Origin of the sequence: uncultured Chloroflexus sp. (genome assembly GCF_937129525.1) — a bacterium.
GTDB lineage: Bacteria > Chloroflexota > Chloroflexia > Chloroflexales > Chloroflexaceae > Chloroflexus.
Genome location: NZ_CAKZNK010000143.1, coordinates 1 through 56904, shown reverse-complemented (window position 1 = coordinate 56904; position 56904 = coordinate 1). Strand labels below are relative to the sequence as shown.

Below are 56904 nucleotides of genomic sequence, written 5' to 3'. Positions count from 1 at the left end.
AGTGGCAGCCGCTTTAGCCAGCGGTTAGCCGCATTGCGCGCGCGCCAACCTGCCCAAACGCAACCGGGCAGTCCGTCATCGGTAGCGATGCGCCTTACGCCCCAGCAAAGTGGACGGGTTGGGCGGAGCTACTCGGAAGCCCAGCTCGAACAGATGCGCCAGTCGCTCAAAGATCTCGCTCTCGCGCCTGATGTGCAATGTGCGATTTTAGCCGATATGAGCGGGTTAGTCTTGAGTCACTGGAGTCGTCGGCGTGATATTAATGTGACGGTCGTGGCTGCACTGGCTGCCGGCAACACTCTTGCCCTGGCCGAAATTGGTCGCCATTTGGGTCAGCAGCAACCCGGTCATCTGGTCATTCATGAAGGCCAGGATCAGAATATCATCATGGCCTCGGTGGAAGATCTCATCTTGCTGCTGGCAATCGGCGCCAATGCCTCGCTCGGTTGGGCGCGCATTGCCGCTCTGCGCGTCTGTGAAGAGATGGCGCGCATTGCCCGTAGCACATAGTTTGACACTATGCCCGGCCTTTGCTATACTACGCAAGGCGAAGGGCGGTCTAACCGCTCTGTTTTCATGTTGTCTCGACGCTGTTTGAGCGTCGCCCCAAGGAGAAGAAGACCGTGTATGCGATTATTCGTGACCGTGGTATGCAATACCGGGTCGAGCCAGGTCAGGTTTTGACTATTGACCTGATCAATGCCGAGCCGGGCAGCCAAATCGAGCTGGATGAAGTGCTCTTGGTGGGTGATGCGGAGCAGGTAAAGGTCGGCTCGCCGCTGGTGGAAGGCGCAGTGGTGCGCGCCGAGGTGTTGGGCGAGCAGAAGGGTGATAAGATCGTGGTCTTCCGTTACCGTAACAAGACCCGCTATCGCCGCCGCACCGGTCATCGCCAGCGCTATACGCAGATTCGCATCAGCGAGATCGTCGCCTAGAGGAGCTTGAACAATGGCACACAAAAAAGGTGTAGGTAGCTCGCGCAATGGCCGCGATAGCAATCCGAAAATGCGCGGTGTCAAGCGCTTCGGTGGCGAGCGCGTGCGCGCCGGCAATGTGATCGTGCGTCAATGTGGCACTAAGATTAAGCCGGGCGCGAATGTCGGTGTTGGTCGCGACTGGACACTCTACGCCCTCGTTGATGGTGTGGTGCAGTTTGGTCACTATTCGCGCACCCAGAAGATGGTTAGCGTGATACCTGTTGCGGCAACCGAAGCTGCTGCCAGTTAGAGAGGATACGACGGTGAAACAGGGTATTCATCCCAAATATTACACTGACGGTATTGTTTGCGGCACGTGTGGCACGGTGTGGAAGATTGGCTCGACCCGCCCCAATCTCCGGGTTGAAATCTGCGCCAATTGCCATCCGTTCTACACCGGTGAGCAGCGCATCGTCGATACCGCCGGTCAGGTCGATCGCTTCATGCGTCGGCTCAATATTGCCCAGGAACGCCAGAGTGAGCGCGAATCTCGCCGCGCTAGCCGTGAACAGCCAAAGAAGAAGAGCCTGCTCAAAGAGATTTACGGCGAAGAAACTGAGTAAGGAAGGACTGGCCATCGGTTCAGTCTGGCATACTCTCCAGAAATGCATGCGTTGCCGCCAACGCATGCATTGTTTTTTCGCTTAGCGTATCTCACCGTATTGAGCCAGGATGCGGTGAGCATTGCTGATGACTTCGATCCTCAGTTCCTCTGGAGCCAGCACTTCAACTTCTGGCCCCCAACTCAAAACCCAGCCTAAGATCTCGCGAATGCCGGCAACGGTCAGGTACAGGTCGCAGCCCCCATCCGCATTGTCGATCAATTGCTGGCTGTGATGCCAGCGATTCTCGCGCACGCGCGGCGCCGCAGTTGGGCTAAAGCGCAGATGTATCGCTACTTCTGCCTCGTTCATCACTTCCCACGACCGCGCTAATCGCTCATAAGGATCAAAGCCTGCCGGAATGCTGAACTGCTCATCGATCAGTTCGGCGGACTCGATCCGTTCTACTTTGAAGGTGCGCATATCGTTGCGCAATCGGTCGTAACCGATGACGTATACGCCTGGCGTGGTGCGGGTGACTTCAAGGAAGTAGGGCGCAATCTCGCGCTCGGTTGGTGGACGGTTCGGCGCCCGGTATCGAATCCGCACCATTCGCCGATCCGCCCAGGCGCGGGTCAGCAGTTCGAGCGTGTGTATGTAGTGCGGATTGGGGGGACGCGCGCGCACAATGTCGGCAAGACGGGCAATGTGACTGGCAATTGTTTGATCGGGTAGACCCGCAGCCAGTTGATCAAGCGCCGAGACAATATGCGGATTGTGTTCGTCACTGTGATGACTCAGCAGACGCGCTGCAAAGAAGAGGGCAATGGCTTCATTCAGATTGAGCCGGATAGTGGCGAGGTAGGCGTCACGGTTAAGGCCATATCTGCGGTTGTGTTGCCAGATCGGTACTCCGGCCTCACTCAGCGTTTCGAGATCGCGGTAGATGGTGCGCCGGTTGACGCCGCACAGTTTGGCGAGTTCGATCACGCTATAACCGCGCGGCGGTGCGTTGTACAGTTTGTGTTCGAGATTACGCAACCGGGCGGCTTTGCTCCGCAAACGGTGATTGAACTCACTCATAGCCCGTCCCAGTATCAACCGTCAGATGATACTGCTATGACAGGACTGGTTGCCTGTGCCAGAGTTTCATCTGCATCACGAAGCCAAACGCTAGATCACAAACGAAGCCGCGATCATCCCAATCGTCAATATGCCCCCAAGGATGGTGATCCAAATCAAATCCTGGCGCACATCAGCGTATTCGCGACTGTAATCCGGTGGTTCGACAGTTCGCGCGACCGGACGACGCACCGGATTCTGGCGTTGGGTTGAACGGCGACGATTGCTGCGTGAAGAAATTGACATATATCCAATGCTCCTTGCCCTGGTTGTTGCTACTGTCTGTATTATAGCGGAAATAATGCGCTGCTGTGCTGAACCGAATGGTCTGCTCTCGCAGAGTGCCATACTGCAATCAGCGTTTGCCTGAACGGGAGCGCAATTGTGTCTGGCTTGCGCATCTGGTAGTCTGACGGTACTATATCCACTGTGGCGACGAGATAGCAGGTCAGGAAGCGTATGCGGGTAGGTATCTTTGGTGGCGGCCAGTTGGCGCAAATGTTAGTGCAGGCAGCCATCAGTTTAGGCGTTGAAGTTGTGATCTGTGAACGAGCGCCTGATAGTCCGGCGGCGCGTTACACGCAGCATTCCATTGTCGGGCCTTGGGAAGATGAAACGGTGCTAGCTGCCTTTGCCCGTCAATGCGATCTGATCACGCTGGAAAATGAGTTCATCGATGCTGGTTTACTCGAGCGGGTCGTTGCGTTGGGCACGCCGGTCTGGCCGACGCCGGCAACAGTTGCCGTGGTGCAAGATAAATTGTGGCAGAAGGAGCGGCTCGCAGCAGCGGGGCTTGCTGTGCCACCGTTTTGCGCAGTTTCCTCGCCGGATGAGGTGCTGACCACTGCCCAGGAATTTGGTTGGCCGCTCGTGCTTAAGGCCCGTCGCAACGGCTACGATGGCTATGGCAACGCAACGCTGCGCAGTCCGGCTGATGTTACACCGGCATGGGAACGGCTTACGCGCGGCGGGAGTCCTCTGCTGGTTGAGGCATGGGTGCCATTTTCGCGCGAATTGGCCGTGATGGTCACCCGCCGGCGCGATGGCATAACTGCCGTCTACCCGGTGGTCGAGACGGTGCAGCGTAATCATATCTGCCATATTGTGTACGCCCCGGCTGCAATCGAGCCGGCCATGGCGGATCGCGCCACTGAACTGGCCGTCGCTGCAATTCAAGCTGTTGATGGAGTTGGGATCTTTGGCGTCGAGTTGTTTGCCCTGGCTGATGGACAGGTGTTGATCAACGAACTGGCGCCGCGACCGCACAATTCCGGGCACTACACGATTGAGGCCTGTGTCACCTCTCAGTTTGAAAACCATTTGCGTGCCGTGTTGGGGTGGCCGTTAGGCTCGCCTGCTATGCGCGCGCCGGCAGCGGTGATGGTTAATCTGCTCGGCCAGCGTAACGGCCCAATCGATGCTACCGCAATCACGGCTGCTCTGGCCGTGCCCGGCGCGCATCTCCACTTCTATGGCAAACGTGAAGAGCGCATTGGGCGCAAGATGGGTCATGTCACTGCATTGGGAGCAACCCTGACCGAAGCCGAAGCAATCGCTCGTCAGGCTGCTGACCTCGTAGCCATGCCCGATCGCTGATGATGCATGCACAGCATTGCGATGTAGATAGGAGATGCTAACCTGTCTGCTCGGCTCTCCCCAATCAGAATTGATTGTCGCGTAACAGGGAATTGTTATGTCCGATCATCCGCTTGTTGGCATTATCATGGGTAGCGACAGCGATCTACCGATTATGCAAGGCGCAATTGATGTCTGTCGCGAATTTGCCATTCCCTACGAAGCGCGCGTTGTCTCGGCCCATCGCACGCCGCTCGATATGGCCGAGTACGGCATGACTGCCCACCAGCGTGGTTTGCGGGTTATCATCGCCGGCGCCGGTGGCGCGGCCCACCTGCCCGGCATGATCGCGGCCCATTCACCGTTGCCGGTGATTGGTGTACCGGTGCCGGGAAAGGCGCTCAATGGTCTTGACTCGCTCCTGTCAATCGTGCAAATGCCGGCTGGCGTGCCGGTGGCAACCGTTGCTATTGGTAATGGTCGCAATGCGGGTTTGCTCGCCGTACAGATTCTGGCCAGCGCCGATCCTGAATTACTGGCGCGAGTGCTGGCCTACAAAGAGCGGATGGCCGCCGAATCGCGGGCCAAAAATCGCATCTTTACCGAAGAATAGATTTAGATCAGGGTCTCTTGGTTTAGGCAACGTATCGGCGCGATTGGTCTCACAGGCCGTTCTGCGCAATCGAACGCCATAGCGTCAATAGCTCGTAGCGAAAGGGTCAATTATCACCATGCGAAATCTGCTTGTTACCGGCGGGGCCGGGTTTATCGGCAGCAATTTTGTTCATTACATGCTGGCCAAATATGCCGATTACCGGATTGTTGTCTTCGATAAGCTGACCTACGCCGGTAATCTGGCCAACCTGGCCCCAGTTGCCGATCATCCAAACTTTGCGTTTGTGCGAGGTGATATTTGTGATATTGAGGCAGTGCGCGCGGCAGTGCGCGCGCATGATATCGACACCATCGTCAATTTTGCTGCCGAAACCCATGTTGACCGTTCGATTATGGCTCCTGATGCCGTCGTGCAAACTAATGTGAATGGAACGTGGGCTTTGCTTGAGGTGGCGCGAGAATTGCAACTGGAGCGGTTTCACCAGATCAGCACCGATGAGGTGTATGGAGCCATCCCGGCGCCGCGTCGTTCGCGCGAGGGCGACCCGCTTGAGCCACGCAGCCCTTATTCGGCCAGCAAAGCCGGCGCCGAGCATCTGGTTTACGCCTACTACATCACCTATGGGGTGCCGATCACGATTACCCGCGGTTCAAACAATATCGGGCCATATCATTATCCTGAAAAGGCCGTTCCTCTCTTTACGACCAATGCTATCGATAACCTGCCGCTACCGATCTACGGTGATGGTTTGCAGGTACGCGACTATCAGTACGTGCTTGATCACTGCGAAGCGATTGACATCGTGCTGCACAAAGGTCAGATCGGTGAAGTCTACAATGTTGGCACCGAAGTTGAGACCCCAAACATCGAAATGGCGCGCAAGATTCTCGATATTCTCGGTAAACCGCACAGCCTGATCCAGCACGTCGCCGACCGGGCCGGTCATGATCGCCGGTATGCGCTTGATTGCTCGAAGTTGCGAGCGTTGGGTTGGCGTTCACGCCACTCCTTCGACGAAGCGCTGGAAAAGACGGTACGCTGGTTTGTCGAGAACGAATCATGGTGGCGACCGATCAAATCGGGTGAATATCTGGAATATTACCGTCGCCAGTACCTCGAACGCAGTGGGTACCCGGCAGGATAACACCGTCTGCGCAGCGTATGTGAGCGCCGCTCGAGCGAGCGGCGCTACGCCGCCGGTCTGATTTCAACGATGTACCCTTCGTCAGTGCGGCGAAAGCGCACGTGACGGGGCGCCGGCGGCAATTGACGCGCGCGCAGTTCGCGCTCGACACAGCGTAGAATCTCTGCCCAGAGGCCGGCTTCGCCCTGGTAATAACGTCGTAGCAAGGCACATAGCCCGGCATCAGCCATCCAGGTTAGTGTGTCCATGGTGCGTTGTCCTTATCACCCTGGTGTTGACGGTAGGATTGGACAATCAGGTCGCAGATCTGTTGCGGATCATCGCAGACCTGCAACCGGTCAATATCCGATTGAGCAATCGTGCCGTTAGCGAGCAACGTATTGCGCGCCCAATCGATCATACCCTGCCAGAACGTTGAACCGTATAACACAATTGGAAAATCGTGAATTTTACCCGTTTGGATCAGCGTTAGCGCCTCAAATAACTCGTCAAGCGTTCCAAAACCGCCCGGGAAGATGACAAAGGCATGGGCATATTTTACAAACATAATTTTACGCACAAAGAAATAGCGAAAACGAACTTCAAGATCGACAAAAGGATTTGCGCCGGCTTCGAAGGGTAATTCAATCGTGCAGCCAACCGAACGACCACCACCGGCGCGCGCACCCTTATTGGCGGCTTCCATCAAGCCAGGGCCGCCACCGGTGATAATGGTGAAGCCGGCTTCGGCTAGTAACCGCGCTGTTTCCGTAGCAGCGGCATAGATTGGCGATGCAGGGGGAATACGGGCTGAACCGAAGATCGAGACTGCCGGTCCAAGACCGGCCATGTTCTCAAAACCTTCGACGAATTCACCCATGATGCGCAACACTCGCCAGGTGTCGGTGTGAGTAAAATCGTGAGCCTGACGGTAAGGATCGGTGCGCAGCAGTCGTTCATCTTCTGTTTGGCGCGACATGGTATGGTATACTCCGCAAGTTAATGGACGATATTGCCAATAGCATACTACATTTTCAGGAGGAACGATGACTCGTCCAGGTGATGGTGGCCGTATCGAGGTCATTTGTGGTTGCATGTACAGTGGCAAGACCGAAGAGCTGATCCGGCGTATGCGGCAGGTGCGGATTGCGCGCCAATCGTATCGAATCTTCACGCCCCGCATGGATACGCGCTATGCTGAAGGCCAGGTGTCGAGCCATAGCGGTAGCCGGCTGGAAGCGATTACGGTTGCAACGATGGGCGAAATTCTGACCTTTGCCGAAGATGCGCAGGTGGTGGCGATCGATGAGCTACATCTGTTTGACGATGATCCGGCAGAGATGGTTCGTGGTTGTCAATTGCTGGCCGACCGCGGCGCGCGAGTCATTGTGGCCGGTCTCGATCTCAACTACCGCGCTGAACCATTTCCGGCGATGATGCATTTGCTTGCGCTGGCTGAGCAGGTTGATAAACTGTACGCGATCTGTGTGAAATGCGGCGCTTATGCTACTCGCTCGCAGCGGCTTATTGACGGCAAACCTGCTCCTGCCAATGCGCCAACCATCGTGGTTGGCGGCCTCGATATGTACGAAGCTCGTTGCCGCGCCTGTTACGAGCCGGCACGGTAGCATGCAACGTTCTTGTACGAGCGTCGATAGAGGGCTGATAATTCCTGAACGCTTCCATTGCCAGCCGCGCTGAAAGATACAAGTGCGGGCGGGTGCAAACCCGCCCGCGCCGCTTAGACGTTGCGTGTTACGTTTGGCGCCCGCAATCAGCTCAAGCCCAGTTTCCGTTTCAGTTCGGCCAGCTCGCTATCAACCTCGGTCTCTTTTTCCAGATCGCGGAAGCGAGCCTCGAGCGAACCACTTTCCAGTTTAGCCATCGCTTCAGCGCGGGCCAGCCGGTCGTCAACCTTCTCTTCCAGTTGATCGAGCTTGTCAAGCGCGCTCACGCGACCGATGGAAGCTGCGGTGCGTTGCAGCGCCTCTTGGGTTTGTGCCCGATTCTTCTTGGCGATAATAAGTTCTTTTCGCGCCTTGACTTCGGCAATCCGGGTTTCGAGATCGATCAGTGCCTGCTGCAACGCCTCTACCTGCTCTTCCTGCGCTTTCTCTTGAGCGCGATACTGCTCGGCCAGCTTCTGGGCCTGCACTTTGCGGGCCAGCGCCGCTTTCGCCAAAGCCTCATCGCCGGCGCGAAGCGCTCGCTCAGCCTTGATTTGCCACTGCTCTGCTTCACCCTCAGCCGCAATCCGCCGCTGCTCGAGTCGGGTCTCATCGGCCATGGCCTGAGCTACGCCTGTTCGGGCTTCGTACAGCTCGTTGGTAAGCTGGCGCAAATATTCATTTGCCATCTTCTCCGGATCCTCCGCCTTGTCGAGCATTGCGTTGATGTTCGCACTGATCAGATCTTTGATACGACCGAGAATGGACATGGGATCTCCTCCTTGTGGATGCCTGATCAAAACGATTGCGGAGCGGCATGATTGCGGTGAAAATGCTAATGGTATTGTAGCACACCGACAATGTCTTCCACAACCGTTGATCTGTACGAATTGACTAGCGTGAAAGTTGCATCAAAATCAGGCAACCATATGTGAACCTCATGCAGTAAGCTGGTCGAGAGCTGATGGCGGAAATTGAAGGAACGTGAGCAGGTCACAACACGCCGGGCCAGCTTCTTTTACAACGGTCGTCGCGCCGGTATTCCCACCCGGCGTGGGAAACGGTCGGGAGTAGGGGCAACTTTGCTGATCACCACCAGACTGCGCGGTTCTTCACCGGGAATGTGTACGGGCTGACAGTAACTTAGCTCGCCGCCAAGCAGACGTAAAGCAGGACGAGCTGCGGCAATTTCAGCTTCGGGATCGCGTCCTTTGGGCGCAAGCAGGCGTCCGCCAACCTGCAACAAGGGCAGCGCATATTCCACCAGTACGCGAAGCTCGGCGACGGCGCGAGCCGTCACAACCTCGTATCGTTCGCGTTCAGCCGGATCGTGGCCGACTGTTTCGATCCGTTCATTGATCACTCGCGTGCCACTCAATCCCAGACAATCGATTACATAGCGGAGAAAATCTGCCTTCTTGCCGGTTGCTTCAACCAGGGTGACCGGTAGAGTCGGATACAAGATTTTGATCGGCAGGGCGGGAAAACCAGCGCCGCTGCCGATGTCAATCAGGTTTGCCGGTAGCCGATACCAATCGCGGGCTAGCCAGAGCGAGTCAAGCAGGTGACGGCGGATCATTGCCGGGCGATCACGCACGGCTGTCAAATTGAAGCGATCATTCCAGATGATCAACTCATCGAGGTAACGGTGAAATTGTGCTAATTGATGCTCGCTCAGCGACAATCCCCAAGCCGCGACAGTTTCGCTCAGTAAACGGTCGGCAGTGTCAGTCATGTGATTTTAGCCCTTGGTGTTGTATAGTTGGTGACGGATCAGGTAAGCGAGTACGGTATCAGGCAACTGGTAGCGAACCGGGCGACCGGTCGCGAGTCGCTGCCGCAGGTCAGTGCTGGAGATGGCGAGTTTTGGGCCTTCGATCACAATAACGCGGTCGCGCAATGCAGGAATAGTTGCGCACAATCCTTCGTAGTCGAAGGTGTATCCCGGTCGCCCAACCACCACCAGGCGGGCGAGTTGGGCGATCTGGTCAGGTTCGCGCCAGCGTGACAGTTCAGCGGCAGCGTCAGCGCCAACGATCAGGAACAATTCCACCCCAGATCCGTAACGCTCCTGGCAGATCCGTAAGGTGTCAATTGTGTAAGAGGGGGGTGGCCGATCAAGTTCAAGCGCAGAAGGGATCAGTGCCGGGTTGTTGGCGCATGCCAGCCTGACCATTTCCAGCCGGTGATGCCCCGCGGCAAGATGGCCTGCTTTGAGTGGTTGGGCAGCAGCAGGCACTATCAAAATCTGATCAAGTTGACAATACCAGCGTGCCTCTTCGACAATTGCCAGATGCCCGAAGTGGATCGGATCAAATGTGCCTCCATAGATTCCGAGACGGCGAACGGCAGCCATCATGGTGCCAGCTCATTCTCCATCCAGTTCCTGAGCCTCTTGAAAGAGGTGCCAGACCAGCCAGACCAGGTCATTCTGGTCGTCGGGATGAAGGTCATCGATATATGGCCAGATCAACTCGGCCACATCACTCCGCGGCAGAACAAAGACCCGCTCACCCAACGAAAAGTGCAACTGAATGGCCAGCTCATCGGCCAGCTCTTGCAAATCGCGTTCAGGCAGACGGTCATCGGTTGTGAAGCGATAGCCGCGCATACGATAACCTGCCTAGCGTGGCCGCAACGCGCGTGTGCGCCGTTCGTCCTCGTAATATTCTTCTCCGTCGCGATCGCGATGCGTTAACTGGCGCGTGGCAGTTTCTGTTTGGTTAGAGGGGCGCCGCGGCAGCAATGAATTTTCGGTCAGCGTTTCAGCGACAAAATCAAGGTATTGGCGAATATCTTCATTATCTTCCAGGCTATTAAACGGAACAGTCGCCCCACTGACAGTTTTTACACTCTCACCAATATCACGCAGCGTAGCATCGATGCCCTTGACCAACCCCCGCATCACTGCGGCCAGTTCTTCCCGTTCTTGCACAGTGAGATTAGCAAAACCGATTAAGGCTTTCTCTTGCGCGCGCAGCAATGTGGCCCGCAAAATTGCAATATCGGCCTGGGTTTGCAACTCGTAACGGCGAACAAGGTGGGCCTGCCTGACCTGCTCGACCAATTCCTCTGAAGTGACCGGTGTCCATAACAACGCCGGAATGATAATAAAGCCAATAATGCCGATCAAGACCTGCTGAATTACCAGGCCAGTGCTTTGCACGACTGGCTGTGACGCCCACCACGTCCATTGTATTTCAAAAGAATAATAGACCAGGTAAAGGGCCGCTATCATCACTGCGACATAACCCCAGGTGCGGGCATTAATCTTCTGCAATAACATGCCGCCAGGCGACCATGGGATAAGGAAGGACATCAGGCTGGGTGGCGCCAGCACGAGGATTGCCGTGTAGGCGGCGGCGATAATCCAGTTGCCGGTAAGCTGGCTCTGAACACCCCACCAGTAAACCGCCGAACCGATCATTGCAATAAAGGCGAGGATTGCGAGCAGCGACTTGGAGGTAAATTGCCATCCGTTGCGGCGGCGTTGCCCACGAACCATTTCAAGATAGCGACTACTCACGGCAGTTCCTTTTCTAACAAAGCTTTCATCCTTCCAACAAAGCCATAAGCCATGATACAGCCTTAAAATAATCACATCGTAACAAGGTTACTGTCCAGGCAAATCCTTGGCCTGGACAGCAGGGGTAAGAAATACAAATGTTTCGATCCAGTCGGAGTATCCGGCAGCGCGGATCCGGTCAATTAAAGCCGGAGAAAGTGCGGAAAGCCCATATGAGCGATTAATCTGATACGGAACTTCAAGGGCTGGCTGGCTATTTTCACGCCAAAAGAACGTTGCCTGAGCCATAAACTCACCATTGATAGTACCGATGAGCACAGGTTGTTGATTTATTGGATCATACCAGTATAATTCGCTGCGTTTTGTTGTATATAAACGCAGTTCAGGAAAGATCTGGCGATCCAGTTGCTGCGCGCGCCAGCGCTCTTCAGGAGAGAGGGCGGGTAATGTCGGTAATGCAATGGTGGGAGCTGGAGCTAACGTGGGAGTAGGTGGGGCAATCATTGTCGGCTGAGGCGTAGCGACAATAATCGCTGTCGTAGCAGTTACCGTTGTGACAGGCGTAGAAAATTCCGTCGCCGGCACTGTGCCTGTCGGCGCTGCAATGGTAGCGCGCAAAGTTTGCGCTAGTGGTGGTAAGGTAGCCGGCAATGGCCCGTTCACTTCCATGGTGGTAGGTAGGGTTGATAAGCATCCACTCAGCGCGACGACCACACCAGCCAGAAGCATCCAGCGATGAAGGTGGCGCATCGCTGTAGACCAAACCCTTTCTAATCAAAACAGCAACAACACGTCATGTCAAATGACGCACATAGAATCGTATCACAAGCTTTCGCGCAAGTCAAGATATGATTTTTTTACTTTTACATGTCGAAATATAGCCATTTCTTGCCGCAAACACGACAAAAATGCCTGCCAATCGCTTGACAATCCGGTAACAGACGCAATAACACGCGCCTGCTACCATCTTCTCGCTGTAAAGATCCGTCAACTTGACGCCGCATATGGTACTGAACGGGTGTCATGGGCTGACAGGTGCGGGTGTTAGTAACAATGGTTACCGCGAGCGATGGTTCAGGTACGCCAGCACTTCATCAACCGCCACGACATCGCCATACTTGCTATCGATATCGAACAGGTTGGCGAGGTGCGGTTCAGGGGCGCGGTCACCAACACATTCGCGCGGTACAATCACCCGAAACCCGTGTTGCATACCATCGACTGCGCTGGCCCGAATACAACCGCTGGTCGAACAGCCAACCATAATCAGCGTATCGACCCGCGATGCTGTCAGGGTCGCAGCGAGATGAGTGCCGAAGAAGGCGCTGGCATACTTTTTTTCGATGACCAGCTCATCTGGTTGCGGACGTAGCTCATCAACGATCTCGATCAGTGGTGAGTTGTGGGTAAGCTGACGCAAAGCCGGCACTTTCTGCACAAAGATGCCCCCGTCACGGCCATCAGTAGCGTAAGCGACCGTTGTGTAAATGACCGGGATCGCCGCAGCGCGAGCAGCGTTTAACACCGGTTGACTGGCGTATACCGCATCAGGAACACCGGGAGCCGCATAGAGCGGCGAGCCGGGTGTGGTATAGGCTTTGATGAAGTCGACGATCAAGAGGGCCGGTCGCTCGCCAAACCCCACTCGTCCGCCCAGACCGTGCTGGCGGTAGTCTCTGGTCAGGTGATCGAACTGGCTCATAATGCGTTTCCCATGCCATATGGTGGGGTGGCATACCCGCCACCCCACCGCCATGTACTGTTAATCAGCGGTAACTTCACGTTGCTCGACAGGCCCTGCCGCGCGTTCGCGGCGGGCAGCGCGGGCCATTGCCCAGCGTACCGGTTGCGGTTTGCGCGGCGCCGGCAGGCCGGTTTCGGCTTCGGCATTGGCCAGCAGTTCTTCCAGGGGCGGTCCGAAGTCAAACCCTTTGATTTCACCGCGCGCAGCCGCTAGCTCGGCCCGTTTGGCTTCCGTCGCTGCATCATCGATTTCGAGCGTGTCGGTTAGCACCACGCCGTAATCGTTGAGCGCCTTCTCACGGCTGACCAGGCCGTAGCGCACATCACGCTGGACCGCCTCTGCCGGTCGAGTGAGCGGATCTTTCCAGCCGCCACCACCAGCGGTGCGGTAAATCAGTTGATCGCCCGGCTCGACTGCGATCTGATCGCATTTGCTGGGCAACACCTGCCGGCTACCGTCGGCGCGTACCAGCAGCTTGCTCGACCGACTGCCCGGTTTGCCGCCCACGTTGCCCCACGGTGGTGTGAGCCAGCGGTCATCGTGGATCGAGATCTCACCCGGCTCGAGGAAGGTATATACCTTCTCAATGCCGTTGCCACCGCGGTGGAAGCCGGCCCCACCCGAATCGATGATGCTGGTGTAACGCTCGATCCGAATCGGGTAATAGCTCTCAAGATACTCGGTTGGGATGTTGGTGAAGAGTGGCCACCACGAATGTCCATCCATCCCATCGCCGATTGGACGGCCTGGGATACCACCGTAGTTGATTTCCATGAGGTAGAAGAATTCGCCATCTTTATCGTAACCTGAGTAGAGCAGGTATGGCGAGGTGCCGTACCCGGCAGCCGTGGTGAATTCGGGTGCTCGCTTGGCCAGTGCGCCGCCGAGTACGTCAAACAGGCGGGTAAGCGCATGCGTGCGGCAGCCGAGTGCCGCCGGAAATTCGGGTTGGATCAGGCTGCCTTTGGGCATCGTGACGTGGAGCAAGGGGTAGAAGCCGTCGTTGAATAAGATTTGCGGGTCAAAGACCATGATCAGGTAGACGCCGATGAACATCTTAAACATCGACTCGTTGAGATAGAAGTTGATCGGCCCCATCGCCTGCGGATCGGTACCTGTCCAATCGAAGTAGGCTTCGTGCCCGACCCGCCAGATGGTCAGTTTCATCTTGAATGGCCCGTTGCCCAACCCATCGTCATCGACGTAATCTTCGAACGATTGCGGCTCTTCGGGCAGATTGCGCACAATCAGCTCCTTCATCGCCCGGTAGGTGCGATCGAGCAGCGCCTGGGTTGCGGCCAGGTACACATCTTTGCCAAAGCGATCACACAGCTCAATCACGCGCTTTTCGGCGGTGCGGCAACTGGCAATGATCGCCATCAAATCGGCGCGATTCATTTCCGGCTGGCGCACATTATTGAGCATAATGTCGAGCACAGCCTGGTTGAGCTTCCCACGCTCATAGATTTTGACCGGTGGCAAGCGCAGTCCTTCGCCGAAGATGGTCGTCGCCGTGGTCGGTAGCGAGCCGGGCAGCGGCCCACCCACATCTTGGGCATGGCCAAACATACTGGCCCAGCCGATCAGTTCACGATCTTCCCCCTCACCGTAGAAAATGGGCAACATCACCAGCAGGTCATTGATGTGGCTGATCGCGCCGCCGCACAGGTATGGGTCTGACAACAAGATGACATCGCCGGGTTCAATCGTCTGATGCCAGTTGTCAAGCAAGCCGGCGATATACGAACCGAACTGGCCGACGATCATGCGTCCGTGTGGATCGGTGATCATAGGGAACTGATCGTGCTGTTCACGGATAACCGGACTCATAGCAGTGCGGTAGAGCACCGCATCCATCTCGTAACGGGTGTTCTTCAGCGCGTTCTCGATAATATCGAGCGTGACTGGATCGATCTCGATCTGAGGGATAGTGGCGATTTTAAGGTTAGTAGCCATTGCTGCTCCTCCCTGATGTGGATAGTAATGCCAGGGCGGCCCGGTATTATGGCGCCGCGGTGCTGGTTTAGCTCCGATTGATCAACAGGTTGAAATAGCGATCGATCGTCGCGGTATGACCGGGCAACACGACGGTAGTACTGTCAACCTCGGTGATAATGGCCGGCCCTTCAACCTGCATCCCCGGGCGCAGTTTATTGCGGTCATACAGTCTGGCTGTAATCCATTCACCGTGGCGGTAGATCTGGTGGTCGCCGGTATATGCGCTGCTGGCGTCAGGATCACCCGGTTCCGCTTCCGGTAACTCAACCTTGGTCACCCGACCGATGCCGACTGCGCGTAGATTGACAATCTCAACGTTACTGTCGAGCATGAAACCGTATGTGCGGTCGTGTAGCTCGTTGAAGCGCCGTACCAGCAACGGAATCAGGTCTTGCTCGAATTCGGCTTCACTTAGCGCAATCGGCATTTCGTAGCCTTGCCGGTAGTAACGCATATCGACAAAATAGCGGATCTCCTGGCGGGCGGGTGGAATGGCCTCTTCGGTCAGCATCGCTCTGGCTTCGCGACCCAGTTCGCGCAGCATGCCAACCATTTCCTCTTGTTCAACCCGATCAACAGTGCGAATGTAAGTGCGGGCAAACTCATCGCGGTAATCGGCGCTGAGATCACCGAGAGCGCAGAGCAGACCGGGCGCCGGTGGCACAATGACCGGGTAGCAGCCGAGCAGCTCGGCAAGCGCGTTGCCGTGCAGTGGCCCGGCCCCGCCAAACGCCATCAGCGCAAACTGGCGTGGGTCGAAACCGCGTTGCACGCTCACCAGCCGGAGCGCGCCAAACATGTTCTCGTTGACGATGCGCAAGATGCCTTCAGCAGCATCCATCAGGCTCAGCCCGGTTGCATCGGCGATCTTCTGCACGGCTGCTTTGGCCGCAGCGACATCGAGTTGCATCGCTCCGCCGAGAATGCTGGGTGGTAGATACCCGCAGACGAGATTAGCATCGGTGACCGTCGGTTCAACGCCGCCCTTGCCGTAGCAGGCCGGGCCGGGTACGGCGCCGGCGCTCTGCGGGCCGACGCGGAGGGCGCGGGTAAGCGAGGGGACGTGGGCAATCGAACCACCACCTGCGCCGACCGAACGGACATCCACCGAGGGGACTTTGACCGGAAAGTAACCCAGTACCGTCTCGCGGGCAATGTTGGGTTCTCCCATACAAAGCGACACATCGGTCGAGGTGCCACCCATATCAAAGGTCAGGATATTGGGGTATCCGGCGCGGATGGCAATATGCAACGCTCCGGCCACGCCGCCCGATGGCCCGGAGAGCAATGTATAAACCGGGTTTTCTTCGGTCGTTTCCGCCGTCATCAGACCAGCATCCGAGCGGAGAATGTGGAGGCGGGCCTGCACGCCGCGCTGGCGTAAGCTATGATCGAGATTGTGGACATACATCTTGACTTTGGGCTTGACGTATGCGTTCATCGTTGCGGTGAGCGTCCGCTCATACTCACGGAATTCCGGCAATACGTCATACGAGATAGTCACCGGCAGATGAGGTGCAACCCGCTGCGCAATCGCCTTCAAACGACGCTCATGGTCAGGATTGGCATACGAATTGATCAGCGAGATGGTCAGCGACTCGATGCCCGAATCGACCAGTTCGCGGATCACCGCTTCAGCCTGCGCTTCGTCGAGTGGGCGCACCACCTCGCCGCGGGCGCTCATACGCTCGCGCACTTCGCGGGTATCAGCAAGCGTGGCCGGTGGTTCGGGCTTAATCATAATCATCCAGCCGGCCAGAGGGCCTGGGGTTTGTGAACGGGCAAGGTGCAGGATCTGCTTGAAGCCTTCAGTCGTGATCAGGCCAACCCGCGCTCCTTTGCCTTCCAGAATGACATTGGTGGCGACAGTGGTGCCGTGCATGATTTGGGCAACCTGCGCCGGTTCGATCCCTGCCTGCTGACAGATCGCCGCAATTCCGGCCAGCACTGCCTCTGAGGGGTCATGGGGGGTGGAAGGTGTCTTGTGGCGCCAGTAGCGCCCGCTCTCCTCGTCGAAGAGCATCAGGTCAGTGAATGTACCACCAACGTCGACTCCGATGCGATAGCTCATGTCTCCATTCCTCCCGATACAATCGTTAGCATCTTGAAAAAAAACCTAGCGCCGATAGTTTGCTGCAATTCCCACCTGCGGGTAGACCGGGCCGGCCTTACCGGTGAGGGCCGGTAAAGGCCGACCAAGGATTGAACTTAACCAATCGGAGGCAGCCAGTAATGCCGGTAGATCGATGCCGGTTGGCACGCCGATACCGTTAAACATATGAGTCAGATCCTCGCTGGCAATATTCCCTACAGCGCGCGGCGCAAATGGACAACCACCGATTCCGCCCAGCGCAGCGTCGAACGAGCGAATGCCGGCCTGCCATGCGGCAAAGGCATTCGCGTAACCGGTATTGCGAGTGTTATGGAGATGAATCGTGAGGGTCACACGCGGTAGTCGTTGTCGCGCCATCTGGCAGAGCGTTGCCACCTGGGTCGGTACGGCCATTCCGGTTGTGTCGGCAAAGACAATTTCCTGAGCGCCCAGATCGACGGCATGTTCGGCGATAGAAAGCGCGCGCTCAACCGGGACATAACCGTCAAACGGGCAGCCAAACGATGCGCCGATAGCGACACCAAAAGCGATGCCTTCCTGATACATCCGAATCGCGAGCTGGCTAAATTCGGCCAGCGATTCGGCAGTAGTGCGCTTGAAATTGGCCTGATTGAGGCCGTCGCTGGCGGCCAGTACCAGCCGAACGTGACGCATCCCGGCAGCGATGGCCAGCTCGTAGCCACGCTGATTGGGGATCAACGCCGTAAAGCGAAAGGAGTCATCGCTGGCGCGGGCAGCGAGATTGTGTCCGCGAGCTGCCAGCGCGCGCGCAATCTCATCGGCGCCAGCCATTTGTGGCACCTGCCGTGGATTGACAAACGAACCAATCTCGATTCGGGGAACGCCAGCGGCGAGCAGGCGTTCAATCAACTCAACCCGTGTAGTCACATCGAGCACCTCAGGTTCGTTTTGCAATCCATCACGGGGAGCAACGTCAATGATGGTTACGGCTTCCATCAGATCACCCGCTTCGCTTGCAACGACGCTATCTCTTCGGCACTCAAACCGAGCAACTCGCCAAAGATCTCCTGGTTGTGCTGTCCCAGGGCCGGCCCGGTCCAATCGATCCCGCCGGGCGTCTCAGACAGGCGTGGCACTACATTCTGCATCTTCACCTCACCGAGGTCGGGGTCTGGCACGCCGACAATTGATTGCCGGGCGATAAAATGCGGGTCATTGAGCATCTCTTTCGCCGTGTAAATACGTCCAGCCGGCACCCCATACTCATCCATCATGGCTTGCAACTGATCGGCGGTATAGTTCACCGTCCAGGCGGCGATCAGGTCGTCTAACTCAGCCTGATGCTCACCACGGGCCTGATGTGTGGCAAAGCGCGGATCGGTAGCCAGCTCGGGACGACCCATGGCCTGGGCGAGGCGGGTAAAGATGGTATCGGCATTAGCGCCAATGACAAACCAGCTTGCATCAGCGGTTGGGTAGATATTCGAAGGGGCGACATTGGGCAAAATATTCCCGGTTCGTTCGCGGATGTGGCCGGTCAACTGATATTCAGGGATCATGCTCTCCATGAGGGCGAGCACGCCTTCGTAGATACCGATATCAACAACCTGTCCCTGCCCGCTGCGTTGCCGTTGATGAAGCGCCACCAATGCCCCAAGTGTGGCGAAGGTGGCGGCCAGCGAGTCGCCGATGCTGATTCCGATCCGGGTCGGAGGGCGGTCGGGAAAGCCGGTAATGGCGCGAATGCCACCCATTGCTTCGCCAATCGAGCCGAAGCCGGCCTTGTCGCGGTACGGACCGGTCTGTCCAAAGCCACTCACCCGGATCATAATCAGGCCCGGATTGAGCGCCCGTAGCTCTTCCCATCCCAGGCCCCAGGCTTCCAGGGTACCGGGGCGAAAATTTTCCAGCACCATATCAACGTGTGGCACCAGTCGTTTGACCAGCGCCTGGCCTTCGGCAGTGCGCAAATCGATAGTGATCGACTTCTTATTTCGGGCCAGTACCGGCCACCATAATGTCCGACCCTTATAGCGATGGCGACCCCATTCGCGCATCGGATCTCCCTTACCCGGCGGTTCGACCTTGATCACTTCGGCGCCAAAGTCGGCCAGTAATTGACCACAGAAGGGACCGGCCAAAAATGCGCCTAGCTCCAGTACCCGAATATCATCAAGTGGTCTTGGTGGTCGTTGACGGTTCACGATAGATTACTCCTCATCAAGTGCAGCGGGAGCGGACTCTGCGCGTTGGCTTTGCAACAGCACGTCGCGACCGTAAAAAATGTGTTCGCGCATCATTGCCCGCGCGCGATCACCATCACCAAGGCGGAGTGCGTTGAGAATGCTGCGGTGAAAGAAGTTCGAAATCTGGCGTTCCTCGCGCCGATACCAGTAGAACGAACGAAACTGGAGCGGAACGGCAACGATCTGGTTCAACATCGTGATCAGTCGCTGATTGCCGGCGGCCTCGGCGATAGTCTGGTGAAATACCGCATTGTGCTCAACCAGGAAATGAACCTCGTCTTGACGGCGTTCAAACGTATAGGTCAGCGACTTTTCCAGCTCGGTGGCTGCCTCCTCCATACGGGATAGTTGAGCGGGAGTAATCCGGCTGGCAGCCAGGTACGCAGCATGCCCTTCGAGCAGAGCGCGTAAGTCATACATCTCGAGCAGGTCGTCAATGGTAAAGCTGCGAGCCACTGCGCCGCGATTGGGAAAGATCTGCACCAGTCCTTCGGCGGCGGCGCGCACCAATGCCTGCCGCACTGGCGTGCGACTGACGCCGAGATCGCTGGCCAGTCGTTCTTCAACCAGCCGTGATCCGGGAGGATAGAAACCCTCAATCAAGAGCCGTCGCAGGCGCTGGTAAACCTGATCGGCGGAAGAGGATTCATCTTTTGTATACAAATGCTCCATTGCAAACCTTGTAGTTGCCTGAAGTGACGGAACGCTTCCCAATGAAGAAATGAGATAATTGATTTCTGAGAAGCAATAAACCAGATATTTCTGAAAATGATAGTTCTTATTCTTTCAGGATATTGTATACAATATATCAGCCTCCAGATTGATTGTCAAGCAGATAGCCGGTTGATTTTGAACGCATACCCGGCGCAGCAACCAGCCGTGGAAACTGCTCACATCATTTTGGGCGCTTGTGCCACTTCCATGCTCGACATAACCAGATGTTCTCGATGCCGTTGTTTGCTTTTTCGTCACTATCGTTTCATGCGAGACATGCGAGCCGCTGCGCCGGGCATCTTTGCGCGTGATCGTTATCGTTTCGGCAAAGTGAAGGGGATTGTTTCAGGCCTGCATTATCAGGTGGCATTCACGGGGAATTCATTCTGCGACACCGCAGTCGGTGCGCACCGCCCTGAGGCAGAGTTACTGCTATCGTTCAAGGTCACGCCGGGCTGATTCCGTCTGCTGAAGCGAGCGTTCATGCAGCGGGGAAATCTGACCGGATGGGCAATACTGCGAGTTTCGGATATGCATGCTCGTGCAGGAGAACGGCAAAGATGCATCGTAGCGCAGATCATACGCTACAATGGCTCTGGCGCGAAGCCTGCTGCGAGGATGTTATGGCAAACCGTCCCTCCATTTCAGTTGTCATCCCTACCTACCATGCCCTCCGCTTCCTGCCGGCCTGTCTGACCGCCATCCGGTCACAGCTTGCCGCCCATGATGAGATCGTGCTGGTCGATAACCACTCGCGCGATCGCGCGGCAGCATGGGTGCGGGCTTTCATGCCAATGGTGCATGTGATCGAGCTGTCGCGCAATACTGGTTTTGCCGGTGGCGTCAATGCCGGTATTGCCGCCGCGCGCGGCGATCTCATCATGTTGATCAACGATGATGCTCTGGCCGAACCAGGGTGTGTCGATGCGTTGTGGCAGGCGTTGCGCGCGCGACCGACAGCCGGCTGGGCAGCGGGGGTGCTGACCTTCAGTCGCCGACCGGAGCTTGTGGCCAGCGCGGGCATCCGGTTTCTTGCCAACGGTATTGCGACCGACCGGGCCATCGGTTTACCGGTGGTAGCATTGCCGTCGCAGCCGCTACCGGTGTTCGGCGCAAGCGGTGGCCTGACGCTCATGCGACGCGAGATGCTGGCCGACATTGGCGACTTTGCCGATTTTTTCAGTTATCTGGAAGATGCCGATCTGGCATGGCGCGCGCAATTGCGTGGTTGGGATTGCGTGCTGGCGCCGCAAGCGCGCGCGCGGCACGTCTATTCGGCAACCGCCGGCATGTTCAGCCCTTTGAAACAGCGGCTGCTCGGTCGCAACCGTATTCGGATGCTGATCCGTTGCGTACCGACACCGTTGCTGACCTCGTGTCTGCCGCTGATCCTGGCCTACGATGGAATGGCGTTGGCGTATGCGGTGTTACACCGGCAACCGGCTATGATTGCTGGCCGTTGCATGGCATTGGCTGAATGGCCGGCGCTGCTGGCGCAACGCCGACAGATTCAGGCGCGCCGCACAGCCTCGCTGGCCGCACTGGCGCGCTGGATCGAGTTGCCTGATGGGCCACTGGCGGTGTTGCGCCGCCAGCAACAGCTTGCGGCGATGGTAGGATGATGTTGCATGAAACAGCGTAGGGCAGTTGTTTCAACTGCCCTCTCGCTGGTATCATCAGTTCTTGCGCTACGCAGGCGCGATCTTATTTACTTACCAGTTGGACATTAAACAGGCGTTGCCACAACCGGTACCACCACGATTGAGCGCGGCGGAGACGACGCGCTTCGCGCACCAGTCGCTCGTGTTCGGCATCGCGGATCAGATCGCGCTGATGCACTTCGGCAGCCGTCAACTCAAGCCACGTGTCATGCATGACCGACCTCCTCTGTCATTGAGCGACGCTTTGACGACGCTGTCTCGCGTCGAGTGGCGGTCTCAATGCAACTTTTGCCCGCCACTGTTCGTAGTGTATATGAGACACCGGGAATTGTGCAAAAAATAACAATTACCGCTGGTTGTCGCTCGACTACTGTCCTGTCACCGGCTTGAAGTGGCGGGACGACAGTGCTACAATAGAGGCTAAGGATGACATCAGTGCTTTTACAGTCAAAGGAGACACCTATTAACGAGATTCGCACTCACGACGGCAAACGACTCTATCCAACTGCAACCCCACGCCGGCGCGCGCTTCTGGTTGGCGCCGAAATTGCCAGTATGCGCAGTCCCTGGCCTGTAGAGGATTCGCTTGACGAATTGACTCTTCTCGCCAGGACAGCCGATCTCGAGGTGGTAGGACGCATCTTCCAGCGTCTGCCGGAACCGCAACCCAAGTTTTTTATCGGACCGGGTAAGGTGAAAGAAGTTGCTGCGCTGCGTGAGCAGACGCAGGCTGACCTGATCGTGTTCGATGATGAACTGAGTCCGGCGCAGACTCGCAATCTTGAAGAGGAATTGCAGACGCAAGTTATCGACCGCACAACGCTGATCCTCGACATCTTCGCCCGTCATGCCCGCACCCACGAGGGGCGTTTGCAGGTTGAACTGGCTCAATACCAGTATCTGTTGCCTCGCTTGCGTCGGCAATGGACACACCTCGAACGGCAGGCCGGCACCGGTGGCGGCACGTCGGCGGGTGGAGTGGTTGGTCTGCGCGGTCCGGGTGAGACGCAGCTAGAAATTGACCGTCGCTTGATTGAGCGTCGTATTGCCTGGCTCAAAGAGCAGTTGGCCGACGTTCACCGTCATCGTGAATTGTATCGGCAGCGGCGGCGTCAGAATGGGGTGCCGATTATTGCTCTGGTCGGCTATACCAACGCCGGTAAGAGTACGCTGCTCAATGCAATGACCGGCGCTGATGTGCTGGCCGAGGATAAGCTGTTTGCTACCCTCGATCCGACGACGCGGCAGGTTTTGTTGCCCGGCAATATCATGGCTCTGATGACCGATACGGTCGGATTTATTCAGAAGCTGCCACCGAAGCTTATTGCCGCGTTCCGGGCGACACTCGAAGAGATCGAGGAAGCCGATCTGTTGTTGCACGTTGTTGATGTGACCCATCGCAATGCGCAAGAGCATGCGCAAACGGTTGAGCAGACGTTACGCGAGCTGGGTGTTGATAAGAAGCCTATTCTGACCGTGCTCAACAAGATCGATCTGCTGGAAGGTGCTACCGCCGAGGAAATCGATCAGATCGCTGCCGAGATGGGTCTGCCTGGTGATATTGTTGCTGTCTCTGCGCAGCAGGGTTGGGGCTTGCAGACTCTCGGAGAGCGGATCGTGGCGACGCTGGCGCAGCGTATGGTCAGGGTTGAAGCCTTTATTCCATACCAGCGCAACGATCTGGTTGCGCTCTGGCGGCAACGTGGTGTGATCGAGCTAGAGGAGTTTGTCAACGAAGGCGCGCATATCATCGGTCGGTTGCCGTCGGCGCTGGCCCCGCAATTTGCGCGCTTTGCCAGGGCTTGAAATGGGGCAGTGATGCCGGTTGCGCGCAAGTCACTCCGGGCGAGAGTAACGAGGCTGAGGCTGCGTTACTCTCGCCCTTGATTTGTCGATATAGCCTGGTAGAAAAAGGACAGGTGGCTGGTAAGGTGTTGTTATCCAGGTCCAATACACTTCGCCAGCAGTAATGCACAGGTTGACTGGCGCGCTCAGCCGGTTCCAATCTGAAGTGTCGATGGGTGTATGATCGTGTGAATGATGCTGACGTGTGGTAATCGCGTTATCCCACCGGCAGGTAATGATTGGCGATCAAGTCAGTTTTGTTCTGTCTGTTCTATCGCGAATGAGTGACAGGTATGTTTGCCTGATTGCGCCGAGAGTATCTTGAAACGCCATATGCTTCGCTATCTTCGTCTCTTCGCGTTATTCGCTCACAACAGTTTCCTGATTGCGCTTGAGTATCGGGTCAACTTTCTGACCTCTCTTCTGCAAAGCACGCTCTGGTTGCTGTGGGGTGTGCTTGGAACCCTGGTCTTCTTTCAGTTTAGCGGCACTCTCGGCGGTTGGACGCTGCCTCAGGCGCTGCTGGTGGTTGGCCTGTTTCGCATCTTTGAAGGCTTGATCGACGGCATCATGCGCCCGAACATTACTCGCATTGTTGAGCATATTCAAAAGGGAACGCTCGACTTTGTGCTGGTCAAGCCGGTTGATAGCCAGTTTATGGCTTCATTGCGCCAGATTAATCTGCTGACAATTCCTGATTTGCTGGTTGGATTTGGCTTGATCGGCTATGGTCTCTGGTTGGGTCAGATATGGCCCACTCCGGCCCAACTGCTCGCTTTCCTCTTCTTGCTGGCCTGCGGTATGGTGACGGCTTACTCGATCTGGATGCTGGTTGTGACCACTGCTTTTTGGCTGGTGCAGGTCGAGAATGTGACCGAACTGCTGACTGCCATCTATGAAACCGGACGTTTTCCGGTTTCTGCCTATAGCCCTGCCATCAGATTGGTGCTTACCTTTGTCATCCCAATCGCCTTTCTCACCACTTTTCCAGCGGCAGCGCTGATCGGTCTGCTGGAACCCTTGTACCTGGCGCTGGCTCCGCTCATTGCCGGTGTAACGCTGCTGGCAGCGCGAATGTTCTGGCGTGTTGGACTGCGCGCCTACACAAGCGCTTCATCATGACCCTCTTCCTCAGCGCGTTCGCCATACCTATACGTGGCTAATCGGCGACAGCGAGACCAAGTGCCTCGCGGGCAGCGCCAGCCACGAAGAGTGAACCGGTAACGCAGATGAGATCTTCGGGGCCGGCCATTGCGCGAGCTGCTGCCAGCGCTTCGGCCACTACCGGCACAATCTGGAGCGGGGCAGTGGTGTAGGGTTCGACTTCAGCGGCGATGCGATCGAGATCCATCGCTTTGGGATGGCTGGAACGAGTAATAATGATCTGTGCTGCATGTGGCGCGAGCGCAGCGGCAATAGCAGCAATGTCTTTGTCGCGTGACGTGCCAAGCACGAGGATACATCGGCGATGCGGCACTTCGGCGGCGATTGCCTGCCACAATTTCTCTGCCGAGTCGCCGTTGTGTGCGCCGTCGATTAAGATGCGTGGCGCGCCATCGATCAGCTCGAAACGACCTGGCCACCAGGCTTCGGCCAGGCCCTGGCGAATGGCCGTGTCATCAATCGCGATCCCTTGCTGGCGCAACAGTAAGGCTGTTCCCATTGCCAGACGCGCATTTTCACGTTGGAAAGCGCCGCGCAGTTTGCCCGGCTGCGGCTGCGCCGGATATCGTAGTGGTTGACCGGTTGCGCGCCACGGTTCAACAGCGGCTTCAGCGGCAAGCCAGAGCGGTGCGCCGACCGACTGCGACTCGGCAGCCAGAACCTGCGCTGCTTCTGCGCGTTGGGGAACAGTGATAGCGGGTCTGCCGGTTCGCATGATACCGGCTTTGTTGAAAGCGATCTCGCGCAGGGTTGGCCCCAGGATCGCCATGTGGTCGAAACTGATTGACGAGATGACTGCTACCAGCGGATTGATCGTTGCCGCAGCGTCGTAGCGTCCACCAAGCCCAACTTCCACAACGGCCAGATCAACCATGGAATCGGCAAAGTGGCGCATCGCTATCACAAAGCCGATATCGAAAGTACTCGGTCGGCCATAGGTGGCAACGTCAAATGCCTCGACAACCGGCTGCACAGTGTTGACCAGCTCGATCAGGGTTGGTTGTGTGATCGGCTCGCGGTCGATCTGGATGCGCTCACGGTACGAGCTGAGATGCGGCGATGTCCACAACCCTACTTTCAATCCGGCAGCGCGCGCCATTGCTTCAATCATGGCGCAGGTGCTACCCTTACCTTTAGTGCCGGCCACAACAACGGCACGCAGTTGTTGGTGCGGGTTGCCAGCATCGGCCAGTAACGCCGTGATCCGGGCCAATCCGCGCGCTGCAATCGCCGGATCGGGCGAACCCTGGCGGGTCGGATCGATGAAGCTGTAGATGTAGTCAAGGGCTTCCTGATATGTTGTTATGGGCATAGTCAACTCTTCACGTTGCTGAGGCGCGATGGGCGCACAGCACACTAGCCTGCGGTCTGCCTGGTCAATCCATCATACCATTGCTATTGGCTGGCGCAAGTATCCGATCAACGTCGTTTTTGTGTGATCGGTCGGGTATCATTGACAGGCAGCGGCGAATCGTCTATGCTGAACGATACGAACAGGTGAGCGAAGGAGCTGGCATGGGTCTCAATCTTGCGGCACTGGGCGAACAGGTGCGGCGTATGAGCCAGACGGTTGCCCAAGAGGTTTCCCGGCGCGATGCGCAGATTGCTATGGTCAGCCAGAAGTATCTGGCCGAAACGGGCAATGAAGAGCATTGGGTTATCGCTGTGCAGCTCAGTGCGCCAACCGCCAACTGGCTGCTGGCCGAACCGGTTGAGCCACTCGATACTGTGGGGAATCTGCCAGAACTGCCAACCGATTACGCAATCGCTGCTACCGATGGTTCACATATTGATGTCGATCGCCACGGCGAGGTCAGTTGCTACCTGATCAACATCGGTCAGGTCTACATTCGCTACGGCCAGCAGACGGCAGCAATCCTCGAGTCGTCACCTCGTCTCTACTTTGCCGAAGCCGATCTGTTCGTGCATGACGGAACCCGGCGGATTCCGATAGAAGGCACTGTGCTGAGTGTGCGGCGCGATGTCGAAGAGGGTTTGGCGTTAGGCGCATTGGCAGAACGCTGTCTGACCGATGTATCGATCCCGCGGTTAGCCTTGCAGGATGGCACACTCATTCGTTGGGCGCTGGCGAATGTCGATGGCAAAGTGCGCGATCATTTTCTCCAACCGTATCTGGCATATCTGGAGAAGATGCGCCTACTCGAAATTCCGGTTGCATCGTACATTAGCCGCAGTCGCTCGCCAGAGGTCATGGGCTTGATGCGGTTGATGTTTTGTCCTGACGTGCAGGTAACAAGTCGGCGCGGGGCCAATTGCGCGCAGTGCAGTGATGTGAAGAACAACCGACAACCCTCGTGTATGATCTGTCACGATTTGATTGATGCCGATCTCTTCCTGCCGCGTCTGGCGGATGGTCAGCGTAGCCCGATCTTTCGTTCCCTGAGCCGGATCAGTGTTATCGGGTACGATCATCACCAGATCCACTTCTTTTTTGTGCGGGTTGGACGTGAGCTTGTCCGGATTGAGGTGCCGGCCTGGGTGGCGGCAAGACCGAAAGCGGTTGATCAGGTGCATGCGCTGGTCTACGACCAGGCTGCGCGTGGGCAGGGTTACCCGGTCGCATTGCAGCGCGCGCATGAGCAGGCAGTCATCCGCAGCGCCGAACGGCGGGTGTTCGAGCAGATGGTGGCCGGAGCGCTGCGGCGGGCCGGTGCGCCTGCCGGTGTTTCGGCCAAACGCGAAAGCAAGCAGTTTGTGCAGGGATGAATGATGATGACAACATCGCCCAATGACCGGATCGGTGAAATAATCGAGTCATCGACAACCATGTTTGTTGCGGCAACCTACGAGTTGCTGGCATCGCCGCCGTTTGGTGCGCTGGTGCAGGCAACCACCCCCGATCCGGCCTTGCGAGTCTACGGCCTGGTTTACGATATTCATACCGGGAGTCGTGAACCGGGAGGGCGGGCAATTGTGCGCGGGCGCGCGTACAGTGGGCGCAATCTGTATGATGAACAAATCTACCGTGAACATCCCGATCTCGGTGAGGTATTGCAAACCGAGTTTGCCGTGTTGACCGTTGGCTATATAAGCGATGGTCGCCTGCTCCAGCGCCTGCCACCGCAGCCGCCTCCGGTTCACTATTCGGTCTATGGTTGTGCGCCAGCGGAACTGGTAACATTCAGTGACCAGCTTGAGTTTCTCCGTACCGTGCTGCTGGCGCCTGGCATACCGAACGATGAATTGCTGGCGGCAAGTGTGCGCGCTCTCGCCGCTGCGCGTCGCGATGGGCCAGCGTATCTGGTGCGGGTAGGGCGCGAGTTGGCCCGTCTGCTCAAAGACGACTATGATCGATTGATGGCGCTGCTTCACCGGTTTCGACCGTAATTGCCGATAGTCGCGCAATGGTGCATTCTTCAATGGAGAACCTGTCATGCTTCTGCTCGATGCCGCTTTTCAAGTCAATGCCAACCCGTTGCCGCACGCTGCTGCCGTGGCGCAAGCCGCCGAAGCAATCGGTTTTGCTGCGCTGTGGGCGCCCGAAACTGCCCACAACCCGTTTCTGGCCATGGCAATCGCTGCCGAACATACCCGGCGGCTGACGTTGGGCACAGCCGTTGCAATTGCCTTTCCGCGCAGTCCAATGGTGACGGCGCAGATCGCCTGGGATCTGGCCGGTTTCAGTGGTGGCCGATTTGTGCTCGGCCTGGGAACGCAGGTCAAAGCCCACATCGAGCGCCGCTTTAGCTGCGTCTGGGATTCGCCAGTGGGTCGGTTACGTGATTATATCGGCGCATTGCGCGCGATCTGGCAATGCTGGCAGACCGGTGGCAAGCTCGATTATCGCGGCCAGTACTATCAGCATACCCTGATGACCCCGTTTTTCAGTCCTGGTCCAATCGCGCATCCTGACATCCCGATCTACATTGCCGGGGTGAATACCGGCCTCGCGCATCTGGCCGGTGAAGTTTGTGATGGGTTTCACGCTCATCCGCTGACGAGCGCGCGCTATTTGCGTGATGTGTTACGGCCACAGATTGCTGCTGGCGCAACGGCTGTCGGGCGTGATCCGGCAGCCTGCGCTATTGCCGGCAGCGCACTGGTGATTACCGGCAACGACCCGGCTGAACGGGCGCACATGCGTTCGTTCGTTCGTCAGCAGATCGCGTTCTACGCCTCTACGCCGACATACCGCGCTGTGCTGGCCTGCCACGGCTGGGAGGAGGTTGGTGAAGCGTTATCGCGTCTTGCCGCGCAGCAGCGGTGGGCCGAGATGCCTGGTCTGATCGACGAAACGATGGTGGAAACCTTTGCCGTTGAAGCCGATCCGGCTGACCTGCCGGATGCTTTGCGTGAACGCTACGAAGGCTTGCTCGATCGAGTGGCGCTCTACATGCCGTTTGTTCCCGGTGAACGTGATACCTTCTGGAGGCATCTCACGGCGTCGCTCAATGGGTAGGTGGTGATGACCGGTGTTTTTTCCCATCTGGATCTCACGCCCAACCGGCTGGAACTGGCTCGCCAGGCCCGGGCCGCGCAGGGTGATCTGATCGATTTGACGGGGAGCAATCCTACCACTCAGGGATTGCTCTTCCCGTCAGAGGTGTTGGCAGCAGCGACAGCAGCCTACTGGCAGCAGCGTTGCTACCGACCCGATCCGCGCGGCGATGCGATGGCGCGGGCGGCGATTGTTAATTACTACAGTCGCCGCTCGCCGCCACTTATCATCACACCCGATGATGTCTTTCTCACCGCAAGCACGAGTGAAGCCTACTATCTACTCTTTTCCTTGCTGTCCGATCCGGGTGACAATCTCCTCGTTCCCAATGTCACCTACCCCTTGTTTGAATATCTGGCCGCGCTGCGCAATCTCGAGTTGCGCAGCTATCAGCTCGATGAAGAACACGATTGGCGGATCAATGCCCGCTCGCTGCGTCGCGCTGCTGACGAACGGACGCGAGCGATCTTGATCGTTTCACCCCACAATCCTACCGGCGCCATTGTTGATCGCCCGCTCGCAACGCTCAATCTGCTCGGCATTCCGGTGATCTGCGATGAGGTCTTTGCGCCATTCACCTATGCTGCTGCGAACACTCCACCCCTCGCCGCGCTTCATCCTGATCTACCCGTCTTCACTCTGAATGGCATTTCAAAGCTCTTCGCGCTACCGGATCTTAAGCTAGGCTGGATTGCGCTTAACCAACCGGCCCGCGTGTTTGCGGCGCGACTTGAACTACTCAACGATACGTTGTTGGGCGCAAATGCGCTCAGCCAGTTTCTACTGCCAACCCTCTTTGCCCAGGGCGAGTCTTTCATGTCGGCGATGGTTGAACGAGTGCGAGAGAATCTGACCCTGGCGCTCAACCGCTTTGCCGGGCATCCCCGCATTCACGCTCGCGCTCCCGCTGGTGGCTATTATCTCTTTCCTGCTGTCAGCGACTGGGATGATGAAGAAGCGCTGGCCCTCTTCTTGCTTGAACGTGGTGTTTTTGTCCATCCCGGCTACTTCTACGGCGATGTGCCTGGTTGCCATGTTATGATTTCGGCATTAACTCAACCAGCCGTATTCGCTGCTGGAGTAGAGCGGCTCTGTGCGGCGCTGGCATAATGGCTTTGTTTTACACCTGAGACGAGCGAGACAGAGCGCCTGGCTCATTCCAGTGGTCAGACTATTGCAGACTACTCTGTCGTCGTGTATAATTCTTGCAATCAGTTTGTTTATCGCCGTTTCCTATTGCAAATCGTAGTAAACTTCTCGTTTTTTTAATCAAAAGAGGTACAAACCTGCTAAAATTGCAAATGTGTGAATGTATTGCACATTTTCACAATACAAACGTTTCCATTAAGGTATCGGAAACATCACGGTGATGACCATCCTTTCACAGCGACGATCCACCAGTCAGCAATGTTCATCTTCGCCGACACAGGCTGTCAGCGATCAGGAATTGCTGCAACATCTCCTCCTCCACGAACTACCGGCCCGGCGCGATCCATTGCGACCGGCGCAGTTACGGTCACGCGCTGCGCATCGCACAGAGGCGTTCCGCGGTTTTCTGTTGCGAACATGGTTTGATCAGGCCTTGTGGGTGGCCGAAGTCGTCCTGTTTGTCTCAATGATAGCAGTCTTTATCTACTGGCTGGCTGATGGTTACGGACGGGATTGGTGGCGAGCCTGGCAGGGTCAGACTGCGCCTGTTGTTACGCCCGCTCCGGTCGCGTCGCTGGCGCCGTCAGGGCCGGTCGCGCCTCCCGCAGCCGCGCCTCATCTGCCGGCGTTGCCTTTTACCGCGCCCGAGCTGGCAATTGAACCGCCTGATTACCTTGCTCCGCAACCGCGCGTGCAGCCGCTGCCCGCAACCGATCCCCGACCGCAACGGTTACGCATTCCGAGCATTAACCTTGATACGTCCATTTACGAGGTCTTTGTGGTCGAGGGTGCCTGGCAGGTTGCTGAGTATGCTGCCGGTTACCACCATGGTACGGCGCTGCCTGGCACAGTCGGCAATACGGTGTTGTCAGGCCATGCCGGATTGCGCGGCGCTGTGTTTCGTGATTTGCCGGCGCTAAAAGTCGACGACGAAATCTTGCTGGAAGCGGGTGGCTGGCTCTACCGCTACCGCGTGCGGGAAATGCGCAATGTCTGGCCAACCCAGGTTGAAGTGATGGATCCCACACCCACTCCTGTCCTGACTTTGATAACCTGCACCAATTGGGATACGCAACGCCTGATCGTCATTGCCGATCTGGTCGACTCGCGTCCGCTCAATTGAGGCGAGGAGGCTCTATGCCGCCGAAACCATCGCGCTCAGCTCAACTTCCGCCCGGTCGCGGTCGCGCTCCGGCCCCGTGGACAATTTGGGAGTTGATGGCGATTGCAGTTAGTATCTTGATGATCGTTGTGCCCCTGACACTGGAGGCGATGAACTGGATCCGCCCACCGGTTGCGCCGGCGCAAGGATTGCTGGCAGCAACCGAACCAACGGTGAGTCTCGAACAGCGACCACCTACATTTACGCCGGTGAATACATCGACGCCGGGCAATACGCCAACGCCGGGCGATACGCCAACGCCGGGCGATACGCCAACGCCGGGCGATACGCCAACGCCGGACAATACGCCAACGCCGGGCGATACGCCAACGCCGGGCGATACGCCAACGCCGGGCGATACGCCAACGCCGGGTAACACGCCGACGCCGGAAAATACCCCGACCCTGACGCCGACCAATTCACCAACACCAGGCATCACGCTGACACCCTCGCCAACCCCTGGTGTCACTCGCATCGGAAAAGTCGCTTCGTTGTCGGTCGCTGCGCCGGGTCAGATCTTCAGCTATAGTCTGTCTGTGACAACGCAGAGCGTCAGTTCGGTGACGGTGACATTGCAGGATGCGCTGAATTCACAACTGGAGCTGGTCGATGTTTCGGTGTTGTCTGGCGCCTGCACGCCCGGTCAGACAGTGATTTGTACGATTACGGTAAGCTCGTCTAGTCCGGCATTGGTTACACTGCAAGTTCGTGTCCGCACCACGGTAGCGGAAGGAACCGTTATTCCCAATCAGGCGACACTCGATCAGGGTGGCACGCAGATCGCTATCTCGAACCTGGTAAATGTCACTGTCGCCGGTCCGCCACCGCCAACAGTGACCAATACTCCTACCAATATTCCTACCAATACTCCCGCTTTGACAGCAACACCCGTAGATACCCCTATTCCGAGCACACCAACGCCGGTGCCGACAAATACACCGGTCGCGACTGTGATACCGGCACCATCACCGACTCCACGTCCAACATCACCGCCGACGCCGCGGCCTCCCGCTCCGCGGCCTCCTGCGCCGACCGAGCCGCCCCCAACCGCCACCGCGCCATTGCCGCCGCCGGCTTTGCCAACCGAGCCACCGCCGCCAGCTCCGGTAGCAACGGTTGCGCCGCGTCCAACCGCGACTCCCCGTCCACGCCCGCCAGCCTCGCCTACGCCTGTGCCGGCTGCTTCACCGACGCCGACACCAACCGAGTCGCCTGCGCTGGCCGTCTTCAGCGAGAGTGATTTGCTCTTGCGGTTGAGCAGTGATTGGGGGAGTGCCTACGCCGGTCAAGATATTGTTTTCACCGTAGTGTTGGGTAATACTCATCCGGCGCAGACGATTGGCGCAGTGAGTCTGCGCAGTGTCATGCCGTCGAACCTGCAAGTGCTGGGCGCGAACGCCAGCCGTGGCGCTGATCCGACGATCAATGGGCAGACAGTTACCTACATCTCGCCCGATCTGGCCCCTGGCGAGCGGGTAGAAGTAACCATCGCTACCCGTATTCGCTCCAACGTAGCCGCCGGGACGCTGCTGGTGGCGCAAGCTCAGGCGAGCTACAGCGGTCTGAGCCGACCGGTCTTTTCGAATATCAGCACGGTATTGGTGGTGGGAGCGCAGCCGGCGATGACCGGTACGGCAACACTGGCGCCAATGATGAGTCCGACAGTGACGGTAACGGCCAGCCCAACCGTTCTGCCTGCTACTGCAACAGCCACTGCTTCACCTGCCGCCACGGCAACGGTCAGCAGCGGTATTGCTCCAACCGCTACGGTGACAGCTACGCCACCGGCAGCCGGTGGTCAGAGTGGCGGCCCGGCTCCATTGCCGGAAACCAGCGCCGGCATTCCGCTTCTTGGCGTGTTACTGCTTGGCGCGACGCTGCTAACGCGCACTATTCGGCTCCACCGCGCCCGTGAGCGGCTCTAATCCAGAGGTGTTCGTCGCTACGGTGACAGATGACCCAATACTGACGGGACATCTGTCACCAACCGTAAAGCTGGCGGTTGTGGTGTTGGTATTGCCGGTAAATAGCCCGCTGGCTGCGCGTTGTGTGCTCTCAACCAGGGGCAGATCACTGTTGCCGGCGCTCAACCACAATCCGAAACTGCACATCACCGGCCAGGTACTGCAACGTGGTGCTGACCAGTGAGATGACCATTCCTCCAAAGAAAGCCGGCCAAAAGCCGTACACTACGAAGTCAATGCCCAACTGATCGGCCAGCGCCGAAGTAAGGCCAAGCAGCAATGCATTGATAACCAGCCCAAACAGACCTAAAGTGAGCAACATCAGCGGGCAGGTCATAAGGAGAATGAGTGGTCGCAGCAACACATTCAGCAATCCAAATAGCAGCGCCACGATCCCAATTTGCCAGCCTGGCCCGCTAAATTCGATTCCCGGCACAATCCATACTGCGGCAAAGATTGCTAACGAGTAGATCAGCCAGCGCAGGAAGAGCCGGCTCAACTCGCTGCGGGGTGGAGTTGGGGTGCTTGAAGGTTGATGCATGGTAATGCTCCTTGTGGTCGCGTGAGTGAATGCTCACCGACTCGCCGATCTATCACGAGTATGATACTATACGGCGCGGCGCTATTCGGGTCGCCGGTTAGTAAGATCATTGACGAACAAACGATGACAAAGGTTGAAGAAACGGCATTATTTGCTCGCGTTGCTCAGAGCGCGCGAGCTGATGGTAAAGAAGCCTATTTTCGTCTGCACCGTTACCGTTTCGCTGCCATGTTGCGCGCAATGGGATCGGCCAATGGCGCGCGTGTGCTCGAAGTTGGGGTGACACCAGGACAGTTTACCGAGCTGCTGGTCGGAGCCGGTTTCAAGGTCAGTGGCGCCGATCTCGACCCCTTTACCCGCAAGGCATTGTGGGATCGGCTGGGGGTAGAGGTGCGACAGGTAAATCTCGAACGCGAGCCAGTGCCCTATCCCGATGCCAGCTTCGATTGGGTGGTCTTCTCCGAAGTGATCGAGCACATGGTCTATTCACCGTTGCCGATCTTGCGAGAGTTTTATCGCGTGTTGCGCCCCGGCGGGAAGTTGTTGATTACTACTCCCAATGAACTCTACCTGAAGAGCCGGATGCGCGCTATCGCGCGGATGCTGCTCTGGCAGAGTCTGAACACGCGCGAGGAGTTTCGCCACCAGATGCTGCTCGAAGGTGAGGCCCGTTACACCACTCATAGCCGTACCTACACCATGGACGAGCTGACCTGGCTGGTTGAGCAGGCTGGTTTTCGTATCGAGCTCAAACGGTTTGAGGCGCCGTGGGAACGGGTAGGTCTCGAAGCGGAGCGCCTGCTGCATGCGCCACATCGCGTTCTGGCCAAAGCGATCTTCTTTGCCCTGACCGCAATCATTCCACCGACGCGGTCAATGTTGCTCGTCGTCGGGCAACGACCGACCGGTTGATCTCGTCGTTTTCGACATAACAATCGCTTATCGACCATACGGTCACGTGGCTACTGCGAGGTGATGTCCAACCGAATTGACGGTATGCCATGTCTCTCGTTATAATAGGGGCAATGGGCCGCTAGCTCAACGGCAGAGCAATCGGCTCATAACCGACAGGTTCTCGGTTCGAATCCGAGGCGGCCCACCAGCAACGACCGGCGCGCGCCGGTCGCCTGCTTTTCCTGCTTGACAGATAGCAAACTTACTTCTATCATCTTCATCACAACTTGCAATGCGCGTTTGCGCAGCCAGGGGGGCCGGGTGAGCCCGGCTGAGATTGCGACCCAATTGATGTCGCTGACCCTTTGAACCTGATCTGGGTTATGCCAGCGGAGGGAAGGCTTTATGGTCAGGCTACCGTCGCTTCCTATCGCTGGAACGACGGTTTTTTGTTTTGACACAACCCGACCCGCGCGCCGGTGTGGTCTTCACCCAAGAAAGGAGCATTGGTATGCCTGCTGTCACGGTAAGTTTCGAGGTTTTACCCGGTGGCCTGCCCGACAAGGCAACGACATATGCCGCTGTCGATGCCGCTATTGCAGTGGTCGCCGAGAGTGGTTTGAGCTATCGGGTTTGCCCGATGGAGACAACGATTGAAGGCGATTACGATGCGATTATGGCAGTTATCAAGCGCGCTCAAGAGGCGGTGCTGGCTGCCGGCGCCAGTCGTGTCTTTACCCTGATCAAAGTTGATTACGATCCCGGTGGTTCCTCAATTGCCGAGAAACTGGCAAAATATGAGTAACGAGGCTTCTCCGCCCATTTCTACCCCCACCACAATAGCGCCTCGCCTGGCCTGGCGAGTGCGGATGGCAGCGTATGGCCCACCTGCTCTGCTCGTGATCGGTCTCCTTCTCTTCTGGGAAGCTGTTGTCTGGTATTGGGCCATACCGGTGTGGTTATTGCCTCCACCTTCTCGCATTGTGGCCACACTCCTCGACAGTCTGCCGACTCTGACCGGGCATACGCTGTCTACCCTGACGGTCACCATTCCCGGTTTTGCGCTGGCGCTGGTAGTAGGGTTTAGTTTGGGCGTAGCCCTTGATGCTTCGCCGCTGTTGCGGCGGGCGATCTACCCGCTGCTGGTAACCTCGCAGACGGTGCCGATTGTGGCTATCGCGCCATTGCTGGTGGTTGGCTTCGGCTTCGGCCTCTTCCCCAAGGTGCTGGTCGTGGCGCTGGTAACCTTCTTTCCCATTGTGGTCAATACCATCGACGGTTTGCAGAGCGCCGATCGTGACCAGCGTCGCCTGCTCGAAGCGATGGGGGCTAGCTACTGGCAACTGCTGCGGTTGCTCCGCTTACGCGCAGCATTACCGGCCATCTTCACCGGCATCAAAGTGGCAATTACCTACAGCGTGATCGGCGCCGTCCTCGCCGAGTGGATCGGCGCGAGCGCCGGGTTAGGGGTCTACATCGCGCGCTCGCTGCGCGCTTTTCGAACCGATCAGGTCTTTGTCGCGGCGCTGGTGACATCACTGCTCACCATTGCGCTCTTTACCCTGGTCAGTCTCCTCGAACGCTGGATCGTCTTCTGGAAAGGAGAACGCTAATGCGCAAATGGTTCTTCCTTGTGCTCATCTTGTTGCTGCTGACTGCTTGCGGCAGCGGCCCCGCAGCTCCATCCGCTAACCAGACACCACTCACCAGGGTTCGGGTTGGCCTTGATTGGACGCCCAACACTAACCATACCGGCCTCTACGTGGCCCAAGACAAGGGCTACTACAGCCAGCAGGGTCTTGATGTCGAGATCCTCGGCGCGCAAGAGGGTGGCACAGTTGAGCAACTGGTTGCCACTGGCCAGCTCGACTTCGGCATCTCGTACCAGGAGGCCGTGACGCAAGCGCGCGTTGAAGGGGTACCGATCGTCTCCATCGCGGCCATCATTCAGCACAATACCAGCGGTTTTGCCAGTCGTCGCGAAGAGGGCATCACCAGCGCACGCGATTTCATTGGCAAAAAGTATGGGGCTTTCGGATCGCCCATCGAGCAGGCAGTGATCAAAGGTTTGCTTGAGTGTGAAGGGGTAGGTGATCAGTTCGAGCAGGTGCAATTCGTCGATATTGGCAGCTCAGATTTCTTTGTCGCCACCGAGCGCGACGAAGTTGATTTTGTCTGGATTTTCCAGGGTTGGACTGGTATCGAGGCTGAGATTCGCGGCGTGCCACTCAATGTCGTCATGATGAATGATACCCGGTGCATACCCGATTACTACACGCCGGTCATCATCACCAGTGAGCAAACAATTGCCGAAAAGCCTGATCTCGTGCGGCGTTTTCTCGCGGCGACCAGCGCCGGTTATCGCTTCGCAATTGAACAACCCGATGCTGCGGCTGATGTGTTGCTCAAGGCAGCTCCCGAACTTGATGCGGAGCTGGTGCGCCGCAGCCAGCAGTATCTGGCCAGCCAGTATCAGGCCGAAGCGCCGCGTTGGGGCGAGCAAAAGCTGGAAGTCTGGCGCGCCTATGCGCAGTGGATGGCCGATCGCAATCTTATTGCGCGTATGATCGAGCCTGAGAAGGCATTTACGAACGACTTCTTGCCCTGATGACTCTCTGACGGCTGTCGTATCTGCATTCGGTGCGGCAGCCATCCCGCTTGTCGCATTTATCAGCGAGTATGCGTTGTGGCAACCCTTGAACTACGTTCCATCAGCAAGACCTTTTCAACTGCAACCGGTTCGGTGCCGGTGCTCGACCGGCTCAATATGCGGATCGCCAATGGTGAATTCGTCGCTGTCATCGGGCCAAGCGGCAGCGGCAAAACCACGCTCTTCAACATTATTGCCGGCCTGGAACTACCCGATACCGGCGCAGTGTTGATCGACGAGGTTGAGGTGACCGGGCAGCGTGGTCAGGTAGCCTATATGCCGCAACGCGATGCTCTGTTACCATGGCTGTCGGTGATCGAAAATGCGGTGTTGGCGACAGTCGTTCAGGGTGGCGACGTGTCAGCAGCGCGCCGTGAAGCGCGCGCATTGCTCGCCGATTTTGGTCTGGAAGGTTGGGGTGATGTGCGGCCTGCCCTGCTTTCAGGTGGCATGCGCCAGCGCGCCGCCTTTCTGCGCACCGTCCTCTGGCATCGTCCGATCATGCTGCTCGACGAACCGTTTGGCGCGCTCGATGCGCTTACCCGCGCTCAGTTGCAGCAGTGGCTGCTTGGGTTATGGGATCGGCTCGATCGCACGGTGGTACTCGTTACCCACGACATCGATGAGGCGATCATTCTGGCTGACCGGATCTACGTCTTAACCGCCCGTCCGGCCCGTATTGCGCTGGAAGTGCCGGTGGAACTGCCCCGTCCGCGTTCGTACACACTCGTCACCGATCCGGCTTTTGCCCGGCTGAAACGGCAGTTGCAGCAGGTGTTGGTGGATGGAAGTGGTCAGTCATAAGCGGGAACGCACAGCTATCGCAGTCAAACTGATTGCAGGTGTGAGCAATCGGTACGAGGAGAAGAAGGGGCGTTTCTCTTGCGCCGCTTTTCCTCACTTTTCCCTGGTGTAAGCAATTGGTACGAATAATGAAGAAGGGGACGAGCATTGCCTCGTCCCCGCAATAGCACTGGCAACCAGGCCACAAGCAGCGCAACCTCACTCCTCTGGTGGTAGCGAGGTGGTGATGTCGTACACCAACACCTGCACGTCAAGCCCCTCATTCGTCAGCAACGAAATAGTAAATTCGTTGGTTGCGTTCTTAATTGCCTGTTCGTCGGCAGCGGGAGCGTAAGCGCGAATGCTGGCCTCTTCCGCCGATACGCGCGTTACCCGCGTTACCGCGCTGGGGCTGGCGGCAGTAATCCGGCGCTGAATCTCGGCAATAGCTTCATCAAGTGTCATGGTTCATCACCTCGTTTAAATGACATTGAATTCGGATGCGAGCTGGCCACGATGGAATCGGTCAATTCGTAGTTCATCGATATTGATGGTATGCGCTCGTCCGTCGATCACTTCTTCTGCGATCAGCAAACCGGTGGCCGGCGCATGCATAATACCATGACCGCTAAACCCACTTGCGTCAATGTACCCTTCCAGTTCGGGATGTCGGCCCAATACCGGGTTGTGATCGGGCGTAATTTCGTAGAGACCGGCCCAACACTGTTGCTCGGCCAATCCTGCCGTTTCCAGCAGCGGAAAGCGGTGAATGCCGGCCTCGATCACCGCCTCTAGCCAGTCCCAATCTACCGTCGTATTCGTGCTGCTTGGTTCATTGGGATTCGAGCGTCCCATCAGGATACTCTGCCCCTCACGTCGCATGTAGAAGCCGGTGCCGACATCGATGGTTAACGGAATCGGCGCACTGATCGCCGGGAACGGCGTCGTCATGTAGACATTGCGCCGATAGGGGCGAACCGGCAGGTTCAATCCGGCCAGTGCCGCCACTTCACCGGCCCATGGGCCAGCGCAGTTGATCACGATCTCACAGCCAATGGATCCGTTCGGTGTTGTGACGCCGGTCACGCGCCCACTGGTGATCTGAAAACCGGTCACTGGCGTGCCACGTCGCAGGCGAACGCCATGGCGTTGCGCGGCGCGCAGATAGCCGAGCGCAATGCCGTAGGGGTCACAATAGCCATCGTCTGGGCCAAATGTTGCGCCAATCAGGTCATCGATCCGCATGCCAGGCACAAATCGCGCCGCTTCGTCAGGAGTTAGCACCTCGACTCGCACTCCCAGTTCGCGCTGCATAGCCACGTTGCGCATATACTGCGCCCATGTGCTCTCATCGTTGATAAGAAATAGATAACCGACCTGGCGCAACTCGGCGTGGCCGCCAACTTCCGTTTCAAAATGGCGCAGTCGTTCGATGCTATATTTCGATAACAATACATTCGTGCGCGAAGAGAACTGGTGTCGTACACCGGCTGCTGAACGGGCTGTGCTGCCGCTGATTTCGGCTTCTTCGCGCTCTAGAATCAGAACATCGCGCCAGCCTCGTTCGGCCAGATGAAAAGCGATACTGGCTCCAATCACGCCTGCGCCAATAATGATCACCTGCGCTCGATCATCCATCGTTCCACCTCAGCTCCAACGCACTTGCGTTGGCGTTCATCTTTTCATGACATTGACAATTCAGCCGTATTATTTCCATTCGTTTCACGTAACTCTTCACTGCAACTGTCAACGTTACCTCATTTCCCTTTTCGCCGGGGCGACGGTTTGGGTGGCAATTCGTCGGGTGGCAGTTGTGGCTCTTCGCCAGGGGAAAGCTCATCTAACGGAACCGGCGGCGTTGGTGACTCCGGCGGTCGCTGCCGACGTTCCTCACGCCACGCCAGTCGTTCGCGCGCAGTTGCCTCAAATCCGCGCCCGGTCGGTTCATAGTAAATCCGTCCGGCCAGATTGGGTGGCAGATGTTCCTGATCCGAACGGCCTTCCGGCAAATCGTGAGCATATTCGTAGCCTCTCCCGTACCCCAGCCGTTTCAGCAACGGTGTCGGCGCGTTACGCAGGTGCAACGGCACCGGCTCGTTGCGCGTTTCGGCCACGTCGCGCTGCACTGCGCCGTAGGCCCGGTAGAGCGCACTACTCTTCGGCGCCAGGCAAAGGTAGACTACTGCCTGTGCTAGAGCCAGTTCGCCTTCGGGTTGACCCAGGAAATGTACTGCTTGCTGAGCAGCGATCGTCTGCGGTAGAGCCTGAGGATCGGCCAGGCCAATATCTTCAACGGCGATCCGCACCAGGCGACGAGCGATGTAGAGCGGATCCTCACCGCCATCGAGCATTCGCCCCAACCAGTAAAGTGCGCCGTCGGGATCGCTATCACGCACGCTCTTGTGTAGGGCCGAGATCGCGTCATAGTGCAGTTCGCCACGCTTGTCGTAGCGCGTGGCCCGACTTTGCAGCGCGTCGCGAATGTCATCGACCGTAATCAGCCGCGTCTCGCCGATTGCTGGTGGTTTCGAGCGAGCAGCAGCCTCAAGCGCATTGAGTGCAGTGCGCGCGTCGCCGTTTGACATATTGATCAAGTAACCGCGCGCATCGCTGGCCAGCATAATCTTCATCTCACCCAGGCCGCGCTCGCGGTCGTGGAGCGCGCGGTCGATAAGAATGCCGATCTCTTCATCGCTCAGCGCCTCAAGGGTAAAGACGCGCGCTCGCGAGAGCAGGGCAGAGTTCACCTCGAATGACGGATTTTCAGTCGTGGCCCCGATCAGGATAATGGTGCCATCTTCGACATAAGGCAAAATTGCGTCTTGCTGGCTCTTATTGAAGCGGTGAATTTCGTCAATGAACACGATGGTGCGCTGCTGAAACATGCCCAGGCGGTCTTTTGCCTCTTGCACCACCCGACGCAGATCGCTGACTCCGGCGCTCACCGCACTGAGTGGCTCAAAGTGGGCATGAGTACTATTAGCAATAATCTGAGCCAGCGTCGTTTTCCCGCTACCCGGCGGTCCCCACAAGATCAGCGAAAAGAGCTGATCGTTTGCAATCGCGCGGCGCAACAACTTGCCCTCGCCGATGATGTGGCTTTGACCAACAAACTCGTCAAGCGTGCGCGGACGCATGCGCGCCGCTAATGGCGCCTGATTTTGCAACGTCTGCTGGCGTTGCGCGTCAAACAAGGTTGGGCCTCGCGATTTTGGCGGCATAGGTTTTCGTTTACTAACCCCCGCTTTGTACTATCTCTGATTGTAGCATAATCTCGATTGCGTTCCGATATTCCGCCGCTCTGTGGCAACCGGCAGGTTGCGCGCGGGTCTGCTCACTGACCAGCTACCCTGATGGCGCTTACACATTGCCATCTGTCTGCCAGTTCTGCCGGCGTGACCGCCAGGCACCCGGTGGTGGAGTAATTGAAACGAATACTATTAGATGCAAACCACATGGGTCATGTCATGGGGGAATAAAGAGCTATTGCCTCGCTGTAACTCTATGTCGTATGCTGTAAGCAAGTGAATACGACGTTGCCCCATCAGTGGAGAGGCAACCATACAGTGAGCCTCACAAGACTGTGACATCACCTCTGTCAGCCCCTGTTGCCCCTCTCCCGCTCTCCTCCTTCCCTCTGCTGATGGGGCAGTCGGCACCACGAACATCGGCAACCATGCAGGTTGCCGATACTGTTTTGTGATCGGTGCTATCAAGCCGGGAGATCGACCGATTTCACCTGGAGGGCCGCCTGTTTGACGTAAAGTGCGCACATCGCTGTCAGGTTTATCGACAGTGGATGGCTAGATGCCCGTCAGAAAAACCGGATTGAGACTTATGCTGAGGAGTGTGGGGCAATCGCGTGTCTGCGACCTCTTCTGCCTGAACGTGTTGTTTGCTTCTAACCGTTCCCGTGGGATAACAGTCAGCGTGTCGTTCGTACCGGTCAGAGCTGTCTACACCCGCAGCGCGAGGAGGATGGCGTTCACTGCGGCCATCCTCCTCGCGCTGCCGCCAATCACGTCTCTTCGCTGGCCGCAATCACTGCATTCGCAATCTGATCGCCTCGTCCGTTTGGCAGGTAAACATAGCGGCCACCCAACCATGCCGCCAGTTGCTGCGCTTCACCCCGCGAAACGAAGCTGCGTTGGGTATCGATCACCACCGCCCCAATTCCGGCAGCGCGCAGTCGTCCGGCCAGTTGTTGCACTTCCTGGCGGGCCTGCTCCAGTCGGCGGTTTTTGTCCATGGTCTGATCCGCCTTAAGCGGCACGTTAGGTCGTCCGTCGGTAATCAGCACGATAGTGGTGCGGAAGATACCGCGCGCGCGCGCCTGTTCGCTGATCTGATAGGCGGCCAGCAGTGCTGCTGCCAGCGGTGTTCCTCCGCCGGTCGGCAACACATCGAGCGCTCGTTTGGCCAGTTCCACACTCTGAGAAGGTGGTAATAGCAGATCGGCCCGTTCACCGCGGAAAGCCAGAAGCGCCACCTGATCACGATGAACATACGCCTGCTGCAAGAGGGCGTTAACAGCTCCCTTGGCCTGTCGCATGCGATGAAGCGCCATCGAGCCGCTGGCATCGACCAGGAAGCAGAAGAGTGTGCCTGCCTTTGAACGGTACTTCTTGATATGCAGGTCATCGGCCCGCAGGTGAATGCGGCCACGCCGGTGCTGGTGGTAGTGATGCTCACTGGCCCGCAACCGCTGCCAGGGTGCCGCTGCGCGCAGCGTGGCGATCACATCAAGCCGACCTTGCCCTGGTTTACCTGGCACCGAGCGGATATGTCGCCCGCGCTGGCCGGAAATTGTGCCGCGCGATCCGCTGCGTCCGCGCCGACGCACAGTAAACGGTGTTTCGAGAATGTCGGGTGGCACCTCAGTCTCCATCGCAGCCAGGATCAGATCTTCGATAGTCAACTCATCGTCTGGTGGTTTGGGTGGTTGTTCCTCCTCGTCAGGGGATTCATCCTCTTCCTCGCGCTGACCCGGTGGTGGTGGCGCCGGTTCCGGCGTCGGCGGAGGTGGCTGCTCTTCTGCCTGATTCATTTCCGGTAATCTGGTAGCGCGCGGCAGCATCACCAGGCGCACAGCCAGTTCAAGGTCTTCGTTGGTAACCTCATCGCGTCCTGCCAGCGCTGCTGCCGCCCGTGCCGCGCGCGCGGCAAACATGTCAGCCCGATGGCCCTCGATACCCAGTGCCAGCGCAGTCAGACTCAACTGACGTATCTGGTCATCGGTGATCGTCACGTTGGGCAAAAGTTCGCGCGCGGCCAGAATACCGGCCAGTACCAGAGCTTCATCGTCTTCGTAATCGAGATTGGGCTGTAAATTGCGTCGCACCACCTCGGCTCGCGTGGTCACCGGCGCTTTGCCGATTGGCGCTACGATCAACCCCAACCGATCAAGCAGGTGGCGGCGTGGCGGCCCTTCGGCTAGATCGTATGTGACCAGTAAGACAAAGCGGGCCGGCTCTACCACCGAAATCCCTTCGCGTTCGACGCGCGCGACACCGCTGTCGAGCGCGCCGAGAATGTGATTGATCGTGCTATCGTCAAGCAGATTGACACTATCGACGTAGAGCAACCCACCGTGCGCGCGGGCGAGCAGGCCACTGCGATGCACCCGTTCGCCCGTCGCCAGCGTGGCCTCGATATCGATCCCGCCCAGCAATCGATCCTCGCTCACGCCCACCGGCAGCTCGACCAGATTGCAGGGTAGGGTCGGATCAAACTCGCGCCCGTTGGCCAGCATACGAGCAAATGCTCGCACCAGCGCGCTCTTGCCGGTACCGGCTCCTGCTCCGATAGCAACCCCGCCGAGCAGTGGATCAACCGCCAGGAGCATAAGCGCCTGCCGCGCTGTTTCCAGGCCGACAATCGCCGTGAAGGGCAACGGCGCTGCCGGTATGTCTCGCGCTGTTTGCACCATACACTGGCTCCTATGTGCGTGAATTAGCGATGCAGATCACGCTGCCAGACGAATCGGTCATCAAACATGTTTGCATCTTTGCGCCCTCAGCTCAAACTCGAGCGCTAAACCAGAACCTCTTCCACGGCGCGCTCGATCCGTACCGCATCGTCTTGCGTCTCCAATGGATCTTTGCGCAACCGGTGCCGGAGTGCCAGCACTGCAATGCGCCGCACGTCATTCACACTCACCTCGTTGCGCCCCTCAAGCGCTGCCAGCGCTGTGGCCGCGCGCGCCAGCGTCAATTCACCGCGATGCCCGTCAACTTCGAGTTTGACACACAGTTCGGCAATCTTGTACAGCACCGGATCGGGGAGTGCGACCTCTGGCAGACGACGCTGCGCTTGCTTGATCTTGCGCTGCAACTTTTGGGTCTCTTTCGACCACTTCTCAACAAACGCAAACGGATCGGCGTCATATTCCCGCCGGCGTTTAACGATCTCCACTCGTTCATTGACATCGGTAATGGTGGTAATGCGGGCATGCAGGCCAAACCGGTCGAGCAACTGCGGGCGTAAATCACCCTCTTCCGGGTTGCCCGATCCCACCAGGACGAAGCGGGCCGGATGGCGCACGCTGATGCCTTCACGCTCAACGACATTCACCCCTGATGCGGCAACGTCAAGCAAAACATCGACCAGATGGTCTTCGAGCAAATTCACTTCATCAATGTAGAGAAAGCCACGATTAGCGCGGGCCAGCAGACCGGGGGCGAAAGCCTGTACGCCTTGGGTCAAGGCGCGTTCGATGTCGAGAGTGCCGCAAACCCGGTCTTCAGTCGCGCCGAGCGGTAAATCGACTACTGGCACCGGAATGTTGATTACAGCCGGTTTTTTGGCTTTGCCGGTCGATTTGGGCACGGCTCGACACTGATCGCACAGGCCGGCAGTTCGATCCGGTGCGCACGAATAGGGGCAACCGGCAACCGCTTTGATCGGAGGCAGCATCGCGGCCAGCGCCCGCACGGCGGTTGATTTCGCTGTGCCGCGGTGCCCCATCACCATGACGCCGCCAATTGTCGGATTGACGACGCAGAGCAACAGGGCCAGTTTCAATTCAGCCTGACCAACAATCGCGACAAACGGATACGGTGGAACTGGCGCATTTGGCAACGGAGTTTGACCGTTTGTTGACGGTTCAGAGGTTGCGACGACCTGGTCTTGTTCTTGTTCTTTGCTCATTGCGCAGCACCTTTGCAAAATGAATGAGCGGGCACATGCCCGCCCAACCCCATTCCATCCACACAGGCGGGACATCTAACGACTACCCGATCACGACAGGCGACGGGTATGCCACAATCCCGCTGGGTTTCGCGTTATCGCTGCGACTTGACCACCGATCCGGCTGTCGGCTTCCGCCCATTGCGGGTGCGGCGCGCAAAGGCGGTCACATTCGTCCACAAGAATGTGAGACCGAGGCCAAGGACGGTCAGGATCAAACATGCCCAGCACAGGATTGCTGGCGTCAACGGACCGATCATTTGGGTGGCTTCTCCGAGTCCGCTTGGCATAGTGTTCACTCCTCTCGCGGTTGCTTTGCCTTTGCGGCATACGACGGCATTATGACTTCTCGCATCTTCTGCGGATCGATACGGAAGTTCTCTATTAATTCTACCACGTAGCGCAAATGTGATCGCGGGATGGAAACGAACATTTCGCTCGGATCGAGCCGGTTATGCATTCGTCCGCCGCCGTCGCCAATCGCAAAAACTGAATTTTTCGTGTGCCACGGCGCAGCGAAAATTGAGGCGCATGCACTGGCACCCAACTCGCCGACCGGAAACGTGCCGATTCGCACACTGGCCGCGCCGGCAATTTGCATTGCGCGTTGCGGGTCAACCACACACACCATCAGATCAACCGGCACGCCATCGGGAACATCATCAAGCGGCGCGGCTGCCAATGCCTTGATCATCCCTGCCGGCAGCGAGTAGCTCTGACGCTTGTTACAGGCCGCTGCTTCAGGCGTATAGAACCCCTGAGCGTCGGTGAGATATACCCCTTCGGTGATATATGGCCCCGGATCAGGGTTAAAGCCGAGATGGTATTGTCCGACCCAACAGTCGTGGTGGTTGGCATCAACATAGACACGCCGACCCTGTTCCGCTTCGCGCACAATCGCACACGCCACAATGTTGACCGGTTCGTACCCTGGTGGCGGCCCTTCGTAGCAGTAGGTAATCGCGACCGGTCGACGCTTCACCCGCATTCGCTCAATCAACAGGCGGTTGAGTTCTTTCAGATCTGGCAGTTCATCGTGTTCATTCATTACCGCCTCCAGAACGGATTCTGCGACTCCGGGTTATCGGCGTGTAGTGCCGCTGCGGTTTGACCCCAGCGCCAGATCCATCCCTCGATCCACCAGCGCACTCTGAGCATCAGTGGCGCTACCCGATACTCCATCGGTTTGGTGACCAGGCGTAGCCGCATCGCTCACCTCCATCATCCGGCTCGCGGTTACAATGCCGCTTGACTAACGGTAAAATGGACTGGCCGGACGGCGCAGGTCAACGTAGCGAAATTGTTCGCCCGAACGCTGCAATGCGGCCAGTATCGCAATTTTGCTGTCAAGATCGTCAGTGTTACCCATACAAATGGTGGTGTGTCCGTCAACGGTTAACGTCATGCCCTTTTTCGGGTCATAAGCGGCCTCGGTGACATACATACCCAACTCTTTCAGCAGACGCTTCACCACCATCCGGGTAGGCGCATCCATATCCGGTTTGTCGCCAACGGCTCGCTCCATCAAACCCAGTGTGATCACCGGCGCCGGTTGACGGATCGATTTGCCGCCAAATAGCTCCTCGGCGCTCGCGCCATCGGGGACAATATCAGGCTCTTCGGCGCCAAACACACTCAGGAACTCTTTGTATTCGAGTGGTCGCACATCTTCCATATTGACGACCGGCAGGGTGCGGTCGATGATCTGGCGGGCCAGGCGGTCGAAGATAGCATCAAAGCGCGGCTCTTGCAGTGCCAGCTTGCAGGCATCAGCCAGTTCGCGTACTGTGCGGTCAAGCGGGATGCTGGCCAGGATCGGCAGGTTAATCTTTTCGGCGAAGCGAGCAGCCACGCCGCTGCCGTCATCGCGATTCACAACCAGCCCCAGCAACTTCGTGCGCCCACCCATACTGGCAAAGTATTTGGCGGCGCTGGCGATATTGTTGGCGGCGTAAAGGCTCTGGCGGTCATTACCGCACAAAATGATCACCTCTTCCGCCAGTGATCGGGAGAGCGGAGTCGCAAAACCGCCGCATACCACATCACCCAGAAAGTCCATCACCACATAATCGAGTGCCCACTGGCTGAGGCCAAACTTTTCCAGCATATCGAAGCCAAAGGTGATACCGCGTCCGCCGCAGCCGCGTCCAACCTCGGGGCCGCCGATCTCGCAGCCGTAGACGGTTGCGGCACCATTCATAATGGTAGTCTTAAAAATGACGTGGTGGGCTGCCAGTTCTTCTTCGCGTCCGGCTTCTTTGAATTCACGCCAGACATCGCCAAGCGTAGGCAGGCTTACACCGCCAAAGAGCGCATTGCAGCTATCGTGCTTCGGATCGCAGCCGAGCTGGAGCACGCGATTACCCAGCAGCGCCAGTTTGCTGACCAGATTGGTGGTAAAGAATGACTTTCCCATGCCGCCTTTGCCGTAGACGGCCAGCATTCGCGCAGTTGAACCGCTTTGTTTCTGCCTGGGATTCGCTGGCATACTCGGTGTCTCTTTCCAGGTGGTGACCTGGTTGCATCAGGTCACCACAATCTTGCTAAAACTGAGCCTACTACCGGGCGTTGTGATCCACCGCTATTTGATCGCTCACAACCGGATCCTGTCAGGTCGGATCAGCGCCATTCTGTGGCCATGTCACAACCACTTTTAAGCAAGCAGGGTCTTCGAGCGCCAGGCGATAGGCAGCCTGAATCCGGTCAAGTGGCACGTGATGCGTCAGCAATCCATCAACATTCAATTCACCACTGGCGAGCATATCGCGCACGCGCGGGAGGTCGCCGTCGGGACCAAACTCCCATTCACGCGCGATCAGGATCTGCGCTTCCCGCATAAAAACCGGCGCATATGGAATATTGATATGGTCATAGTAGCCGAGCAGTACCACCCGCCCGTGATTGGCGAGCAACGGCAGCGCGCCTGACAACGCTCCCATCGAGCCGGTCGCCTCGATCAGGACATCTACTTTTGCCTCACCAATTGCCTCATCAAGCGACTCGCGGGTAACGTCGATAACCTGATCAGCCTGGCTGGCCTGCAAGCGTACTGCAACGCGGTCGGCAACGGCGACGTGGTGCGCGCCGACCAGTTTCGCCAATCGCGCTGCCAACTGGCCAACAATGCCCTGCCCCAACACCAGTACGCGGTCGGTGCGGCGGATCTGACCGATCTTGACGCCGTGTAACGCAGTGGCCGCCAGCGCTAACAGCACGCCGGTAGCCGGATCAATTGGGCCTAACGGCACTACCCGTTCGTGCTCGGCGGTAATATACTCGCTCTGTCCGCCCCAGGCTGCATTGACGCCGCGGAAACAGCGCGCGCCGCCGATATACACCCACTGTCCGAGTAACTCCTTAGGCGCTTTGCTTCCGACCTGCACCACCTGTCCGACCGTCTCATAGCCGGGCACCACAGGGAAGAGGAGTTGGGGCTGTGGCAACCGTCCGTCGAGCAACATGCGCTCAGTGCCGGCGCTGATCGAGGTAAACGCGGTTTTAATCAGCACATCACCGGCTTTCGGCTCGTTGACCTGCACCGTGCGAATTTCGATCGTATTCCGTTTCGGAATAACTACCGCGCGCGATTTGATCGGCATACGACGATCTACTTTCTAGTACGCCGAAGCGTAAATTCTGGTCAGCAACACTACCCGAAGATACCGATTGAATGCTTCACCCGATCAGGAAGCCTTCGAAGCTCCGGCTGCCTGCGCCTGTAATTGAGCCTGCAACAGGCGACGCTCCTTCGCCGAACGGATCCCACGCCAGAGGAATTGGCCAGCGTTAAACAGGTAGGTCACGTAGGCAAACACCATCACCCACATCACTGTGCGGTCATCGAGCTTGAGCCAGACCGCAACGAAATAGGCGTTATGGGTCAGGATCGCGATCAGATTGCCTAAATCTTCCCAGAAGAATTCAGGCGCCATAAAGTATTTCCCGTAGATGTCGTGTTCCCACAACATTCCGGTGATCGTCAGCGCCCAAATCAGCGCAATCTTGATCCAGACACTGATCGTCGCGATCCAATACCCTTCACCCGTAGCAAGATAGCGAATAACCAATCCAAAGCTGATGAGAAAGACGATAAACTGAATCGGCGCCAGGATAAACTGCGCTTTTGTCCATGGCGAACGGTTACGCCGTTCGAGCTGTTCAGGAGTGTACATAACCCGTGTCCTCCGCATTATTCGCTGGTTGCCGGCGTTATGCCACCGACGCGACTCACCGTCAGAAGAAACCGATGTTCAACCACCTGGGGTTCGTTCAAATCAGGCCAGCGTTGTTGGGCCCATGCCTGCACGCGCTCGATAGCCGCTGACAGGATGTCATCGCTCAAGGCCCAGGTTTCGGCGTCAATCCGAGCAGCCATGCCGCTGATCACTTCGGCGGGGCTGACAGTGCGTTGCCAGCGCGCTGCTTCAATCGGTTCACCTGCCGGCGCGCCAAGTTTGGTCAAATGCTGACTCACCGCAGCGCCGGCGCCGGGTGGACGCGCGCCAGGGAGCAGATCCATCACAGCCTGCCGTAGTTGTCCGCGGAGGAGACCGACACACGAGGCCGGGTCACGCCAATCGGTGCCCTGAATGATTACCCCACCCATTCTGGTTACGCGCACCATCTCGGCCAGCGCTGCCCGCCAGTCAGGAAGGAGATGGAGCACGTGCACTGCCAGGGTGGCATCGAACGTTGCGTCGGCGAACGGCAGAGCCTGGGCATCGGCTTTAACCAGCGACAAAACCAGCGCTGCCTGCCTGGCTCGCTCGCGCGCAGCAGCCAGCATTCCGTCTGAAATGTCGATCCCGATCACCTGCCCGCCGGCAGCGGCAACCGGTAAGGCAATGCGTCCGCTCCCAACACCGATCTCTAGCACGCGCGCGCCGCTGCCAATCTGAGCCATAATAGCTTGCCCGATCGCCGTTGCTACTGCGGGTGGATGGGCGCGCTGGGCATCATAAACGTCAGCAATTTTATCGAAGGCAATCTCAAGCGCCATACCGGTAAGGTCTTTCCGCCGGGCAGGTGAGCCGGTTTTGTTTCAAGCGAACCAGAGCAGTATTGACACAAAGCATGGGAGGTCGGCAAAGCAGCCTGTGTTTGACGTTGAACCTGCTCGCAAACCTTGCGCCAATCCGCTCACAACTATCAGGAAGCCGTATCCATTGCCAGGGCGGTCGTAATATCCCGGCGCGTGAGACCTTTAAACTCTTGCACCGAAATTCCGCGCAGAATACCAATGGCAGTGACCATTAACAGCGTTTCGATACCAAACACAAGACCATAGCCGACAGCGGGAGAGACGATGCCACCTTCGATCATCACTGTATGGCCGAGACCGCTGATGACATTCGCAAAACCGTTGCCCAGACCCTGAGCCATGCCCCACATCCCCATATACAGCCCCGTCTGGCCTTCAACGGTCATTTCCATCATCATCGCCAGCGCGCCGACATTGAAGAACCCAATCCCCAGCCCCATGATCAAGAGAGCGGGCATAATAATGCTCTGCTGATGCGTGAATGCAGAGATGGCCAGCATCGCCAACCCACCGGCAACACCCAGGCCGCCCAGGGTTGCAATGGTCTTCTTGGCAATCGAAAAGATACTTGACAGAATACCGATGGTCAGCATGCCAAGCAGTGCGCCAGCGCCCCAGTACTGTTGGAAGGCGGCAGTGTCTTTTTGCGGCAGACCGAACACTTCAGCGCCAAATGGCTCGAGAATGGCATCTTGCAAGAAGATACCCATAATCGCCAGTAGCACGAAGAGGAAGAAGCCACGCACCTGGGGATTGTGGCCCATCAGATTCGTCGCTACGCGCCACGTCTCAATTGGACCGGCCTCACCCTTTTCAGGCGCTGCCAGCAGGAGTTTGCGGTGCTCTTCTGGCGAGATAGGTTTTTCCAGGCCGAGCACGCCGAGCAGTACGGTCACCGTCACGATGATCGGAGTCAAGTTGTACAACTGTTGCATCGTCTCGGGTGAGTAGGTCGGCATAATGGCGCGCGACACGCCCGCCGAAACGATGCCGCTGATAATGACGGTCGCCCAGATGAAGGCCACAACGGCGCCGCGCTCTTTCGGTGTTGTAACCTCGGCAATCAGTGCATTCGATGAGCTGCCGTTCATCGCCATCAGCACGCCAAAGATAAAGATCAACGCAAAGGCTTCGATCGTGGCGATAACGGATCGCTCGCCTAACCCAACCGCAATACCCGGCAAGGCCATAAAGATCAATGCCGCGCCAACGTTAGAAAGGATGACATAGGGTGTGCGTCGCAAGCCGAAGATCGGGTAGCGATCGGTGAAACGACCCCAGTAGACCTGGAAAAACGAGATAAAGTGATGGAGACCGATAAGGGTGGTGACAATGACTGCCATTGCGCCCAGGTCAGCAATTGAGACCCGGTTAAAATTAAAGGTTAACAAAGCGAACATCCATCCGGCGCCAACCCGCATGAGCGAGAGGCGAAAGGTTTTGACGGCGAAACGGATCAGGCCCATTACGCGCACCTTTCTAGCTGTGAGAGAGGCGAATAACGCTGTAGCGCGGAGTTCGCACTACATTTTTTCAGGTGACATTAAGCATTCGCTACTTGCAGACGCGGCGACCGGTCACTGTAAATATTCGAGGTTTTCGGGATGTTCTTTTCGGCGTGAGTATAGCATATATTACAGTCGTGTGCAATATTTGCAAAAATTGTGCAATCGCTTGTCAGTTTCAAAAAATTGCATATATGCATGAATTTTCGTCAGAAATGCGCTGCTCTCTTGTTTGAAGTCTTATTGCAAAGAGGTAAGGCGTCGCTGAAGGTTCAACCAATCAGGTATGATTGTCAATTGCATGGCAATCGGTACTATTCGGGCAGAAGCCGGGTATTGTGACGGTTGCGAACTCTCTACCTTTTGGTAAGAAAGGTTGCGACCGTATCAGTCAGTTTCAATTCACAAACCAAACCAGGCCGCCTTCATCACAATTGTGTGCCGCGATATGCGCCGGTTGTCGCTGCCATCAGATCGATGACGATACGTTTGAACGTTCGTCGTCAATTCTGGTAATGCATTGGTTCGGCGTCAGGCATATACTTTTTCTTGACCATTCGGTCGCGTTTCGGTTGTTGCTCAGCAACTGATGCAATCGTTGTCTTCACACAGGAATATGTGGCGTATGTCGCAGCAGTTCATCGTTGTTCGCCGCTCGTTGTTGAGCGTTCTGTTGATTGTCGCGCTGATGGTTGTGGTTTTGCGGCCTGATGTGGTTTTGGCTAATGCCACCGTCAGTGTTGTGCTCAGTACGAATTTCCCGGTCGTGAATAGTGGCGATTGGTCGGTGATCAACGTCGATTACAGTTGTTCGAGCGTTGTCAATACACCGTGCGAAAATGCCACTGTAACGATGGTGATCCCGCCAGAACTGGCCGGTGGCGCCGGTGATGTGCAGTCGCTCGGCGCTGGCACAATGTCTACCTATAACCCGGCTACGCGCGCGGTTACCTGGACGTTTAATGCGCCGCTTTCCGCCGGCAGTACCGGTCGATTGGAGTTGCGCGTGCGCTTCCCCGCCGGCACAACCCCGGATGGAACTACAGCTACGCTGCGCGCCGAGATGCGCTCTACAACTGCGCCGCCGCGCCTTTCTAATCTCCTCACCATCACGGCGCGCGCCGAACCGCGCGCGGTGGCAGAGAAGACGTTTGTTTCCGGCGGCGCGCCTGATGTGCCGACAACGTACCAGTTGCAGGTATGTATTCCTGATAATGGCTCTGGCGCGCTGAATCTGACGAATGTCCAGATTGTCGATACGCTTCCCGCCGGCGTTGTCTTTGTTAGCGCGTCTGATGGCGGTACCTACAATGGCGCCACGAATACCGTGACATGGCCGGCCACCAGTCTTTCTGTGCCTGCGCCACTCTGTGTGACACGCTCGGTCACAGTGATCTTCCCTTCAACTACCTTCACCGTTGGCGCCGAGGTGCGCAATGCAATGGAGGTCACTGCTCAGGCCGGCTCGGTGACCCTGACTCTGACCGATGATGATGTCCGTCGCATTCAGCCTCCTACCCCTGGCTACGGGTTTGGCAAGAATGGTCCCGATTCGGCGCTGGTCGGCAGTACTGTGACCTATACGATCAGTACAGTTAATACCGGCACGACCGAGTTGAATGATGTGGTGGTGACCGATCCGGTGCCGCCAGAGCTGGAAGTTACCCGCATCACTGCCGGTGGCGGCAGTGTCGCCGGGATCCGCGTTGCGCTCGAGTACGCGACCAATCTCAATCCATCGTTTACCGCTGTTCCTGGTAGCCCCTTTACTTCGACCAGTTGTGTGAATATTGCGCCGAATACCGGCGGTGGATGCAGTACCCTCACCCTCGCTGCCGGTGAACGGATTACCGCCATTCGCTGGCGCTATCTCGATCCGCTGCCGTTTGGTTTCAGCGCTACCGGCCATAACTTCAGCGCCGTTGTGACTTCAGTGCCGGTGAATGCCGTGATCGTCAATCAGGCGACCAGTACGTTTACCTATAATGGTTATACTGCCACCCGCGTCGATGAAGCCCGGACGCGGATTATTGAGCCGGGATCGCGCGCGGAAGTGAATAAGACGGTCAATCCGACCATTGCCTATGCCGGCGATACGGTGGAATATACGATTACCCTGGCAAACACGCCAGTGGGCAGTCCGGCTGCCAGTATGATCGATCCGGTGCTGGCCGATCTGCTGGTGCAAAGCCTTATCTATGTGCCTGGTAGCTCCACAGTTGTCGCGCGTCCGTCTGGCGCGCCTGATCCAGTTTTAGAAGTCATCAATAATTACAATGGAACGGGGCGCACTCTGCTGCGCTGGCGCTGGAATGGCTATAGCCTGCCGCCTGGCGAGTCGTTTACGATCCGTTTCCAGGCCCGCATCGATCCGGCAACGCTGGCCGGCACGATTACAAATACTGCGGCGCTGGCAGCTTTTGCCAATCCATCGGATGAGATCTTTATCGACCGGTGCAATAGCCAGTATCCTGATACGAATGATCTTGATGGCGATGGCAATACCAGTGAGCTGATCTGCTCGTCGTCGATCACCAGTTTGAGCCTCGCTGCAACGGCGAGCGCCGAGTCGGCCAAGTGGGTGTTGGGTCAGCTTGATACTGAATGGACGCGCGATCCCGATACCGGTCTTACTACGCCTGGTGGTATGGCCGACTATCGCTTGATTATCACTAATACCAATTCAGTGGCCTTGACCAATCTGGTCTTGATCGATATTTTGCCCTGGGTTGGTGATGTTGGCGTGGTGCGGTTCAACGATTCGCGTGCGAGCCAATGGCAACCCTATCTGGCCGGCCCGATTGAGGCGCCTGATGGCGCGACGGTGTACTACAGCACAACCAGCAACCCGTGCCGCAATCCTGACCTGGGTTTGACGGATATTAACGGTAATCCCATTGATTCCCCTGGCTGTGTCGATCCGCAATGGTCAACTGAATTGCCCGCTGACATTACGACAGTGCGCGCAGTGCGGATCGACTTCGGTAGCCGCATTCTCTACCCGCAAGACTCGCTCGTTATAACCTGGCCGATGCGCGCGCCAGTGGGTGGCACACCAGGTGAGATCGCCTGGAATACCTTTGCTTATCGGGCGACCGACATTAATGGCAATCCGTTGCAGGCTGCCGAGCCGCCACGGGTTGGTATTAAGCGTGGCCCGATCATCCCGCCCTCTTACGGCAACTATGTCTGGCTTGATGCAAACCTGAACGGTATTCAGGATACTGGCGAAGTCGGGGTGAATGGGGCGCGGATCGATTTCTATGAGGATAGCGATGGTATTGCCGGACCGAGCACTGGCGATCGCTGGGTTGGCTTTACTCTCTCTGGTCCCGATAACGATGGCAACCCTGGCTACTATCTCTTCTCTGACGATAATGACATTTTGCCAGGCAATTACTATGTGCGGGTAACGCCGCCGGCAGGTTATGGTTTCACCACTCCCGATCAGGGTGGCGATGAGAGCCGCGATTCGGATGTTAATCCCGCAACTGGCTACAGCGCTGTCACTGAGCTGGTGTCGGGTGAAAATGACGATACCTGGGATGTGGGTCTGGTGAGGGTGACGGCGGTCGGTAATTATGTCTGGATCGACCGCAATGGCAATGGAATTCAGGATGAACCTTCCAGTGATGGCGTTAATGGCATTACGGTGCGGCTGTACGATGCCAGTAATACACTCATTGCCGAGACGGTGACCGGCGATGATCTGCTTGGAAATCCCGGCTACTATCTCTTTAGCGGTTTAACTCCGGGTAGCTACACGGTCGAGTTTGTGTTGCCGACTGGCTTCTCGTTTACCATCGTTGATGCAGGTAGCGATGACGAACGCGACTCGGATGCCAATCCGTCAACCGGGCGCACCGGTAGCTTTAGTCTGGCTGCCAATCAATTGGATCGCAGTCGTGACGCCGGTTTGCTGGTTCCTGACGGTACGCTCCGGTTGGGTGATCGCGTCTGGCTTGATCGCGATAATGATGGACGCTACGAGCCGTCTGATGGTGAGAGTGGGATCGATGGCGTTCGGCTCAGTCTCTTCCGTGATGTGAATAATAACGGTACCCCTGATCCGGGTGAGTACGTGGCTGGCGCAGTTACTGGCACGGTCAGTGGTATCGCTGGCTATTACCAGTTCACCAATCTGGTCGCAGGGGTCTACATCGTCGTGATCGACGATGATAACTTTGCGCCGGGCGGCGCACTCTTCGGGATGCGGTCGAGCAGTGGCAACGATCCGGCGCCCGATCCCGACAATGATATTGATTACGATGATAATGGTGGTTTGATCGGGGGAACTGTTCGTTCGTTGCCAGTGACGTTGTCGGTCGGTGGTGAACCAACCGGTGATGGCGATAACGCAAACGGCAATCAGACGCTCGATTTTGGGTTTGTAAACGGCGCTGCTCTTGGCGACCGGGTCTGGTTTGATACCGATAACGATGGCGTGCAGGATACCGGCGAACCGGGCGTGGCTGGCGTGACGGTTGAGCTGCTTGATGGTAGTGGCAATCCGATCGATAGCAATCCGACTGCGCCGGGAGTGCAACCAACCTTGACTGTCACCGATGCTGCTGGACGCTACGGCTTTACCGGTTTGGTCGCCGGCTCTTACCGGGTACGCTTCAGCAACCTTCCCGCCGGATTTAGCTTTACGACCGCTGATCAGGGTGGCAACGATGCGCTCGATAGCGATGTCGATTCTGGCGGTTTGACGCCGGTGATCACGCTGGTTGCCAATCAGACCGATGTGACCTGGGACGCCGGACTGGTCGCGCCGTTGGCTCGCCTGGGCGACCGGGTGTGGAATGATCAGAACTATAACGGCATTCAGGATGGTGGAGAACCTGGCATTAGTGGGGTGGAGGTGCGTCTCTACCGGCCCGGTTTTGATGGCGTTGCCGGCACTGCCGATGACGAACTGGTTGCCACTGCTACGACCGATGCCAATGGCAATTATGCCTTTACCAATCTGGC

55 protein-coding genes, 1 tRNA gene and 1 riboswitch (1 of these 57 only partly in view) are annotated in these 56904 nt (G+C 57.4%); of the genes, 24 read left to right on the top strand and 32 right to left on the bottom strand.

From position 1 onward, the window contains the following. The 4 genes from Q0650_RS17335 to rpmE form a co-directional block, all read left to right on the top strand. Window positions 1-510, top strand: partial view of a response regulator gene (locus tag Q0650_RS17335; RefSeq protein WP_298821265.1) — the 3' portion only. The gene continues 417 nt to the left of window position 1, outside the view; 510 of the gene's 927 nt are visible here — the last part of the coding sequence; the start codon falls outside the window, past its left edge; the stop codon is at window positions 508-510. 113 nt (window positions 511-623) lie between these two features. Further along, window positions 624-935 (top strand): 50S ribosomal protein L21, encoded by a 312-nt coding sequence (gene rplU / locus Q0650_RS17330; RefSeq protein WP_298821263.1) that lies wholly within the window; start codon window positions 624-626, stop codon window positions 933-935. A 13-nt stretch (window positions 936-948) separates the two neighbouring features. Beyond that, window positions 949-1227 (top strand): 50S ribosomal protein L27, encoded by a 279-nt coding sequence (gene rpmA / locus Q0650_RS17325; RefSeq protein ID WP_298821261.1) that lies wholly within the window; start codon window positions 949-951, stop codon window positions 1225-1227. Window positions 1228-1240: 13 nt separating this feature from the next. Further along, complete coding sequence (rpmE, locus tag Q0650_RS17320; RefSeq protein WP_333691690.1) at window positions 1241-1540, top strand: 50S ribosomal protein L31; 300 nt, start codon at window positions 1241-1243, stop codon at window positions 1538-1540. An 81-nt stretch (window positions 1541-1621) separates the two neighbouring features. Here rpmE and Q0650_RS17315 read toward each other — a convergent pair whose 3' ends face one another. Both Q0650_RS17315 and Q0650_RS17310 read right to left on the bottom strand, forming a co-directional pair. Continuing rightward, on the bottom strand, window positions 1622-2602 hold the full coding sequence (locus Q0650_RS17315) for a YafY family protein (protein ID WP_298821259.1): 981 nt from the start codon (window positions 2600-2602) through the stop codon (window positions 1622-1624). Between the two features lie 90 nt (window positions 2603-2692). Continuing rightward, window positions 2693-2887 (bottom strand): hypothetical protein, encoded by a 195-nt coding sequence (locus tag Q0650_RS17310; RefSeq protein WP_298821258.1) that lies wholly within the window; start codon window positions 2885-2887, stop codon window positions 2693-2695. Window positions 2888-3100: 213 nt separating this feature from the next. Between Q0650_RS17310 and Q0650_RS17305 the strand changes: the two genes are divergently transcribed. The 3 genes from Q0650_RS17305 (at window position 3101) to rfbB (ending at window position 5976) form a co-directional block, all read left to right on the top strand. Then, window positions 3101-4237 carry a 5-(carboxyamino)imidazole ribonucleotide synthase gene (locus Q0650_RS17305; protein WP_298821256.1) on the top strand — a complete coding sequence of 379 codons (1137 nt, stop codon included), beginning with the start codon at window positions 3101-3103 and terminating at the stop codon, window positions 4235-4237. 97 nt (window positions 4238-4334) lie between these two features. Then, complete coding sequence (purE, locus tag Q0650_RS17300; protein ID WP_298821254.1) at window positions 4335-4829, top strand: 5-(carboxyamino)imidazole ribonucleotide mutase; 495 nt, start codon at window positions 4335-4337, stop codon at window positions 4827-4829. Window positions 4830-4947: 118 nt separating this feature from the next. Continuing rightward, a complete protein-coding gene (gene rfbB, locus Q0650_RS17295; protein ID WP_298821252.1) occupies window positions 4948-5976 on the top strand; it encodes a dTDP-glucose 4,6-dehydratase in 1029 nt (342 codons plus the stop codon). 44 nt (window positions 5977-6020) lie between these two features. On the opposite strand, the gene Q0650_RS17290 is transcribed toward rfbB, so the two are convergent. Continuing rightward, entirely contained in the window at window positions 6021-6224 is a 204-nt protein-coding gene (locus Q0650_RS17290) for a hypothetical protein (RefSeq protein WP_298821249.1), read from the bottom strand. Beyond that, on the bottom strand, window positions 6212-6934 hold the full coding sequence (locus Q0650_RS17285; protein WP_298821247.1) for a TIGR00730 family Rossman fold protein: 723 nt from the start codon (window positions 6932-6934) through the stop codon (window positions 6212-6214). Before Q0650_RS17285 ends, Q0650_RS17290 begins: the two co-directional genes overlap by 13 nt. Window positions 6935-7001: 67 nt before the next feature. On the opposite strand from Q0650_RS17285, the gene Q0650_RS17280 reads away from it, so the two are divergent. After that, on the top strand, window positions 7002-7583 hold the full coding sequence (locus tag Q0650_RS17280) for a thymidine kinase (RefSeq protein ID WP_298821245.1): 582 nt from the start codon (window positions 7002-7004) through the stop codon (window positions 7581-7583). Between the two features lie 146 nt (window positions 7584-7729). Here the strand turns inward: Q0650_RS17280 and Q0650_RS17275 are convergent, their stop codons facing one another. The 12 genes from Q0650_RS17275 to Q0650_RS17220 all read right to left on the bottom strand — a co-directional run bounded on the left by Q0650_RS17275 (window position 7730) and on the right by Q0650_RS17220 (window position 19882). Further along, a complete protein-coding gene (locus Q0650_RS17275) occupies window positions 7730-8392 on the bottom strand; it encodes a PspA/IM30 family protein (RefSeq protein WP_298821244.1) in 663 nt (220 codons plus the stop codon). Window positions 8393-8640: 248 nt separating this feature from the next. Continuing rightward, a complete protein-coding gene (rsmG, locus tag Q0650_RS17270) occupies window positions 8641-9357 on the bottom strand; it encodes a 16S rRNA (guanine(527)-N(7))-methyltransferase RsmG (protein ID WP_298821242.1) in 717 nt (238 codons plus the stop codon). Window positions 9358-9363: 6 nt separating this feature from the next. Further along, window positions 9364-9981 (bottom strand): nicotinate-nucleotide adenylyltransferase, encoded by a 618-nt coding sequence (gene nadD, locus Q0650_RS17265; RefSeq protein WP_298821240.1) that lies wholly within the window; start codon window positions 9979-9981, stop codon window positions 9364-9366. A gap of 9 nt (window positions 9982-9990) precedes the next feature. Next, window positions 9991-10233: a hypothetical protein gene (locus tag Q0650_RS17260; RefSeq protein ID WP_298821238.1), complete on the bottom strand. Its 243-nt coding sequence runs from the start codon at window positions 10231-10233 to the stop codon at window positions 9991-9993. 12 nt (window positions 10234-10245) lie between these two features. Then, on the bottom strand, window positions 10246-11148 hold the full coding sequence (locus Q0650_RS17255) for a hypothetical protein (RefSeq protein ID WP_298821236.1): 903 nt from the start codon (window positions 11146-11148) through the stop codon (window positions 10246-10248). An 87-nt stretch (window positions 11149-11235) separates the two neighbouring features. Beyond that, entirely contained in the window at window positions 11236-11898 is a 663-nt protein-coding gene (locus Q0650_RS17250) for a hypothetical protein (RefSeq protein WP_298821234.1), read from the bottom strand. A 307-nt stretch (window positions 11899-12205) separates the two neighbouring features. After that, complete coding sequence (locus Q0650_RS17245) at window positions 12206-12850, bottom strand: N-carbamoylsarcosine amidohydrolase (protein ID WP_298821232.1); 645 nt, start codon at window positions 12848-12850, stop codon at window positions 12206-12208. Between the two features lie 60 nt (window positions 12851-12910). Further along, a complete protein-coding gene (locus tag Q0650_RS17240; RefSeq protein WP_298821230.1) occupies window positions 12911-14848 on the bottom strand; it encodes a hydantoinase B/oxoprolinase family protein in 1938 nt (645 codons plus the stop codon). A 67-nt stretch (window positions 14849-14915) separates the two neighbouring features. Further along, entirely contained in the window at window positions 14916-16961 is a 2046-nt protein-coding gene (locus Q0650_RS17235; RefSeq protein WP_298821228.1) for a hydantoinase/oxoprolinase family protein, read from the bottom strand. Between the two features lie 45 nt (window positions 16962-17006). Further along, window positions 17007-17960 (bottom strand): hydroxymethylglutaryl-CoA lyase, encoded by a 954-nt coding sequence (locus Q0650_RS17230; RefSeq protein WP_298821226.1) that lies wholly within the window; start codon window positions 17958-17960, stop codon window positions 17007-17009. After that, window positions 17960-19168, bottom strand: coding sequence for a CaiB/BaiF CoA-transferase family protein (locus Q0650_RS17225; RefSeq protein ID WP_298821223.1), 1209 nt, complete (start codon window positions 19166-19168; stop codon window positions 17960-17962). The genes Q0650_RS17230 and Q0650_RS17225 overlap by 1 nt, the downstream gene beginning before the upstream one ends. 6 nt (window positions 19169-19174) lie before the next feature. Next, window positions 19175-19882, bottom strand: a complete 708-nt coding sequence (locus Q0650_RS17220) for a GntR family transcriptional regulator (RefSeq protein ID WP_298821221.1) — start codon at window positions 19880-19882, stop codon at window positions 19175-19177. A gap of 665 nt (window positions 19883-20547) precedes the next feature. Between Q0650_RS17220 and Q0650_RS17215 the strand changes: the two genes are divergently transcribed. After that, complete coding sequence (locus Q0650_RS17215) at window positions 20548-21546, top strand: glycosyltransferase family 2 protein (protein ID WP_298821219.1); 999 nt, start codon at window positions 20548-20550, stop codon at window positions 21544-21546. An 82-nt stretch (window positions 21547-21628) separates the two neighbouring features. Here Q0650_RS17215 and Q0650_RS17210 read toward each other — a convergent pair whose 3' ends face one another. Next, window positions 21629-21799: a hypothetical protein gene (locus tag Q0650_RS17210; protein ID WP_298821217.1), complete on the bottom strand. Its 171-nt coding sequence runs from the start codon at window positions 21797-21799 to the stop codon at window positions 21629-21631. Between the two features lie 212 nt (window positions 21800-22011). Between Q0650_RS17210 and hflX the strand changes: the two genes are divergently transcribed. Together hflX and Q0650_RS17200 are read left to right on the top strand one after the other, a co-directional pair. Next, window positions 22012-23391, top strand: coding sequence for a GTPase HflX (gene hflX, locus Q0650_RS17205; protein ID WP_298821214.1), 1380 nt, complete (start codon window positions 22012-22014; stop codon window positions 23389-23391). A 372-nt stretch (window positions 23392-23763) separates the two neighbouring features. Then, window positions 23764-24552, top strand: a complete 789-nt coding sequence (locus tag Q0650_RS17200; protein ID WP_298821212.1) for an ABC transporter permease — start codon at window positions 23764-23766, stop codon at window positions 24550-24552. Between the two features lie 37 nt (window positions 24553-24589). Here the strand turns inward: Q0650_RS17200 and Q0650_RS17195 are convergent, their stop codons facing one another. After that, entirely contained in the window at window positions 24590-25906 is a 1317-nt protein-coding gene (locus Q0650_RS17195) for a folylpolyglutamate synthase/dihydrofolate synthase family protein (RefSeq protein ID WP_298821210.1), read from the bottom strand. A gap of 203 nt (window positions 25907-26109) precedes the next feature. Here Q0650_RS17195 and Q0650_RS17190 point away from each other — a divergent pair, with 203 nt between their 5' ends. The 6 genes from Q0650_RS17190 to Q0650_RS17165 all read left to right on the top strand — a co-directional run bounded on the left by Q0650_RS17190 (window position 26110) and on the right by Q0650_RS17165 (window position 33289). Then, window positions 26110-27321, top strand: coding sequence for a DNA double-strand break repair nuclease NurA (locus tag Q0650_RS17190; protein WP_298821208.1), 1212 nt, complete (start codon window positions 26110-26112; stop codon window positions 27319-27321). Further along, window positions 27322-27942 (top strand): HAS-barrel domain-containing protein, encoded by a 621-nt coding sequence (locus Q0650_RS17185; RefSeq protein WP_298821206.1) that lies wholly within the window; start codon window positions 27322-27324, stop codon window positions 27940-27942. 46 nt (window positions 27943-27988) lie between these two features. Then, the gene (locus tag Q0650_RS17180; protein WP_298821204.1) at window positions 27989-29014 is read left to right on the top strand and encodes an LLM class F420-dependent oxidoreductase; all 1026 of its coding nucleotides are present in this window, start codon (window positions 27989-27991) and stop codon (window positions 29012-29014) included. A 6-nt stretch (window positions 29015-29020) separates the two neighbouring features. After that, window positions 29021-30163: a pyridoxal phosphate-dependent aminotransferase gene (locus Q0650_RS17175; RefSeq protein WP_298821198.1), complete on the top strand. Its 1143-nt coding sequence runs from the start codon at window positions 29021-29023 to the stop codon at window positions 30161-30163. Window positions 30164-30422: 259 nt separating this feature from the next. Beyond that, window positions 30423-31325 carry a sortase gene (locus tag Q0650_RS17170; RefSeq protein ID WP_298821196.1) on the top strand — a complete coding sequence of 301 codons (903 nt, stop codon included), beginning with the start codon at window positions 30423-30425 and terminating at the stop codon, window positions 31323-31325. A gap of 14 nt (window positions 31326-31339) precedes the next feature. Then, complete coding sequence (locus Q0650_RS17165; protein WP_298821194.1) at window positions 31340-33289, top strand: hypothetical protein; 1950 nt, start codon at window positions 31340-31342, stop codon at window positions 33287-33289. A gap of 145 nt (window positions 33290-33434) precedes the next feature. Here the strand turns inward: Q0650_RS17165 and Q0650_RS17160 are convergent, their stop codons facing one another. Then, a complete protein-coding gene (locus Q0650_RS17160) occupies window positions 33435-33869 on the bottom strand; it encodes a phage holin family protein (protein ID WP_298821193.1) in 435 nt (144 codons plus the stop codon). 123 nt (window positions 33870-33992) lie between these two features. Here Q0650_RS17160 and Q0650_RS17155 point away from each other — a divergent pair, with 123 nt between their 5' ends. From Q0650_RS17155 to Q0650_RS17130, 6 genes are all read left to right on the top strand, one after another. After that, window positions 33993-34781, top strand: coding sequence for a class I SAM-dependent methyltransferase (locus Q0650_RS17155; protein WP_298821191.1), 789 nt, complete (start codon window positions 33993-33995; stop codon window positions 34779-34781). A 115-nt stretch (window positions 34782-34896) separates the two neighbouring features. Beyond that, window positions 34897-34971: transfer RNA gene (locus Q0650_RS17150), tRNA-Ile, on the top strand. A 92-nt stretch (window positions 34972-35063) separates the two neighbouring features. Continuing rightward, a riboswitch (TPP riboswitch) is annotated at window positions 35064-35179 on the top strand. Between the two features lie 95 nt (window positions 35180-35274). After that, window positions 35275-35568 carry a thiamine-binding protein gene (locus Q0650_RS17145; protein WP_298821190.1) on the top strand — a complete coding sequence of 98 codons (294 nt, stop codon included), beginning with the start codon at window positions 35275-35277 and terminating at the stop codon, window positions 35566-35568. After that, window positions 35561-36376: an ABC transporter permease gene (locus Q0650_RS17140; protein WP_298821189.1), complete on the top strand. Its 816-nt coding sequence runs from the start codon at window positions 35561-35563 to the stop codon at window positions 36374-36376. The genes Q0650_RS17145 and Q0650_RS17140 overlap by 8 nt, the downstream gene beginning before the upstream one ends. Beyond that, entirely contained in the window at window positions 36376-37371 is a 996-nt protein-coding gene (locus Q0650_RS17135) for an ABC transporter substrate-binding protein (RefSeq protein WP_298821188.1), read from the top strand. The genes Q0650_RS17140 and Q0650_RS17135 overlap by 1 nt, the downstream gene beginning before the upstream one ends. A 78-nt stretch (window positions 37372-37449) precedes the next feature. After that, entirely contained in the window at window positions 37450-38217 is a 768-nt protein-coding gene (locus tag Q0650_RS17130) for an ABC transporter ATP-binding protein (RefSeq protein ID WP_298821187.1), read from the top strand. A gap of 198 nt (window positions 38218-38415) precedes the next feature. Here Q0650_RS17130 and Q0650_RS17125 read toward each other — a convergent pair whose 3' ends face one another. The 13 genes from Q0650_RS17125 to Q0650_RS17065 all read right to left on the bottom strand — a co-directional run bounded on the left by Q0650_RS17125 (window position 38416) and on the right by Q0650_RS17065 (window position 51891). Next, window positions 38416-38661 carry a hypothetical protein gene (locus Q0650_RS17125; RefSeq protein WP_298821186.1) on the bottom strand — a complete coding sequence of 82 codons (246 nt, stop codon included), beginning with the start codon at window positions 38659-38661 and terminating at the stop codon, window positions 38416-38418. A gap of 15 nt (window positions 38662-38676) precedes the next feature. Continuing rightward, window positions 38677-39834 (bottom strand): FAD-binding oxidoreductase, encoded by a 1158-nt coding sequence (locus tag Q0650_RS17120; protein WP_298821184.1) that lies wholly within the window; start codon window positions 39832-39834, stop codon window positions 38677-38679. Between the two features lie 119 nt (window positions 39835-39953). Next, window positions 39954-41417, bottom strand: coding sequence for a replication-associated recombination protein A (locus Q0650_RS17115; RefSeq protein ID WP_298821181.1), 1464 nt, complete (start codon window positions 41415-41417; stop codon window positions 39954-39956). Between the two features lie 797 nt (window positions 41418-42214). After that, window positions 42215-44125 (bottom strand): magnesium chelatase ATPase subunit D, encoded by a 1911-nt coding sequence (gene bchD / locus Q0650_RS17110; protein ID WP_298821179.1) that lies wholly within the window; start codon window positions 44123-44125, stop codon window positions 42215-42217. Window positions 44126-44229: 104 nt separating this feature from the next. Next, entirely contained in the window at window positions 44230-45345 is a 1116-nt protein-coding gene (gene bchI, locus Q0650_RS17105; protein ID WP_298821176.1) for a magnesium chelatase ATPase subunit I, read from the bottom strand. A gap of 134 nt (window positions 45346-45479) precedes the next feature. Continuing rightward, complete coding sequence (locus Q0650_RS17100; protein ID WP_298821173.1) at window positions 45480-45674, bottom strand: hypothetical protein; 195 nt, start codon at window positions 45672-45674, stop codon at window positions 45480-45482. 5 nt (window positions 45675-45679) lie between these two features. Then, on the bottom strand, window positions 45680-46432 hold the full coding sequence (locus tag Q0650_RS17095; protein WP_298821171.1) for a DUF169 domain-containing protein: 753 nt from the start codon (window positions 46430-46432) through the stop codon (window positions 45680-45682). Beyond that, on the bottom strand, window positions 46432-46593 hold the full coding sequence (locus tag Q0650_RS17090; RefSeq protein ID WP_298821169.1) for a hypothetical protein: 162 nt from the start codon (window positions 46591-46593) through the stop codon (window positions 46432-46434). The genes Q0650_RS17095 and Q0650_RS17090 overlap by 1 nt, the downstream gene beginning before the upstream one ends. Window positions 46594-46636: 43 nt before the next feature. Then, entirely contained in the window at window positions 46637-47872 is a 1236-nt protein-coding gene (locus Q0650_RS17085; RefSeq protein WP_298821167.1) for a chlorophyllide a reductase iron protein subunit X, read from the bottom strand. A gap of 121 nt (window positions 47873-47993) precedes the next feature. Then, the gene (bchC, locus tag Q0650_RS17080) at window positions 47994-48983 is read right to left on the bottom strand and encodes a chlorophyll synthesis pathway protein BchC (RefSeq protein ID WP_298821165.1); all 990 of its coding nucleotides are present in this window, start codon (window positions 48981-48983) and stop codon (window positions 47994-47996) included. Window positions 48984-49067: 84 nt separating this feature from the next. Beyond that, window positions 49068-49556, bottom strand: coding sequence for a 2-vinyl bacteriochlorophyllide hydratase (bchF, locus tag Q0650_RS17075; protein WP_298821164.1), 489 nt, complete (start codon window positions 49554-49556; stop codon window positions 49068-49070). A gap of 17 nt (window positions 49557-49573) precedes the next feature. Continuing rightward, entirely contained in the window at window positions 49574-50383 is an 810-nt protein-coding gene (locus Q0650_RS17070; RefSeq protein WP_298821162.1) for a class I SAM-dependent methyltransferase, read from the bottom strand. A gap of 149 nt (window positions 50384-50532) precedes the next feature. Continuing rightward, a complete protein-coding gene (locus Q0650_RS17065) occupies window positions 50533-51891 on the bottom strand; it encodes a BCD family MFS transporter (protein ID WP_298821160.1) in 1359 nt (452 codons plus the stop codon). Window positions 51892-52555: 664 nt separating this feature from the next. Between Q0650_RS17065 and Q0650_RS17060 the strand changes: the two genes are divergently transcribed. Then, window positions 52556-56904: SdrD B-like domain-containing protein (locus Q0650_RS17060; protein WP_298821158.1), on the top strand; the 4349-nt coding region annotated here is incomplete at its 3' end.

What these genes read in the sequence shown, in the direction of transcription:
- rpmA (WP_298821261.1), top strand. Translation starts at nt 949, where the DNA reads ATGGCACACAAAAAAGGTGTAGGTAGCTCGCGCAATGGCCGCGATAGC.
- Q0650_RS17315 (WP_298821259.1), bottom strand. Translation starts at nt 2,602, where the DNA reads ATGAGTGAGTTCAATCACCGTTTGCGGAGCAAAGCCGCCCGGTTGCGT.
- Q0650_RS17310 (WP_298821258.1), bottom strand. Translation starts at nt 2,887, where the DNA reads ATGTCAATTTCTTCACGCAGCAATCGTCGCCGTTCAACCCAACGCCAG.
- Q0650_RS17305 (WP_298821256.1), top strand. Translation starts at nt 3,101, where the DNA reads ATGCGGGTAGGTATCTTTGGTGGCGGCCAGTTGGCGCAAATGTTAGTG.
- purE (WP_298821254.1), top strand. Translation starts at nt 4,335, where the DNA reads ATGTCCGATCATCCGCTTGTTGGCATTATCATGGGTAGCGACAGCGAT.
- rfbB (WP_298821252.1), top strand. Translation starts at nt 4,948, where the DNA reads ATGCGAAATCTGCTTGTTACCGGCGGGGCCGGGTTTATCGGCAGCAAT.
- Q0650_RS17290 (WP_298821249.1), bottom strand. Translation starts at nt 6,224, where the DNA reads ATGGACACACTAACCTGGATGGCTGATGCCGGGCTATGTGCCTTGCTA.
- Q0650_RS17285 (WP_298821247.1), bottom strand. Translation starts at nt 6,934, where the DNA reads ATGTCGCGCCAAACAGAAGATGAACGACTGCTGCGCACCGATCCTTAC.
- Q0650_RS17280 (WP_298821245.1), top strand. Translation starts at nt 7,002, where the DNA reads ATGACTCGTCCAGGTGATGGTGGCCGTATCGAGGTCATTTGTGGTTGC.
- Q0650_RS17275 (WP_298821244.1), bottom strand. Translation starts at nt 8,392, where the DNA reads ATGTCCATTCTCGGTCGTATCAAAGATCTGATCAGTGCGAACATCAAC.
- rsmG (WP_298821242.1), bottom strand. Translation starts at nt 9,357, where the DNA reads ATGACTGACACTGCCGACCGTTTACTGAGCGAAACTGTCGCGGCTTGG.
- nadD (WP_298821240.1), bottom strand. Translation starts at nt 9,981, where the DNA reads ATGATGGCTGCCGTTCGCCGTCTCGGAATCTATGGAGGCACATTTGAT.
- Q0650_RS17260 (WP_298821238.1), bottom strand. Translation starts at nt 10,233, where the DNA reads ATGCGCGGCTATCGCTTCACAACCGATGACCGTCTGCCTGAACGCGAT.
- Q0650_RS17250 (WP_298821234.1), bottom strand. Translation starts at nt 11,898, where the DNA reads ATGCGCCACCTTCATCGCTGGATGCTTCTGGCTGGTGTGGTCGTCGCG.
- Q0650_RS17245 (WP_298821232.1), bottom strand. Translation starts at nt 12,850, where the DNA reads ATGAGCCAGTTCGATCACCTGACCAGAGACTACCGCCAGCACGGTCTG.
- Q0650_RS17240 (WP_298821230.1), bottom strand. Translation starts at nt 14,848, where the DNA reads ATGGCTACTAACCTTAAAATCGCCACTATCCCTCAGATCGAGATCGAT.
- Q0650_RS17235 (WP_298821228.1), bottom strand. Translation starts at nt 16,961, where the DNA reads ATGAGCTATCGCATCGGAGTCGACGTTGGTGGTACATTCACTGACCTG.
- Q0650_RS17230 (WP_298821226.1), bottom strand. Translation starts at nt 17,960, where the DNA reads ATGGAAGCCGTAACCATCATTGACGTTGCTCCCCGTGATGGATTGCAA.
- Q0650_RS17220 (WP_298821221.1), bottom strand. Translation starts at nt 19,882, where the DNA reads ATGGAGCATTTGTATACAAAAGATGAATCCTCTTCCGCCGATCAGGTT.
- Q0650_RS17215 (WP_298821219.1), top strand. Translation starts at nt 20,548, where the DNA reads ATGGCAAACCGTCCCTCCATTTCAGTTGTCATCCCTACCTACCATGCC.
- Q0650_RS17210 (WP_298821217.1), bottom strand. Translation starts at nt 21,799, where the DNA reads ATGCATGACACGTGGCTTGAGTTGACGGCTGCCGAAGTGCATCAGCGC.
- hflX (WP_298821214.1), top strand. Translation starts at nt 22,012, where the DNA reads ATGACATCAGTGCTTTTACAGTCAAAGGAGACACCTATTAACGAGATT.
- Q0650_RS17200 (WP_298821212.1), top strand. Translation starts at nt 23,764, where the DNA reads ATGCTTCGCTATCTTCGTCTCTTCGCGTTATTCGCTCACAACAGTTTC.
- Q0650_RS17195 (WP_298821210.1), bottom strand. Translation starts at nt 25,906, where the DNA reads ATGCCCATAACAACATATCAGGAAGCCCTTGACTACATCTACAGCTTC.
- Q0650_RS17190 (WP_298821208.1), top strand. Translation starts at nt 26,110, where the DNA reads ATGGGTCTCAATCTTGCGGCACTGGGCGAACAGGTGCGGCGTATGAGC.
- Q0650_RS17185 (WP_298821206.1), top strand. Translation starts at nt 27,322, where the DNA reads ATGATGATGACAACATCGCCCAATGACCGGATCGGTGAAATAATCGAG.
- Q0650_RS17180 (WP_298821204.1), top strand. Translation starts at nt 27,989, where the DNA reads ATGCTTCTGCTCGATGCCGCTTTTCAAGTCAATGCCAACCCGTTGCCG.
- Q0650_RS17175 (WP_298821198.1), top strand. Translation starts at nt 29,021, where the DNA reads ATGACCGGTGTTTTTTCCCATCTGGATCTCACGCCCAACCGGCTGGAA.
- Q0650_RS17170 (WP_298821196.1), top strand. Translation starts at nt 30,423, where the DNA reads ATGACCATCCTTTCACAGCGACGATCCACCAGTCAGCAATGTTCATCT.
- Q0650_RS17165 (WP_298821194.1), top strand. Translation starts at nt 31,340, where the DNA reads ATGCCGCCGAAACCATCGCGCTCAGCTCAACTTCCGCCCGGTCGCGGT.
- Q0650_RS17160 (WP_298821193.1), bottom strand. Translation starts at nt 33,869, where the DNA reads ATGCATCAACCTTCAAGCACCCCAACTCCACCCCGCAGCGAGTTGAGC.
- Q0650_RS17155 (WP_298821191.1), top strand. Translation starts at nt 33,993, where the DNA reads ATGACAAAGGTTGAAGAAACGGCATTATTTGCTCGCGTTGCTCAGAGC.
- Q0650_RS17145 (WP_298821190.1), top strand. Translation starts at nt 35,275, where the DNA reads ATGCCTGCTGTCACGGTAAGTTTCGAGGTTTTACCCGGTGGCCTGCCC.
- Q0650_RS17140 (WP_298821189.1), top strand. Translation starts at nt 35,561, where the DNA reads ATGAGTAACGAGGCTTCTCCGCCCATTTCTACCCCCACCACAATAGCG.
- Q0650_RS17135 (WP_298821188.1), top strand. Translation starts at nt 36,376, where the DNA reads ATGCGCAAATGGTTCTTCCTTGTGCTCATCTTGTTGCTGCTGACTGCT.
- Q0650_RS17125 (WP_298821186.1), bottom strand. Translation starts at nt 38,661, where the DNA reads ATGACACTTGATGAAGCTATTGCCGAGATTCAGCGCCGGATTACTGCC.
- Q0650_RS17120 (WP_298821184.1), bottom strand. Translation starts at nt 39,834, where the DNA reads ATGGATGATCGAGCGCAGGTGATCATTATTGGCGCAGGCGTGATTGGA.
- Q0650_RS17115 (WP_298821181.1), bottom strand. Translation starts at nt 41,417, where the DNA reads ATGCCGCCAAAATCGCGAGGCCCAACCTTGTTTGACGCGCAACGCCAG.
- bchD (WP_298821179.1), bottom strand. Translation starts at nt 44,125, where the DNA reads ATGGTGCAAACAGCGCGAGACATACCGGCAGCGCCGTTGCCCTTCACG.
- bchI (WP_298821176.1), bottom strand. Translation starts at nt 45,345, where the DNA reads ATGAGCAAAGAACAAGAACAAGACCAGGTCGTCGCAACCTCTGAACCG.
- Q0650_RS17100 (WP_298821173.1), bottom strand. Translation starts at nt 45,674, where the DNA reads ATGCCAAGCGGACTCGGAGAAGCCACCCAAATGATCGGTCCGTTGACG.
- Q0650_RS17095 (WP_298821171.1), bottom strand. Translation starts at nt 46,432, where the DNA reads ATGAATGAACACGATGAACTGCCAGATCTGAAAGAACTCAACCGCCTG.
- Q0650_RS17090 (WP_298821169.1), bottom strand. Translation starts at nt 46,593, where the DNA reads ATGCGGCTACGCCTGGTCACCAAACCGATGGAGTATCGGGTAGCGCCA.
- Q0650_RS17085 (WP_298821167.1), bottom strand. Translation starts at nt 47,872, where the DNA reads ATGCCAGCGAATCCCAGGCAGAAACAAAGCGGTTCAACTGCGCGAATG.
- bchC (WP_298821165.1), bottom strand. Translation starts at nt 48,983, where the DNA reads ATGCCGATCAAATCGCGCGCGGTAGTTATTCCGAAACGGAATACGATC.
- bchF (WP_298821164.1), bottom strand. Translation starts at nt 49,556, where the DNA reads ATGTACACTCCTGAACAGCTCGAACGGCGTAACCGTTCGCCATGGACA.
- Q0650_RS17070 (WP_298821162.1), bottom strand. Translation starts at nt 50,383, where the DNA reads ATGGCGCTTGAGATTGCCTTCGATAAAATTGCTGACGTTTATGATGCC.
- Q0650_RS17065 (WP_298821160.1), bottom strand. Translation starts at nt 51,891, where the DNA reads ATGGGCCTGATCCGTTTCGCCGTCAAAACCTTTCGCCTCTCGCTCATG.